The sequence below is a fragment of the Cryomorphaceae bacterium genome, from assembly GCA_007695365.1.
Classification (GTDB): domain Bacteria; phylum Bacteroidota; class Bacteroidia; order Flavobacteriales_D; family SKUL01; genus SKUL01.
Genome location: REDV01000101.1, coordinates 1 through 44,489, shown reverse-complemented (window position 1 = coordinate 44,489; position 44,489 = coordinate 1). Strand labels below are relative to the sequence as shown.

Annotated in this window: 38 protein-coding genes and 1 pseudogene; 17 read left to right on the top strand and 22 right to left on the bottom strand. The window is 49.7% G+C overall.

Annotated features, from left to right (window positions below):
- Positions 1–10 precede the first annotated feature (10 nt).
- On the bottom strand, positions 11–1,906 hold the full coding sequence (locus EA392_10940) for a T9SS C-terminal target domain-containing protein (protein ID TVR38189.1): 1,896 nt from the start codon (positions 1,904–1,906) through the stop codon (positions 11–13).
- Between EA392_10940 and EA392_10935 the strand changes: the two are divergent.
- Positions 1,907–2,098 (top strand): annotated as a pseudogene (locus tag EA392_10935) (arsenate reductase (glutaredoxin)).
- Between the two features lie 74 nt (positions 2,099–2,172).
- Here the strand turns inward: EA392_10935 and EA392_10930 are convergent.
- Together EA392_10930 and gcvP are read right to left on the bottom strand one after the other, a co-directional pair.
- Positions 2,173–4,014 carry a T9SS C-terminal target domain-containing protein gene (locus EA392_10930; protein TVR38188.1) on the bottom strand — a complete coding sequence of 614 codons (1,842 nt, stop codon included), beginning with the start codon at positions 4,012–4,014 and terminating at the stop codon, positions 2,173–2,175.
- Positions 4,015–4,178: 164 nt separating this feature from the next.
- On the bottom strand, positions 4,179–7,064 hold the full coding sequence (gene gcvP, locus EA392_10925) for a glycine dehydrogenase (aminomethyl-transferring) (protein ID TVR38187.1): 2,886 nt from the start codon (positions 7,062–7,064) through the stop codon (positions 4,179–4,181).
- Between the two features lie 102 nt (positions 7,065–7,166).
- Between gcvP and EA392_10920 the strand changes: the two genes are divergently transcribed.
- The 3 genes from EA392_10920 (at position 7,167) to EA392_10910 (ending at position 9,988) form a co-directional block, all read left to right on the top strand.
- Entirely contained in the window at positions 7,167–7,937 is a 771-nt protein-coding gene (locus tag EA392_10920; protein ID TVR38186.1) for a hypothetical protein, read from the top strand.
- 19 nt (positions 7,938–7,956) lie between these two features.
- On the top strand, positions 7,957–8,808 hold the full coding sequence (locus EA392_10915; GenBank protein ID TVR38185.1) for a hypothetical protein: 852 nt from the start codon (positions 7,957–7,959) through the stop codon (positions 8,806–8,808).
- A 214-nt stretch (positions 8,809–9,022) separates the two neighbouring features.
- Positions 9,023–9,988, top strand: a complete 966-nt coding sequence (locus tag EA392_10910; protein ID TVR38184.1) for a LysM peptidoglycan-binding domain-containing protein — start codon at positions 9,023–9,025, stop codon at positions 9,986–9,988.
- Positions 9,989–10,140: 152 nt separating this feature from the next.
- Here EA392_10910 and EA392_10905 read toward each other — a convergent pair whose 3' ends face one another.
- The 3 genes from EA392_10905 to EA392_10895 form a co-directional block, all read right to left on the bottom strand.
- Positions 10,141–12,861: a DUF3352 domain-containing protein gene (locus tag EA392_10905; protein ID TVR38183.1), complete on the bottom strand. Its 2,721-nt coding sequence runs from the start codon at positions 12,859–12,861 to the stop codon at positions 10,141–10,143.
- 94 nt (positions 12,862–12,955) lie between these two features.
- On the bottom strand, positions 12,956–13,591 hold the full coding sequence (locus tag EA392_10900) for a ribonuclease HII (GenBank protein ID TVR38182.1): 636 nt from the start codon (positions 13,589–13,591) through the stop codon (positions 12,956–12,958).
- A complete protein-coding gene (locus tag EA392_10895; protein TVR38181.1) occupies positions 13,554–14,750 on the bottom strand; it encodes a glycosyltransferase family 1 protein in 1,197 nt (398 codons plus the stop codon). Before EA392_10895 ends, EA392_10900 begins: the two co-directional genes overlap by 38 nt.
- 60 nt (positions 14,751–14,810) lie before the next feature.
- Here EA392_10895 and EA392_10890 point away from each other — a divergent pair, with 60 nt between their 5' ends.
- The 3 genes from EA392_10890 to EA392_10880 all read left to right on the top strand — a co-directional run bounded on the left by EA392_10890 (position 14,811) and on the right by EA392_10880 (position 18,737).
- A complete protein-coding gene (locus EA392_10890; GenBank protein ID TVR38180.1) occupies positions 14,811–16,253 on the top strand; it encodes a hypothetical protein in 1,443 nt (480 codons plus the stop codon).
- 73 nt (positions 16,254–16,326) lie between these two features.
- Positions 16,327–17,283, top strand: coding sequence for a hypothetical protein (locus tag EA392_10885; protein ID TVR38179.1), 957 nt, complete (start codon positions 16,327–16,329; stop codon positions 17,281–17,283).
- On the top strand, positions 17,280–18,737 hold the full coding sequence (locus EA392_10880; GenBank protein TVR38178.1) for an O-antigen ligase family protein: 1,458 nt from the start codon (positions 17,280–17,282) through the stop codon (positions 18,735–18,737). The genes EA392_10885 and EA392_10880 overlap by 4 nt, the downstream gene beginning before the upstream one ends.
- On the opposite strand, the gene EA392_10875 is transcribed toward EA392_10880, so the two are convergent.
- The 8 genes from EA392_10875 to EA392_10840 form a co-directional block, all read right to left on the bottom strand.
- Positions 18,708–19,868, bottom strand: a complete 1,161-nt coding sequence (locus EA392_10875) for a hypothetical protein (GenBank protein TVR38177.1) — start codon at positions 19,866–19,868, stop codon at positions 18,708–18,710. The genes EA392_10880 and EA392_10875 overlap by 30 nt on opposite strands.
- A gap of 65 nt (positions 19,869–19,933) precedes the next feature.
- Entirely contained in the window at positions 19,934–20,866 is a 933-nt protein-coding gene (locus tag EA392_10870) for a UDP-3-O-(3-hydroxymyristoyl)glucosamine N-acyltransferase (GenBank protein TVR38176.1), read from the bottom strand.
- A 6-nt stretch (positions 20,867–20,872) separates the two neighbouring features.
- Positions 20,873–21,436: an elongation factor P gene (gene efp / locus EA392_10865; protein TVR38175.1), complete on the bottom strand. Its 564-nt coding sequence runs from the start codon at positions 21,434–21,436 to the stop codon at positions 20,873–20,875.
- Positions 21,437–21,465: 29 nt separating this feature from the next.
- On the bottom strand, positions 21,466–22,095 hold the full coding sequence (locus EA392_10860; GenBank protein ID TVR38174.1) for an ABC transporter ATP-binding protein: 630 nt from the start codon (positions 22,093–22,095) through the stop codon (positions 21,466–21,468).
- Between the two features lie 29 nt (positions 22,096–22,124).
- A complete protein-coding gene (locus EA392_10855) occupies positions 22,125–22,907 on the bottom strand; it encodes an acyl-ACP--UDP-N-acetylglucosamine O-acyltransferase (GenBank protein TVR38173.1) in 783 nt (260 codons plus the stop codon).
- On the bottom strand, positions 22,904–24,307 hold the full coding sequence (locus tag EA392_10850) for a bifunctional UDP-3-O-[3-hydroxymyristoyl] N-acetylglucosamine deacetylase/3-hydroxyacyl-ACP dehydratase (protein ID TVR38172.1): 1,404 nt from the start codon (positions 24,305–24,307) through the stop codon (positions 22,904–22,906). Before EA392_10850 ends, EA392_10855 begins: the two co-directional genes overlap by 4 nt.
- The gene (lpxD, locus tag EA392_10845; GenBank protein ID TVR38171.1) at positions 24,304–25,353 is read right to left on the bottom strand and encodes a UDP-3-O-(3-hydroxymyristoyl)glucosamine N-acyltransferase; all 1,050 of its coding nucleotides are present in this window, start codon (positions 25,351–25,353) and stop codon (positions 24,304–24,306) included. Before lpxD ends, EA392_10850 begins: the two co-directional genes overlap by 4 nt.
- Positions 25,354–25,393: 40 nt before the next feature.
- Complete coding sequence (locus EA392_10840; protein TVR38191.1) at positions 25,394–26,644, bottom strand: HD domain-containing protein; 1,251 nt, start codon at positions 26,642–26,644, stop codon at positions 25,394–25,396.
- A 69-nt stretch (positions 26,645–26,713) separates the two neighbouring features.
- On the opposite strand from EA392_10840, the gene EA392_10835 reads away from it, so the two are divergent.
- Both EA392_10835 and tsaE read left to right on the top strand, forming a co-directional pair.
- Positions 26,714–28,261: a PglZ domain-containing protein gene (locus EA392_10835; protein TVR38170.1), complete on the top strand. Its 1,548-nt coding sequence runs from the start codon at positions 26,714–26,716 to the stop codon at positions 28,259–28,261.
- A 3-nt stretch (positions 28,262–28,264) separates the two neighbouring features.
- Positions 28,265–28,702, top strand: a complete 438-nt coding sequence (gene tsaE / locus EA392_10830) for a tRNA (adenosine(37)-N6)-threonylcarbamoyltransferase complex ATPase subunit type 1 TsaE (protein ID TVR38169.1) — start codon at positions 28,265–28,267, stop codon at positions 28,700–28,702.
- Positions 28,703–28,705: 3 nt separating this feature from the next.
- Here the strand turns inward: tsaE and gldC are convergent, their stop codons facing one another.
- Positions 28,706–29,044 carry a gliding motility protein GldC gene (gene gldC, locus EA392_10825; GenBank protein TVR38168.1) on the bottom strand — a complete coding sequence of 113 codons (339 nt, stop codon included), beginning with the start codon at positions 29,042–29,044 and terminating at the stop codon, positions 28,706–28,708.
- Positions 29,045–29,052: 8 nt separating this feature from the next.
- A complete protein-coding gene (locus EA392_10820) occupies positions 29,053–30,090 on the bottom strand; it encodes a hypothetical protein (GenBank protein ID TVR38167.1) in 1,038 nt (345 codons plus the stop codon).
- A gap of 108 nt (positions 30,091–30,198) precedes the next feature.
- Here EA392_10820 and EA392_10815 point away from each other — a divergent pair, with 108 nt between their 5' ends.
- From EA392_10815 to EA392_10785, 7 genes are all read left to right on the top strand, one after another.
- The gene (locus tag EA392_10815) at positions 30,199–30,999 is read left to right on the top strand and encodes a PorT family protein (GenBank protein TVR38166.1); all 801 of its coding nucleotides are present in this window, start codon (positions 30,199–30,201) and stop codon (positions 30,997–30,999) included.
- A gap of 5 nt (positions 31,000–31,004) precedes the next feature.
- Positions 31,005–31,790 carry an NAD(+) synthase gene (nadE, locus tag EA392_10810; protein TVR38190.1) on the top strand — a complete coding sequence of 262 codons (786 nt, stop codon included), beginning with the start codon at positions 31,005–31,007 and terminating at the stop codon, positions 31,788–31,790.
- Between the two features lie 115 nt (positions 31,791–31,905).
- The gene (locus tag EA392_10805; GenBank protein TVR38165.1) at positions 31,906–32,619 is read left to right on the top strand and encodes a DNA-binding response regulator; all 714 of its coding nucleotides are present in this window, start codon (positions 31,906–31,908) and stop codon (positions 32,617–32,619) included.
- Complete coding sequence (locus tag EA392_10800; protein ID TVR38164.1) at positions 32,619–34,010, top strand: HAMP domain-containing protein; 1,392 nt, start codon at positions 32,619–32,621, stop codon at positions 34,008–34,010. Before EA392_10805 ends, EA392_10800 begins: the two co-directional genes overlap by 1 nt.
- A 137-nt stretch (positions 34,011–34,147) precedes the next feature.
- Positions 34,148–34,648, top strand: coding sequence for a hypothetical protein (locus tag EA392_10795; protein ID TVR38163.1), 501 nt, complete (start codon positions 34,148–34,150; stop codon positions 34,646–34,648).
- Positions 34,649–34,652: 4 nt separating this feature from the next.
- Positions 34,653–35,132, top strand: coding sequence for a hypothetical protein (locus EA392_10790; protein TVR38162.1), 480 nt, complete (start codon positions 34,653–34,655; stop codon positions 35,130–35,132).
- 21 nt (positions 35,133–35,153) lie between these two features.
- A complete protein-coding gene (locus EA392_10785) occupies positions 35,154–35,942 on the top strand; it encodes a DUF1275 domain-containing protein (protein TVR38161.1) in 789 nt (262 codons plus the stop codon).
- Here the strand turns inward: EA392_10785 and EA392_10780 are convergent.
- The 5 genes from EA392_10780 to EA392_10760 form a co-directional block, all read right to left on the bottom strand.
- The gene (locus EA392_10780) at positions 35,939–37,786 is read right to left on the bottom strand and encodes a T9SS C-terminal target domain-containing protein (protein TVR38160.1); all 1,848 of its coding nucleotides are present in this window, start codon (positions 37,784–37,786) and stop codon (positions 35,939–35,941) included. The genes EA392_10785 and EA392_10780 overlap by 4 nt on opposite strands.
- A 111-nt stretch (positions 37,787–37,897) precedes the next feature.
- Positions 37,898–38,959, bottom strand: coding sequence for a hypothetical protein (locus tag EA392_10775; GenBank protein ID TVR38159.1), 1,062 nt, complete (start codon positions 38,957–38,959; stop codon positions 37,898–37,900).
- Positions 38,845–39,207, bottom strand: a complete 363-nt coding sequence (locus tag EA392_10770) for a T9SS C-terminal target domain-containing protein (GenBank protein TVR38158.1) — start codon at positions 39,205–39,207, stop codon at positions 38,845–38,847. The genes EA392_10775 and EA392_10770 overlap by 115 nt, the downstream gene beginning before the upstream one ends.
- Positions 39,208–39,373: 166 nt before the next feature.
- Positions 39,374–40,411 (bottom strand): 2-oxoacid:ferredoxin oxidoreductase subunit beta, encoded by a 1,038-nt coding sequence (locus EA392_10765; GenBank protein ID TVR38157.1) that lies wholly within the window; start codon positions 40,409–40,411, stop codon positions 39,374–39,376.
- Positions 40,408–42,279 (bottom strand): 2-oxoacid:acceptor oxidoreductase subunit alpha, encoded by a 1,872-nt coding sequence (locus tag EA392_10760; GenBank protein TVR38156.1) that lies wholly within the window; start codon positions 42,277–42,279, stop codon positions 40,408–40,410. The genes EA392_10765 and EA392_10760 overlap by 4 nt, the downstream gene beginning before the upstream one ends.
- 137 nt (positions 42,280–42,416) lie before the next feature.
- On the opposite strand from EA392_10760, the gene EA392_10755 reads away from it, so the two are divergent.
- The gene (locus EA392_10755; GenBank protein TVR38155.1) at positions 42,417–43,727 is read left to right on the top strand and encodes a T9SS C-terminal target domain-containing protein; all 1,311 of its coding nucleotides are present in this window, start codon (positions 42,417–42,419) and stop codon (positions 43,725–43,727) included.
- 376 nt (positions 43,728–44,103) lie between these two features.
- Here the strand turns inward: EA392_10755 and EA392_10750 are convergent.
- On the bottom strand, positions 44,104–44,489 hold a 386-nt coding region (locus EA392_10750), incomplete at its 5' end, for a YihA family ribosome biogenesis GTP-binding protein (GenBank protein TVR38154.1).

Genomic DNA, 44,489 nt, shown 5'->3' with positions numbered 1-44,489 from the left:
ATGGGTGGTCTTATTTGATCACCAGTTTCTTGGTAGTGTAGCTGTTGTTTGCGCGAATGCTGAATGAATACATTCCGGGGGCTACATTAGAGAAGTCGTACTCAAAGCGGTGCTCACCGGCAGGCTGCACACCGTAGTCTTTGTTCATTACGATACGTCCCATGTTATCGAACAGGAATACCTGCACATTTGAAGTCTCAAGCAAGCTGAACTCCAGCGTGGTGAAACCAACGGTTGGGTTGGGGTAAAGTTCCTCAACAGTCACGCGCTCAATTTCGTCAATGCTGGTGACTACATTGGCATCGCACCACTCTTCGCTCATACCGATACGCACCATGTAGGTAGAACCGGTGAAACATGGGTCGCAACTTTGCTCAGCAAACTCAGCAATCAGGTAAGTAGAGAAGTCAGGTGACTGCCCACTGATACCAATGGTTGCCTGCTCGTTGCCGGCAAAAGTGTGGAACATGGCCACGTACTCATCACCGGGGAATACAGGTACTGTGATTCCGCCTTCTAACCAGGCGTAGGTAAAGTTGTTTCCTCCACCGTCGTTCATCATATCTGCCGTAACCTCCAGGAGGTCAGTATTGGCTACGTAATCGAGACCTGTGCCAAAAGCGCGAATTTCAAAGTCAAAGAAAGCACCCATATCTGAGGCTGATGAAATAGCCGCACCGATGCACCAGATTTCTCCCGGCTCATCAAAGCAGTATCCGTTGCCTCCCCAGAAGTCATCAAAACCCAATGCTGCAACAGCATCCAGTGATTGAGAATCGCGTGCAAATTCGCCGTATGATACATTGAAGGTACGGGTTGCTACGTTGTCGTCAGGATTGGCGTCTTCCTGATCCTGAAGGATGGTGTAGGTAATGGTGTAGGTTCCAGCCACAGCAGGAGGAGTCCAGGGAGCGAGTTCCAGATAAGCAGTCTCACCGGCAGGTACAGAGGTTGAGGCACTGCTTACGGTAACGTCCAGTCCATCAGGTCCGGTAACGTTTACTTCCAGGGTTACACCTGTTTGCTCTTCAGTTCCTGCGTTAAAAGCCACAGCATTGAATGTCAATGGGCGCACTTGTGACACATGGTAAACGGTGTAAGGAAGGTTACACCAGTCATCTGCTTGAGGATCGTGAATGCTGTAACGTGGCGTTTGAATGGTAAGGTCATTGTTGTCAGGCACAACAATACTTACATCATCTACCGCCCAAAACCAACCCCATGATGCAGAGAAATTAAACTCTACCCAAACAGTTTCCTGGTTGGCGGCAACATCGGTAATGTTTACTACCACCAATTCGGGGTTCTCAGTGTTTACGTTGGTGGTGATGTGCTCAAGCACCGGGAAATTTGTCCAGTTCACACCGTCGTTACTTACGCGCACTGTGTAAGTAGAGCTCCAGTTACGGGTTACACAATAAAAACGGAGGTTCACGAAGTCATGACCGCTGAGGTCAACAGGATTGGCCATGCGGAGGTTACAGTCCTGTTCGGAACCGTCGCCTTGTGAGTTGCCATCTACCAGAGCATAACCGTTTTCAGCAGTTGGTGTCTGAATGGGGGTTAGGGCTCCAAATGGTGGAGCGTTGAGATCTGTAGTGATAAACCAGTCGGTAGGAGGAGATGAATTATTGTTAAATGTCCAGTTGTTTTCGTCTGAAAAATCATCCTCCCAGATCACTGTAAAACGCTGATTGTTGGTTTGAATTGGCTTTTGAGCCGGGCGGTCATCCTGCATTTGAACGGGGATGCCCGCGTCACCGCGTAGAGGCTGGGCAATCTCGTTAGCGGACTGAGCGATAGCTGCAGAACCTACCAAAAGCGAAGCCGCAAAAAGGTAAATTTTCTTCATAATAGGTGATATTAGTGAATGATTAGCAACAATGATGTCAGCCAAATGTAGCATAAATACCTCAATTTAAGGCCGGAGGATTTACTCCGAAGGGGTGAAGCCGTTTACAAGGAGAAATTTCGGGGCAAAGATTTTACCCCGGACGAATGGATCACTATTATGCTCGAAAACCCTAAGCTGATAGAGCGACGCATAATGGTTCATGGAAACAAGGCGGTTGTAGGGAGGCCACCCGAACTTCTCTAAACACCAACCAAATAGTATTGAACAAAAAAAAGGCAGCCCGAAGGCTGCCTTTTTTTTTGTAAGAATGGGTGGTCTTATTTGATCACCAGTTTCTTGGTAGTGTAGCTGTTGTTTGCGCGAATGCTGAATGAATACATTCCGGGGGCTACATTAGAGAAGTCGTACTCAAAGCGGTGCTCACCGGCAGGCTGCACACCGTAGTCTTTGTTCATTACGATACGTCCCATGTTATCGAACAGGAATACCTGCACATTTGAAGTCTCAAGCAAGCTGAACTCCAGCGTGGTGAAACCAACGGTTGGGTTGGGGTAAAGTTCCTCAACAGTCACGCGCTCAATTTCGTCAATGCTGGTGACTACATTGGCATCGCACCACTCTTCGCTCATACCGATACGCACCATGTAGGTAGAACCGGTGAAACATGGGTCGCAACTTTGCTCAGCAAACTCAGCAATCAGGTAAGTAGAGAAGTCAGGTGACTGCCCACTGATACCAATGGTTGCCTGCTCGTTGCCGGCAAAAGTGTGGAACATGGCCACGTACTCATCACCGGGGAATACAGGTACTGTGATTCCGCCTTCTAACCAGGCGTAGGTAAAGTTGTTTCCTCCACCGTCGTTCATCATATCTGCCGTAACCTCCAGGAGGTCAGTATTGGCTACGTAATCGAGACCTGTGCCAAAAGCGCGAATTTCAAAGTCAAAGAAAGCACCCATATCTGAGGCTGATGAAATAGCCGCACCGATGCACCAGATTTCTCCCGGCTCATCAAAGCAGTACCCATTACCTCCCCAGAAGTCATCAAGGCCCAAACCTGCTACAGCATTTAGCGATTGAGAATCGCGTGCGAACTCACCTGGTGATACATTGAAGGAGCGGGTGGCTACGTTATCGTCCGGATTGGCGTCTTCCTGATCCTGAAGGATGGTGTAGGTGATTGTGTAGGTACCTTCCACAGCAGGAGGAGTCCAGGGAGCGAGTTCAAGATAAGCAGTTTCACCGGCAGGTACAGAGGTTGACGCACTGCTCACGGTAACGTCCAGTCCTTCAGGTCCGGTAACGTTTACTTCCAGGGTTACACCTGTTTGCTCTTCAGTTCCTGCGTTGAAAGCTACAGCATTGAAAACCAATGGACGTACTTGAGACTCCGGGTAGGTAGAGTAGGGAAGGTTACACCAGCTATCTGCTTCAGGATCGTGATTGCTGTAACGTGGGGTTTGTATGGTAAGGTCATTGTCGTCAGGCACAACAATACTTACATCATCTATAGCCCAGAACCATCCCCATGATGCAGAGAAGTTAAACTCAACCCACACAGTTTCCTGGTTAGCAGCCACGCTTGTAATGTTCACTACCACCAATTCGGGGTTCTCAGTGTTTACGTTGGTGGTGATGTGTTCAAGCACCGGGAAATTTGTCCAGTTCACACCGTCGTTACTTACGCGCACTGTGTAAGTAGAGCTCCAGTTACGGGTTACACAATAAAAACGGAGGTTCACGAAGTCATGACCACTGAGGTCAACAGGATTGGCCATGCGCAGGTTGCAGTCTTGCTCTGAACCGTCGCCTTGCGAGTCACCATCTACCAGTGCATAACCGTTTTCAGCAGTAGGTGTCTGAATGGGGGTTAGGGCTCCAAATGGTGGAGCGTTGAGATCTGTGGTGATAAACCAGTCAGTGGGAGGAGATGCATTATTGTTGAATGTCCAGTTGTTTCCGTCTGAAAAATCATCTTCCCAAATAATCGTAAAACGCTGATTATCAGTTTGATATGGTTTTTGAGTCGGGCGATCATCCTGCATTTGAACGGGGATGCCCGCGTCTCCGCGAAGCGGCTGGGCAATCTCGTTAGCGGACTGAGCGATAGCTGCAGAACCTACCAAAAGCGAAGCCGCAAAAAGGTAAATTTTCTTCATAATAGGTGATTTTAGTGAATGATTAGCAACAATTTTGTTAGGCCAAAAGTAACATTAAATCCCTGAAAAAAGAAAAGCAGTGCTTGTTTTTGCACTGCTTTCTTGTGGAAAAAGTTACCACCATTAAAATCCTGCAACCCTCATTTTTCAGGGTTGCGTCTCACTCAGGCGGGCATTGCCGTTTCGTATGATTCAATGGAGGGACAAGTACATATAAGGTTCCGGTCGCCGTATGCGTTGTCAACACGAGCTACCGGGGCCCAGTACTTCCAGTTGCGTAGATATTCTGCGGGGTAGGCAGCTTCTTGCCGTGAGTAGGGGTGGGGCCAGCTATCTGCCGTTACCTCCATAGCCGTGTGCGGAGCGTTGCGCAATACGTTTTGCTCTTTGTCGGCGGCTCCCTTCTCTATGGCTCTGATTTCATCACGAATCTTAATCATTGCTTCGCAGAAACGATCCAATTCCTCAAGTGATTCACTTTCCGTGGGTTCAATCATCATCGTGCCTGCCACGGGAAAGGACACCGTTGGGGCGTGAAAACCGTAGTCAATGAGTCGCTTGGCAATGTCTGCCACTTCAATGCCGGCGCTGTTTTTGAACATGCGACAATCAATAATCATCTCGTGGGCAGCAAAGCCGCGCTCCCCCGTGTAGAGTACGGAGTAGTGACCATCCAGTTTTTGCTTGATGTAGTTGGCGTTCAGAATAGCGTACTCCGTGGCACGTGTTACGCCTTCACCACCAAGCATTTTGATGTAGCCGTAAGAAATCAACAAAATCAAGGCACTGCCGTAGTGGGCACCCGCAATGGAGCGGTTGTTGCCATCCTGCGCGGGGTGTGTCACTGCATGCCTTCCGAGGAATGGTTCCAGGTGGGCCTTCACACAGATGGGGCCCATGCCGGGGCCTCCTCCTCCGTGAGGAATTGCAAAGGTTTTGTGCAGGTTCAGGTGACAAACATCGGCACCGATGCTTCCGGGGTTGGTTAAACCTACCTGCGCGTTCATGTTGGCTCCGTCCATATACACCTGGCCGCCGTGCTGGTGAACAATCTCATTGATTTCAATGATGGCCTTCTCAAATACTCCGTGCGTTGATGGATAAGTCACCATCAAACCCGAAAGGTTGGCTGAGTGCGCTTCGGATTTGGCCCGAAGATCAGCCACGTCGATGTTTCCTTTTTCGTCGCACTTCACTACCACTACCTCCATCCCGGCCATCACTGCGCTGGCAGGGTTGGTTCCGTGTGCAGAAGAGGGAATGAGCATCACATTGCGGTGACCTTCACCACGAGCCTCGTGGTACCCGCGAATGGCCATCAGTCCGGCATACTCTCCTTGCGCACCCGAATTGGGTTGAAAAGAAACCGCATCAAAGCCGGTAATTTCACAGAGCATTTCGCCCAACTCGTTGATGATCTCTACATAGCCCGCCGCTTGTTCAGCCGGCACATAGGGGTGGATGTTTGAGAATTCCGGCCAGGTTAGCGGAAGCAACTCGCTGGCTGCGTTCAGTTTCATGGTGCAGGAGCCTAAGGATATCATGGAGTGGGTAAGCGACAGATCTTTGTTTTCCAGACGCTTCATGTAGCGCATCATCTCAGACTCTGAGTGGTACATCGAGAAAATCTCGTGCGTAAGAAATGCTGAGCTACGCTTAAGCTGAGGGTGGAGGTGCAATTCGGGTTGTACCTCAGCACCGGTGCTTCCGCTGGATCCTGCAGCGCCCGCAAACACCGAGCGCAATTCTAAAAGATCGGCGGTTGTGACAGCTTCGTGTAAACTGATGCCTACGCTTCCATCCGCAAAATAGCGAAGGTTCAAACCTGCTTTCTCAGCCGCACCGCGCAGTGATTCTTGCGATACGCCTTCTTTCATGTTGATTTTCAGCGTGTCGAAATAGTACTCGTTTTGGTTTTTGAAGCCCATGTTATTGAGCTCCTTTTCGAGCCAACGGGTTTTTCCGTTAATCTCAGACGCGATGGCATTCAGACCATCAGGACCGTGATAAACTGCGTACATGGATGCCATCACGGCCAGCAAAGCCTGGGCTGTACAGATATTTGAGGTTGCTTTTTCGCGCTTGATGTGCTGCTCTCTGGTTTGCAGGGCCATGCGCAAGGCCTGGTTTCCGTGACGGTCTTTGGACACACCAATGATACGACCCGGAACCTGTCGCTTGAACTCCTCTTTGGTAGCAAAGAAAGCCGCGTGAGGTCCGCCGTAACCCATTGGAACGCCAAAGCGCTGGCTGTTGCCAAAAGCGATGTCAGCGCCCCATTCGCCGGGAGGTGTAAGTAACACAAGACTCATCAAATCGGTGGCAACGGAAACCAGAATTCCGAGTGCGCGGGCTGTTTCGGTAAATGATCGGTAATCACAGGCCTTCCCGGTATTGTTGGGATATTGGAGCATGGCTCCGAAGTAGCTGCCGTCCAGGGTGTGTTCTTGCCAATTGGCTACAACCAATTCAATGCCAAGCGGAACGGCACGGGTTTTCAAAACCTCAAGTGTCTGCGGAAATACCTCGGCGTCCACAAAAAACTTCTGAACCCCTGATTTCACGGCTTCCCGACTTCTGAGGTTGTAGCTCATAATCATGGCTTCGGCAGCAGCGGTGGCTTCATCCAGCAGCGATGCGTTGGCGAGCTCCAGACCACACAGGTCGCTTACCACCGTCTGAAAATTGAGCAAAGCCTCCAATCGACCTTGAGCAATCTCAGCCTGATAAGGTGTGTACGCCGTGTACCATCCCGGATTTTCAAGAATATTGCGCTGAACCACAGCAGGAACAATCGTGGGCGAGTAACCCATTCCGATATAGGTCTTGTTGATGGTGTTTTTAGCTGCTTTTTCACGCAGCATAGAGAGGTACTCAAACTCGCTCATTCCCTCCTCGAGGTTGAGCGCTTGCTGCAGGCGGATATTGTCGGGAATGGTTTCGTGGATGAGTTCTTCCATACTGTTCAGACCCAATGTTTGAAGCATGGATTTTACCTGCTCCTGACGAGGGCCGAGGTGTCGTCTTTCAAATTTACTGTGGTGTGACATAATGCCTGGGGCTTAAATTTGCCGCAAAGATACATACTAATCGCCTTGGAAAACGCGGCGCGCATTGTGTATTCATTTGCGTTGGATTTCTATTTTTGACGCATGACTCAAACCATTCGGATTGCACTTTGTTCGGCTTTGCTCTTGTGTTTATTGAGCGAGTTGAAAGCCCAGTATGTTTTTGAGATGATGAACGGCCGCCAGCTTGAGGTTTTTCATTTCAATGATTCGGCATTCATTGATATTCGTTTCACCTACGACAAGAACAGTCTACGCAATCAGCGTATCCGGCAGTACAATGAGAATCTGCGCTATGAAATTGCCGAGCGAAAAGGCGACCAGCTAACACGCGCCGAACTGGACGCGCTGGTGGAAAAAAACAGAAAGAGCCTTCGACCCGAGAAGAGAAAGGAAACCTACGTATCCCGCGATGAAGTGTTTGCCATTATTGGTTCCGACGGAAATCGCCAAATTCTTTACGAGTACCAACCCGAGTATGGCAATGACTACACTGTGCGTGAGATGGAAGAGTTTATGCTCGGCCAACGCGATGCCATGCTGAATTACAAGGCTCCGCTGGCTTTTTGGGGCGGAGCTGCCTTTGGTTTACTGGGAGGTCTCGCCTGGCAGAACAGCATTTTCGCGGTTTCAACGCCGATTGTCTGGACGCTGGGTACGGCCATTCCGCCCATCCACATCAAGGAGCGCTATATGCATGATCCATCCATGAAAACCGATCCCTACCGTGCGGGCTTTGCCCGGAATGCGCGGAGCCGTCAGATGATTCAGGGGCTCAAAGGCAGCGTTATCGGAACGGTAGCCGGTGTACTGTTGTACTCTGTGCTGGCCAATAACGTAGAAGGTATTCGCTGAGTACACATTGAGAGCAGAATTGAAACCGGTTTTCAGACTCCTGCTTTTCGGAAACCTGTGGATTGCGCTGGGCGCCGCACTCATAACGGCCCAAACCTGCTGGTTGATTGAGCGGCCGGGCGCGGCAATGGCGTGGCTCGTTTTTTTCTCCACTGCGGCGGGCTATACCTTTCACCGATTGATACGCTTTAACCGTTGGAGTTTGCGACTGCAATCCACACGGGTAAACTGGCTGCTGAGAAGTCGCAAGGCGCTTACCATGTGGTTTGTGTTTACTTTGGTGATGACAGTAGTATGGGCGGTCTGGGTTTTTCCTGTTGAATTTCTTATTGCTCTTCTTCCATTGGCCCTGATTACCGCTGTCTATGTGGTTCCTGTTATTCCTGTGGCAGGTGATTGGCTGGCTTTGCGCGATGTACCGGGTGCCAAACTATGGGTGATTGTGCTTACCTGGGCCATGGTTACGGTAGCCTTGCCGCTGTGGTACTTTAAGCCGGAGATGGGTGCAACGGCAATGCTGCTGCTGTTTTTGGAACGAAGTTGTTGGATTGCCGCCCTCACCATCCCCTTTGATGTGCGCGATGTGCAATACGATGCAGCACGTCAGAAAACCTTGCCGCAAATGCGTGGGGCGGGAGGTGCCCTGCGCATTTCACTGGGGTTGATGGGTGCGTTTGCCCTCATAACAAGCATCCTTTTTCTACTGAAAGAGTACTGCTTTTTTACCTGGATGGCAATGCTGGTCTCAGCAGCAGTGGCCCTTGTAATCATCGATCGAAGCAAAAGGGTCACCAATGAGTTTTACCACGCCTTTTGGATAGATGGGCTGATGGTCCTGCAACCCGTGTTGGTTTTTTTGAGTTTGGGGTGAGTGCAATATCTGACATCCGGCTTATTTTGAGGCAGATGGATGGTCGAGACTAGTTGCCGTGAATCGGCATGCATTCGAGGTTCTTCAAGGTCTCCAGCCCAATTTTCGATTGCCCTGGCACGATTCTTAACACTCAAAGCTAACATCGCAACGTTTAAAATCAACCATAGCGAACCCAAAGGCGGGGCGAGGTGGGTGTAACTTTGTGAAACGTATGGAGCAGAAAGTATTCAACAGCAAGTTGCTTGTGGTCGTCGCCGCGATGATGTGGTCCTTGCAACTCGTGGCATCCGATGATCCGGGTGGCCGTATATCCCGCCAGCAATACATCGAAACCTGGAAAGACGAGGCCATTAGCCATATGCACAAATACGGTATTCCTGCAAGTATCAAGCTGGCACAGGGAATTCTGGAAAGCGGCGACGGCAACAGTATGCTCGCCCGAAAAGCCAACAATCACTTCGGTATTAAATGCCACGGTTGGAATGGCCCGGGTGTGTACAAAGACGATGATGCCAAAAACGAATGCTTCCGAAAGTACAAAAACGCGCGAGAGTCGTTTGAAGATCACTCGCAGTTCCTGCTCAAACCGCGCTACGCCGAATTGTTCAAGCTGAAATCTACCGATTACAAGGGGTGGGCGCACGGCCTTAAAAAAGCGGGGTACGCCACCAATCCAAAGTATCCGCAGTTGCTGATCCGCATTATTGAGGAGAATGACCTTCAGCGCTTTGATCGCGCCGGTCAGGGCAAAGAGCGCGTGGCGCAACGCAAGCCTGCCGGTCAAACCTCCAAACCAACATCGGGAAAGGGAGCAGAGCTTGATTTTCATCTGGGTCGTCAGATTATGCAAACCGACAACCGCGCACAGTTTGTGTTTGCCCGCGAAGGCGAAACCTACAAAGGAATAGCCGATGATCTTCAGTTGAACAAGTGGCAGCTCCAGAAATACAACGACGATAAGTCGGTGCGTCCTCTCTCAGAAGGCGAGCGAGTGTACATCAAACCCAAACGCAATCGGGCCGCAGGAGCTTCTGTACACGTTGTGGAGGAGGGGCAAACGCTGCGTGATATTTCCCAACTTCACGCGGTAAAACTCAATCGGCTGGAACGCTACAATGAACTGAGTCGGGATACTCCCCTTCGCAAAGGGATGCAAATCAGGCTCAGCCGACGCTAACCGGTGTCTGTACGTTAAGCATATTTCTTCCGTCGCTCTTGGATTCAAAATCTACATTCCGCAGGCACGTAGTCATTCCGGGCTAACTGGGCTCGCTGAATGTATAGACAGCCTCTCACAACAACCGTCGGATTCGGCTTGAAACCATTTTTCTATTCCAGGTTATAGACATGCAATGTATTGGGCGCTCCGATGGCCACCACATTCAAAATACCATCTTTGTTAATGTCGCCCACGGTAAAGCTGCCCCGCGCGTACATGGGCAGGTAATCGGCTGGCTTGCAGTTTTCGTTCAGGATATAGATCATTTCCTCGGCTTGACTCAGCACTGCGATGCGCGTTTTGTCTTGTTGGCGGAAAACCCTCGGGCGTAGAGCCAAACCGTCGTGTTTGTACTGGCAAACCACTGTTCCATCAGGCTGAATCACCCATAACTTGTTGTCGGTGCTGAGGTACACCGTGAGCAATCCATCCTGGTTAAGGTCGGCGGCCGTCATGGTGTGCTTAGTGGCAAAGCCCACGCTGCTCTTGCTTACGTTGTTATCAAATCCAAGACTCACAATATTTCCCATCGTGTCTGTATAGAGCAACTGGCATTGTTTGATGTCTTTGCCACGCTGAATAAACACAGGGTTGGCTGACCTGCCCTCTATGGTGGCTTTCACCTTGTGCCTGGAGCTTCCCTGCCGGTTCAGGAGGTAGATGTTTCCTCCTTCATCACACATAAACACGTAGTCTTTGTTGCCCAGACGAAGGTGAACGGGCTGGTCTTTCACCAGGCCATGGGTTGAGCCCGCCTTCCATCCTTTGATGGCTATCCCGTCAGGGCCAAAGAGCAATGAGCTCTTGTTTGCCAGCGGAACGAGCATTCGGTAATCGCGGTTGTCGTCGTAATCAAACAATCCCAGCGGCGCAGAGGCTTTGTCCTTCAATTTCACCGGAAATCCTTCCACGTGCTTACCGTTTCGGTCAATGAGATAAACATGCGATGCCGTGTTGAAGAGCAGTTGCAGCTTGCCGTTTTTGTAGCGGTCTATCTGATGAATCTTACCGAGGATGGGCTCCTTGAGTTCGCGGTTCCAAAGCACCTTGCCTGTATTACTGATCAGCGAAAGCGATTGGTTGCCAAGTTGAACGAGAATTTCCCTTGATTGGGTGTAGTGATTCAGCACCAATTGCGGACCAAAAGTAATGGAGTCATTGAGTGCCAGCTCCCAGAAAGCACCGCTTTCCTGCGTGTAAACAGGGTTGTGACTCAGGTAGATGTTGCTGTAATACAGGTCGCCACTCGCCGAAAGCTGGTAGCCGATGCCCTCAAATCGCCGAATGGTTTCGAGCTCGCGGTCGGCCCAGCGTTGCCCGTCCTTACTGAGATACTCCTTGAAAAGTGCCGGCGAACGGGCAATTCCGCTGTAGTAAAGTAAATTCGACTTGTCGGCCAGGTTGTTTGAAAAAGCCGCAAAATGGGTGTCTTTTTTCAGTGTATTTCCCGCCTGATAGTGCTGCAGAAGCGTTCGCATGGCAGAGGCTGAGTTAGAAAGAATCACAAAATCATCCAGAGCCGTAACCACTGCTTCTTCAAATCCATTGAATGCCGCTCCCAACAAAATCCGGAAGGCGTCGGCTGTGTTGATCTCCATTACCGGCTGGCCAAACATTTCGTACGAAACGGGGTCATAACCGAGCGCGGCGCTCAGCTCTGAAAGTTGTTTCCAGCCTTCGTTCTTACCGGAGGTTGAGAAAAGGAGATACTTGTGCGGATCAATATCGTTGCTTCGCGGTTCAGCGATGGCAATGGCCACCTCTGCGTGTATCCAGCCGGTACAGAGTTCTTCGATGTTTTTTTCGCACTGTTGGTTGAGTTGATCGATCTGAAGGTCGCGCTTGCCGAGAGACCCCTCAGTGCGTAAAAACTCGCGATAGCTTTGGTAATAACTCGGAAAATGACTCAGGCCCAAATGCAGCAGACTGGCGGTATGAGAGGGTAGCAATTTGCTTACCCGTAATGGTTTTGGTTTTTGTCCGTTGAAAACCCTGAAAAAGTGATTGGCACTGTCGGATACGTGTACAAACCCGTTGAGCAATATCTGGTTGGCCTTGGCTGTAAGGTCCAGGGCCGACCACCCCGCCAGTTGGGTGTTGAGCACCGGAGCGCGTTTGCCTTGCTGCCCCAGCAGTGATTTCATCCAGTTGCCAAATGCCTTGTAGTTGATATAGACATTGGCGTCGGCGTACAAACCCGCGGTTTTGGCTACCTTCTTAAAATGCTTGTCGTTTAGCAGCGATTGTGAGGTGCGTAAATTCCGAAGGGCTTCTTCCAGCGGAATGGTTTCAGTGCAAAAGAGCACAATCCCGTCGCGGTAAGCCCAGTGAATTGTATGCTCGTCTATCCGGGCAGTGTGAATGGTGTTGTCGTCGTAGCTGCGTTCGGTTTCTACAGTTGAAGGAGGTAAAAAACCGCGCACCGCCTGGTGAACACCGACCTCGGTAAGGTTGGTTGGTGTGTTCAGTGCTATGAGCATGCAATACCTGTGGGGGCCTGAAGGTGCGGCCACGGCCATGGCTTTTTTGGTTCTGAGCTGATTGAGCAGCAAGGGGTCGAGTTGCAGCAGTGAGTCCAGGTAAATCCCTACGCCATCGGCCAGGGCAAAGCTTTCGGCTGTTTTGAGCTCTTCCCAGATAACACTGGTGTGGGTGAGTTTTTCCCACAATTTGGTGGCGTCACTTGTTTCGATGATGAGCGCAGATTCTTTGGGAGCAGCCATCAGGATGTGACTCACCGGGGTGTTAAAGCGCTTGAATGCGAGGTAACCGTAAACCATCGCTCCGATGATCATCATTACAAAAACAGCAAGAAAATACCTGCGAATCATGGCTTGCGGACTTTGGGCCAAAGGTATCGGTCCAATGCCTTGGCGCTACGCTCCGATCAACGTACTTTACACATGTGCCTGTGAAAAGGGTACCTCAGAGTTTGAGCTTGAGCTGCGGGTCAACCACGCGAAAGGTGGTGCGATGATGGCTCGTTAATCCGTGCTGAAGAATGGCGGTGCGATGGGCCACGGTGGGATACCCCATGTTTTGATTCCAGCCGTATTGTGGAAATGCTTCGTGAAGCCGGCACATCAGTTCGTCGCGGTAGGTTTTGGCCAGGATGGAAGCCGCGGCAATGGCCAGAAAACGTCCGTCGCCTTTCACAAAGCAGGTGTGTGGTAAATTGCCGTAAGGCTTGAAGCGGTTTCCGTCAATCAACAGGTGCTGGGGATCTTGTTGAAGCTGGTCGAGCGCCCGGTGCATGGCCAGAAAGGAGGCATTCAGGATGTTGATGCGGTCAATTTCTTCGGGCGATACGACGCCGATGGCCCAGCTCAAGGCCTTTTTTTCAATTTCGCCACGCAATTGGTCGCGTTTGGAGGCGGGTAGCTTTTTAGAGTCGTTCAATCCTGCAATTCGCACTCGATGAGGGAGAATTACCGCAGCTGCAACTACGGGTCCTGCCAGACATCCGCGGCCGGCTTCGTCGCAACCTGCCTCAACAACACCGCGTTGGTGGTATGATCGTAACTTATCCAAGGCTGCGCTCAATGGTTTTCCAAAGGGCATTCGCGGTGCGTTCCCAGGTGAATTGCCCCACTCTCTCTGCGCCTTTGGTGGCAAGACTAAGAGCAAGTTGCGGCTCTTGTGCCATACGGGCCATGGCTTCGGCAATCACTTCTTCTGAGAAGGGGTTTACGAGCAGGGCAGCTTCACCGGATACCTCGGGCATGGCAGTGATGTTCGACGTGATGACCGGACAGCCCGTGGCAAAGGCTTCGAGGATGGGAATACCAAAGCCTTCGAAATAGGGCACAAACGTAAGGGCCGTTGCGCCTGATAAAGCCATTACCAATAGCTCGTTGGATATGCGACCTGTAAAAACCACGTCATCGCGAAACTCCATCTGTTCATAGCTCTGTTTGATATCGTCGTTCCACCAGTATTTTTCTCCTGCCAGTACCAGTTTGTGGGGTTTCAGAATTTTTTTTCGGGCCAGATCAAAGGCCTGCAGCAAGCGCTGAATGTTTTTTCGGGGGTGCATGGACCCAACAAACAGAAAATAGGGCTGTCCGTTGGTGAACTGCTCTTTGAAGCTGTTGATCTTATTTTTATCGGTCGGATTAAATTGCGCGCTCACACCGTTGTACACTACGTCAATTTTATGGGAGTCCACGCCGTATTGTTGCACCAAATCGTTTTTGGAGAACTCCGAAACGGTGGCAATGCGCTTCGCGATGCTGGCAAAACGGGGCATGTATTTTCGATAATATCGGCTATGTGAGGCGCGTAAATCGCCTGGGTAGTGCTCAAAATTAAGATCGTGAATAACGGGCACCTGAGGAATGGTTAACCGCTGACTCAGAAAGCCATCGGGCGATAAGAACAAATCGGGTTTAAACCGCTTAATAGCGCGCGGCACGCTGTAGTCGAGCCATATTCTCCATAGAAGGGGGTGCCTTGCCTGAGGTGAAACCGCAACGGGCGTGATGTTATTGGCGGTGATAAATTGCTCATCCCAGTCTCTGTCAAACACATATACGAATTGGTGTTCGGGGTGGGCATGCACCATGCGCTGCAGCGTTTCGAAGCTGAAACGACCGATTCCCTCAAGCCTGTTGGGCAATAGCAGGCGCGTATTTACGGCAATGACCAAGGTAGATGCAGGTGAAAGTGGCAGGCCGAAAGTAGAATATTTTCGCAGAAACAGGCACAAAGGTGTTGCCACTAACAGTTTGTTGCAGGTGCAATTTTGTTACTTTGCCGGCGTTTCGGTCTCATCTGACTCATGCAGCGCAAGTTTATTCTCAATCTGGCCTTTGTACTGGTCTTGAATCTGCTGGTAAAGCCGTTTTACATCCTTGGTATCGACGCTGAGGTATTGAAACAGGTGGGTGAAGAAGCCTATGGAAATTACTTTGCGCTGATCAGCCTGTCGTTTCTACTGAACATTTTTCTGGACGCAGGCATCACCAATTTCAATACACGCAACATAGCCCAGCACCGGCAGTTATTGCACAAACACTTCTCCAACATTATAGCAGTTCGGGCTTTGCTTGCTGTAGGTTATCTTGTGCTCATTGCGCTTGCCGGTTGGCTGCTCGGATATAGCAAAGATCAAATGTGGATTTTGTGGGTGCTGGGTTTCAACCAGGTTCTGGTGGCTTTTGTGTTGTACTTCCGCAGTAATCTGGCGGGCCTGCATCGCTTTGTGCAAGACAGCATAGTGTCTGTGTTGGATAGATTGCTACTTATCGGTGTTTGCGGTGCTTTGCTATGGGGTGGATGGGTAAATCGCCCGTTTGAAATTGAGTGGTTTGTGTACAGCCAGACCGCTGCCTACGGCTTTACGGCGCTGTTTGCGGCCATTCTTGTGCTGCGCGAATCAGGAAGTGTGCGTCTTCAGTGGAATGTACCCTTCACGTATATGATTTTGAAACAGAGCGCCCCCTATGCTTTGCTGGTTTTGTTGATGACCATCTATTACCGATCAGACAGCGTGATGCTGGAGCGCATGCTGCCCGATGGGGCCTACCATGCCGGTGTGTACGCCCAGGGATTTCGCTTTTTCGAGGCATCTAACATGATAGCCTATCTTTTTGCAGTGCTCCTGCTGCCCATTTTCTCTAAGATGATTGGCGACAAGCAGATGATTGATGACTTGCTGCGGCTGTCGTTTAAAACGCTGATGTCGGGTGCTTTGATTCTGGCTGTTGGTTGCGTGTTTCACGCAGAGGCCTTACTGGAATTGCGCTATGTGCAAATCGGTGAGCAGGCAGCAGCCAGTTTTGCCGTGCTGATGGCTTGCTTTGTGGCCGTATGCGGAACATATATTTTTGGCACCTTACTCACTGCCAATGGAAGTGTGCGGTGGCTCAATTATTTAGCGGCTGCAGGAATGGTGTTGAATATAATTCTGAACCTCTGGATGATTCCGCACTACCAGGCCCTCGGTTCTGCGGCTGCAAGCCTGATTACGCAGCTACTCACGGCGCTGGCACAAATGTATCTTGCCTTGCGGGTTTTCGGTCTGAAACCCGACCTCAAACTGGCCCGCAATTTCATATTATTCGCTGCAGGGGTGATTGGCCTGGGGTGGTTAAGCAGCGAGTTGACCTTTCATGTGCTATACAATTTATTTATCATGGCGGCGTTTAGCCTGCTATGGGCAGCAATAACGGGCATGTTATCGTTTCGCCAGTTGGCAGCGATTATCAGACAAAAAATGTAGTTTACCCATCTTCTTCTTTTGCTATTTTTGCGCCTTCGCAAGAAACTCGTAAGCAGATTATCCCACTTTTAACATGGAACAAAACAACTTTACCTTCGGAATGCTTGTGCAGATTATTCGCAGGCGTTTCAAGCTCCTTATCGTCATAGCTATAGTTGCCGTAGTTGGTGCCACTGTTTTTTCAGGCCCGGCATTTATCACCCCTAAGTTCAAATCGGTGGCCATCGTGTACCCAATCAACCTCAGGGCTTATGGCAGTGAATCCTTAACTGAACAGCTGTTGCAGCTTTTTCAAAGTACAAGTATTCGCGACAGCATTATCGAGAAGTATAATCTTGCCGAGGTCTATGAACTAAACCCAAACAAGGAGGGATTCAGGCATAACCTGCTTAATGAGTACAACGATCACATTGTGGTTTCGCGTACCAATTTTGAGTCGGTAAAAATTGAGGTGTTTGACGAATCGCCGGTGAGGGCTCGGGATATTGCCAATGAATTGATTCAGCAGCTCAATTATAAGGCGCGTAAACTTCACCGCGACATTGCCCTTGAGCAACTCAAGATTGCCCAGGGGTCGCTGGATTTTCAGAAAAGCCTGCTTGATTCTATCAACACCGAGCTGAGTGAGCTGCGTCGTGGCAGCGGGCTTTTGGACTACGAAATTCAAACGGAACGAATCACGGAAGGTTACCTCAAAATGTTGAGCGAAACCCGGGTTCCTCAATCCAGAATTGATGAGGTGCGCAAGATGCTCGATGAGCTTGGAGAGAAAGGAGGCGTTTTTATGGCGCTTACCCAAATGAGCGAAATGGGTCACCTGAACTACAACGACCTATTGGTAGAGTACCAAACCATTCTTCGCGATGTAAACCGTGAATTGAGTTATACCCAAACCGTGGCGGCTCCCGAAGTGGCCGACAAAAAAGCGTTGCCTGTGCGATGGCTGATTGTGGTCACGGCTCTGATCTCGTCCTTACTGGTTGCTTTGGTGATTCTTCTCCTTTTTGAGAAGCGGCAGACAAAAGATTGATAACCGCCTTAAAGCCATATCAGGTTTACCTGCTACTTGCGCTGGGGATACTGCTTAATTTTTACCTCATCGCCAATGAGTACTATTTTGCCCTGGCTTATCCGCTGGCGGTGCTTGTTGTGATTGCAGCGCTTTTTGCTGCTGATAAGGTGCTGCTGTTCGTGGTATTTTTTACGCCACTGTCCATCAATCTGGATAAGTTCGAAGTGATTCAGGCTGGTTTTTACATGCCCACCGAGCCTTTGTTATTCGGTATCATGGTGCTTTACCTGATGCGTGTGCTTGCGGGAGACGGCATCAGTAAGCGGTTTTTGAAACACCCCATCACCATTTCTATACTCATCTATTTGGGGTGGATTCTGATTACCTCCTTCACCAGTAGCATGTTTGTGGTTTCCATCAAGTTCTTTACGGTTAAGTTGTGGTTCATCACTGCTTGCTACTTTTTTGCCAAAGAGATTTTTGCGGACTACCACAACATGAAGCGCTATGTGTGGTTGTACATCATTCCGCTCACAGGGGTGATTCTCTACACCGTGATCAGACACTCTACCTATGCGTTTTCGCACGAAACAGCCCATTGGGTTATGGAGCCTTTTTACAAGGATCATACGTCTTACGGCGCACTGCTGGCCATGTTCTTTCCGCTCACCATCGGGTTTCTGTTTAATAAACGATACGGTGCCATCTTGCGCATGGGAGTTTTGGTGGTGGTGTTGATTTTCGCGGTGGGAATTATTCTTTCATATACCCGTGCAGCATGGATCAGCCTGGTGGTGGCCTTTGGTGTTTTTGTGGTGATGAAGCTCAGAATTGACTTTAAACTTCTGGTGCTGTTGGGAGTGATTTTGGGTGGGCTTTTTCTTGCCAATTACGACCAGATAATGCTGGAGCTGGAGCGTAATGAGCAGGACAGCTCCGACGATTTTGGCGAGCACGTGCAGTCCATTTCGAATATTTCTTCCGACGCATCCAACCTTGAGCGGCTGCTGCGCTGGAACTGCGCCATCAGAATGTTTCAGGACAGGCCCGTGTTTGGTTTCGGCCCCGGAACCTACCAGTTTCAGTACGCTACCTACCAGTTTTCTTACGAAAAAACCATCATCAGTACCAATTTTGGCGACGGCGGTAACGCACACTCAGAATACCTGGGGCCACTCGCTGAATCGGGATTGTTGGGTATGCTCACCTTTGGTTTTCTGGTAACCGTGGTTTTGGTGAGGGGCATTCGCTTGTACTACCGCATTGAAGACCCCGAAATGAAGATTTTACTAATGGGTGTGATCCTTGGGCTCATCACTTATGTAACCCACGGGGTGCTGAACAACTACCTCGATACCGACAAGGCGTCGGTTCCCTTTTGGGGCTTCATCGCCATCATCGTATCCATAGAGCTCTACCACATCAACCGCGGTAAAGAGCCTTTAAGTAAAGCTGAATCGGCAGCTGAGTAGGGCGGTGTCGTCAAAGTAGGAAGCAGACTTTCTGAATTGTTCCATCTCATCCACGATTGCTTCGTTCAATGCTGTCATGCTGAGGTGTTTGTTCATCAGCATCGTTTCACCCAGTCGTTCCAACCCGAAAGCTTCCTTTTCGGGGTTTTCCAGTTCCGTAAGTCCGTCGGTGTAAAGCAGCAGAGTATTGGTTTTTTTCAGACGGATGTTTCCTTCTTCCACACGGGGGATGTCCTCCAGCATACCCAAACCGATGCATCCTTTCTCCAAAAGGTAAAGTTCATCCTGATGCATGAGCACGGGCGGGTTGTGACCAGCATTGATGTATCGTAGGCTCTGCTGCTTGAAGTTTACCCGGGCAATGAACAGTGTGATGAATCGCTCGCCCCGCGTACTTTGGTTTACACGGTTGTTCAGCACTTCAACCATATCGCTCAGTGAGTAATCAGTGTATTGAACCAACGCATGAAGGTTGGCCTGGAAATTCGCCATCAAAAAAGCGGCTGAAACTCCTTTCCCGCTCACATCTGCCATGCAGAATATAACTTCGTTGTTGTTGAGCGGTATCACGTCGTAGTAGTCGCCACCAACTTGTTGATGAGGCTGGTAGTAGGCTGCAACCTCCATTCCATGTGGTACCTGAAATTGCTCCGGAACAAGCATTGCCTGCATTTCCGCAGCCAGTTCCAGCTCTTTATTCATCCGCTCCTTGATGATGTTTTCGTTGGCAAGGCGCTTGTTCTCAATGGCCACCGCCAGAATGTTGGTGATGGTTTGAATGAAATTCATGTGCTTGATGGTAGGACTGATCTTGATTTCGTCCTCATCAATGTCGCCAATAATTAAAAACGCAAGGGGTTGGCTTTGGTGATACACCGGGATGAGCACATCGAATCCGGCTTGCTCAAGAAACGAGTTGCTCTCCAAAACACTGATGCCCTCGTACCGGCTGAAGAGCTCCAGAGGGTTCAGGTTAATCTCGCCCTGAATACCAAAGCTCAACAGGCAATCCCAATTATTTTGCTCGTTGAACAGCATCAATTTACTCACACCGAGCTGATCACGGATGATGGATTCATATACGCTGAGCAGTTCATCCACCGAGGCGTTGTTGTTGATGGCCTTGGTCATTTCCAACAACGAGTTAAGCTTAAATCTGTTAAGCTGTAACTTTTCGGTGAGACGATCCAGTCGTGTCACAACTCTAGCTTTTTGATGACCTGATCGAGCTTTCTAATCAGTGCAATTTCACGAAACTTGCTTCGGGCCTCAAAAGCGGGTGTGCCAAATACGGTCTTACCGGCTTCTACGCCGTTCATCAGCCCTGCTTGCGCCAGAATGGTAGCGCCTTTTTCAATCTTCAGGTCGCTGGCAAGACCGGCCTGGCCCCAAATGGTCACATTGTCTTCAATCACTACACATCCGGCAATACCCACCTGTGCGGCAATCAAGCAATTGCTGCCAATGATGGAGTCGTGCCCAACATGCACAAGGTTGTCAATTTTGGTGCCTTCACCAACAATGGTATCTGCCGAAACTCCACGGTCTATGCAGGTTTGGGCACCGATTTCCACATGGTCTTCAATCACCACCCGGCCACAAGTGTGCATTTTGTTGAAAGCGCCATCCTGTTTTTTGTAATAAAAGGCATCGGCTCCAATAATGGCTCCGGCGTGAATGCTGACGTTGTTGCCAATAACGCAGTTTTCATAGATCACCACGTTGGCGTGAATCACGGTGTGTTCACCAATCTGAACATTGGGTCCGATAATGGCTCCCGGGCGAATTTCGGCAGTTTCGGCAATCTTTGCTGAGGGGTCGCAGGTGTGCGGCCACTTCACTGCCGGGCTAAAAAGCCGCGTGAGCTTGTTGTAGTCGCGAAAAGGGGCATCTGAAATGAGCAGGCCCTTGCCTTCAGGTGCTTCTACATCTTTGTCAATCAAAATGGTGGTAGCAGCGCTGTTCAGGGCTTTTTCGTAATACTTGGGGTGATCCACAAAGACCAAATCACCGGGCTCAACGCGGTGAATCTCATTGATACCGGTCACCAGGTGGTTTTCATTGCCCGTAAATGTGCAGCTCAGTATGCCGGCAAGTTCAGCAATGGTATGGGGGCGAGGAAGCTTCAAGGTGCGTTACTTTGCGCGTTCGCTGTATGCTCCGGTCCGGGTATCAACCTTAATACGATCGCCCTGGTTAATGAACAAAGGTACTTTTACTTCGGTGCCGGTCTCTACGGTGGCGGGCTTAAGCGTGTTGGTGGCTGTATCACCTTTGAGCCCGGGCTCAGTGTAGGTTACTTCCAGTTCCACAAAAGGAGGGAGCTCACAGGTTAGAACGGATTCTTCCTCTGCGTTAAACACGAGCTCGCAAATCATTTCGGGCTGTAAAAACTGCGGACTGTCAATAAGGTGCTCCGATACTGTAACCTGTTCGTAATCCTGAATATTCATGAAGTGGTAGCCTGTATCGTCGTTGTAGAGGAACTGATACTGGCGTCGCTCCACGCGCACTACATCAATCTTGTGGCCGGCCGAGAAGGTGTTGTCAAGTACTTTGCCGGTGGTGAGGCTCTTGAGTTTGGTTCGTACAAAGGCGGGCCCTTTTCCGGGTTTTACGTGTTGAAATTCAATCACTGTAAAAAGATCGTGGTTGTGACGGATGCACAGTCCGTTTTTGATATCTGAAGTTGTTGCCATGTGGGTTGTTTTGGTTTCGGGGTGTAAAGTTACGTATTGACTTTGAACGCAGCGATGTCAATCCGGCGACCCGCCCGCATCAGTTCGGTTTGCTGACTGTTGGAGCAAATCACCACAATTCTATCATGACTTTCGCTCTGGAGCAGGGTGTCGAACCAGTTGATTCCCTGATTGTCAAGATTACTTGTGGGTTCGTCCAGAAGTAACACGGAAGTGTCGGCAAGCATGGCCAAAGCCAGTTTTACCCGTTGGCGCATGCCCGAAGAAAATTGCTTGAGGAATTTGTCAGCGGCGTGCTGGAGGCCTGTTTTTTCAATCACATCGCCGTCGCTCAGACCGTTTCTAAAAGGCTTGAATTTCTTTTGCAAGGCGATGGTTTCACGCAAGGTAAGCCAATCATGCTGGTCCAGGTAAGGGGCAGCAATGGAAACCTGTCTGTAAAGTTCCTCATCAGGTATGGCTTTTTCGTCTTTGAAGAGGGTGACACTTCCTTCGCTGGGCATCACAAATCCTGATACGCATTGCAGCAGAGTGGATTTCCCCGATCCGTTGGGTCCTGTGATACCGGTGATGCTGTTTTGCTCAAGCAGAAGATTTACATCCTTGAAAATCCAGTCGCGCTGGAACTTTTTTCCGATATGCTTCAGTTCGAGCTGCATGGCTTCCCGAAGTTCGGGGTTTACTCTTGTCAGGGTTTTACGGCTCCTCGTATTACGCCCTTTTCCGAGGAGTTGATAAAATTCAGGATGTTTGATTTTTCCTCGCTGGCCGGCAGGCTGCTTTCGGCCATTTTCACGCCGTTGCTCAGGTTGGCATTTTGCACGTACACCACGCGGTACACATCTTCAATACTGATGATGCGCTCGTCGCTGTAGCCCCTGCGGCGCAGTCCAATGCTGTTCACTCCTGCATAACTCAGTGGTTCGCGGGCGGCTTTCACAAAAGGAGGAACATTCTTACGCACCAGTGAGCCACCTGCAATAAATGCGTGCTGCCCAACGCGCACAAATTGCTGAATGGCTACCACGCCTTCAATCACCACAAAGTCTTCAATCACCACGTGGCCTGCGATGGTGGCAGCATTGGCAAGAATGCAGTTATTGCCGACTTCTACATCGTGGGCGATGTGTACATATGCCATCAGCAGGCAATTGTTGCCTACCACCGTTTTGTGCTTGTCGGCAGTGCCCCGGTTGATGGTAACGCATTCACGTATGGTGGTGTTGTCGCCAATTTCGGCCGTGGTTATTTCACCGGCAAATTTCAAATCCTGCGGAATGGCCGAAATCACGGCTCCCGGAAAAATGCGGCAATTTTTACCAATTCGGGCACCGTCCATAATGGTAACATTGGGCATAATGGTGGTGCCGTCGTCAATTTCTGCATCGGCGGCTACCGATACAAAAGGGCCTATGCTTACGTCTTTTCCGATTTTGGCATCGGGGTGTATTACTGCCAGTTCGTGGATCATTCTTTTTCTTTTACAATTTGCGCCATGAGTTCACCCTCCGACGCTATCTGCCCGTTTACATACGCCGTGCCTTTCATTTGTACAATGCCTCTCCGAATAGGGGCAGTAAGCTCTAGCTTAAACACCAGTGTATCGCCCGGAATGACTTTGCGCTTAAACCGAACGTTGTCAATTTTCAGAAAGTAGGTGCCGTATTGAGAGGGTTCCTCAACGGTGCTAAGTGCAAATATACCGCCAACTTGCGCCATGGCCTCAATTTGCAATACTCCGGGCATAACGGGGTTTCCGGGAAAGTGCCCCTGAAAAAAGGGCTCGTTCATGGTTACGTTTTTCACTCCAACAATGCTGTTTTCATTCACCTCTATGATTTTGTCAACCAGCAGAAACGGGTAGCGATGTGGGAGCATCCGGGTGATGTCGTTGATGTCGTGAACCGGTTCCTTCTCGAGGTCGAAGTGAACCTTGCCCGATTTTTCCTTTCGGATGAGGTCTTTGATGATTTTTGCGAAAGCCACATTTCCTCCGTGTCCGGGCCGGGCAGCGAGTATGTGTCCTTTCAGCGGGCGCCCCACCAGGGCCAGGTCACCTACAATGTCGAGCAGCTTATGGCGTGCGGGCTCGTTTTCGAACTGAAGTTTGGTGGTGTTCAGCACACCGATTCCCTCTACCTTGATTTTTTTATCCTCCTTTCCGAGTAGCCTGGCGAGTTCGGCCAGTTTCTCGTCCGAAACGGTTTCGCCCACAAGCACAATGGCATTGTCGAGATCTCCGCCTTTGATCAGGCCGGCCTTGGCGAGGGCTTCCAATTCGCGCAAAAAGACAAAGGTTCTGCACGATGCGATTTCATTTTTGAAATCTTCCAACTGATACATAGAGGCGTGCTGCGTTCCAAGTACCGGAGAGTTGTAATCAACCATCACCGTGATGCGAAACTCCTCACCCGGTGTGGGTACGGCCAGCATTTCCACATAGCCCTGTTCGTCTTCGTAGTAGAGGTTTTCTTTGAGCACAAAGTAGTTGCGGTCTCTGGATTGCGTTTCGAATCCGGCATTTTCAATGGCCTCCACAAAGAGTTTTGCACTTCCGTCCATAATGGGCACTTCCGGGCCACTCACTTGAATAAGTGCATTGTCCACCTGGCAGCCGTAAAGCGCTGCCAGCACGTGCTCCGTGGTATGAATCCGCGCTCCGTTTACTTCCAGTGAGGTGCCGCGTTGGGTGCTCACAACATTGTCCACATCGGCTTTGATCAAGGGCTCACCGGGGAGGTCGGTTCGCTGAAATACATAACCGTGGTCTTCGGGTGCGGGAAGGATGGTAAGTCGGGTGGTTTCTCCGGTGTGCAGCCCTACCCCTTGCATGGTTAAGGGTTGCTTAATGGTTCGCTGCTTGTCGCTCATGTAGATAAATCTTTTTTAAGCCTTGCAATTTGTTCTTCCAATGCGTGGATTTGTTGTTGAAGTTCAGGCAGCTTCCTGAACATGACGTATGATCTTTTGTAATCGCCCACGGCAAAAGCAGGCGAGCCTTGCACGATAGCATCGTCCGGTAAATCGGAAGCAATGCCCGACTGAGCAGCAATTTTTACCCGATTCCCGATTTTGAGGTGTCCTACAATGCCTACCTGTCCGCCAATCATGCAGTTAGCGCCTATTTTAGTGGACCCAGCCACTCCCGTTTGTGCGGCTATCACGGTGTTTTCGCCAATTTCTACGTTGTGGGCTATCTGAATGAGATTGTCCAGTTTTACACCGCGGTGAATACGCGTGGAACCCAGCGTGGCGCGGTCAATGGTAGTACCTGCACCAATTTCAACATGGTCGGCAATGATGACGTTCCCAATCTGGGCCACCTTGTTGAACTGGTTGTTCTGATTGGGTGCAAATCCAAACCCATCGCTTCCCACAACCACGCCCGCGTGCAGAGTGCAATGGTTGCCGATGACGCAGTCGTGGTAGATAACCACACCCGGAAAAAGGATACAGCCTTCGCCAATGCGCGCGTTGTCGCCCACCGTAACGTTGGGGTAAATCTTTGTGCCTTTTCCTATTTGTGCGTTTTCGCCAATGTACACACCGGTACTTACCAGCACGTCATCACCTACAGTTGCCGAGGCTTCGATGTGGCTTTTTTCGTGAATGCCCGTTTTTGCGTGAAGCATGTGGTTATACATCTCCAGCAATTTGGCAAAACTCTCGTATGCGTTTTCTACGCGAATAAGGGTGCAGGTTTCAGGAATGCTTCGTTCCGGCTCAAACTCCTTGCTGACAATCACCACCGATGCCCGGGTAGAGTACAGGTGCGGCGCGTACTTGGGGTTGGCCAAAAAAGAAAGGGTGTGGGTCTGGCCCTCTTCAATTTTTGAGAGGCCGCTCACCCGCGCATTGGGATCGCCGGTGATTTCACCATCAAGGATTTCCGCAATCTGACGCGCCGTAAATTCCATCGGGCAAAGATAAAAATTATCCGATTGCTTTAGATTTCTGTTATTCAGACAAATAAATGTCTTTGGGGTAGCAAATGAAGTGTTTGGTAACCGCTTCAGACAGCATTGAAATGTTGAGTGTGTCGGAGGCTGCCGCTATGTCTTTCACCTCACCTTTTTTGTTGAGAATCATGATTCGCTCGTCGGTTTTGGCGTAGGCCAGGTTGCTAATCTGATCCTGCACTACAAAGTAGTGGGTTTCTTCGGGTGTGAGGCCGATGCGCACCGATGTTTTATCGAGTATGTTGCGATGGTAATCCGGGTCAATCGGCGCTTTCTGTATCTCAATTTTAAAGAGGCGACGGTCAATAAGACGCTTGCAAAGCTCGCTCAGCACTTTGTCGCTGTAGGCGGTCCAAACCTTGATGGCGCCCATAATGTCGTAATCGTCCAGCCCGGCGTAGGCCTCAAGTATTTCGGTTTGCTCAAAGGCTTGGCGTGGGTGAAACCGGTATAAAAAGGTTCTAAGGTTGGGTGAGCAGAAAAGCTCATGCCCTCCGTGAGCCAGTTCGCGCGCGCGCTCCATGATTTTCACCAGCATAAACTCGGCGGCAATCACCGTTTTGTGCAGATATACTTGCCAGTACATCAGCCTGCGAGCTACGATAAACTTCTCAATGCTGTAGATGCCTTTTTCCTCTACAACGAGCGTGTCGTTGGCAATGTTGAGCATTTTGATGATGCGCTGGCTGCTCACAACACCCTCGCTCACACCGCTGTAAAAGCTGTCGCGCCGCAGGTAGTCCAGCCGGTCCATATCGAGTTGCCCCGAAATGAGCTGCGAAAGGAACCTCTTGGGATAGTCGTGGGTAAATATGCGAATGGCGGTGCCGAGCTTGCCGCCAAACTGTTTGTTGAGGGCATGCATAAAAATGAGCGACAAACTCTCGTGATTGATGTCGCGAACAATGGTATGTTCTAAAGTATGTGAAAAAGGCGCGTGGCCGATGTCGTGCAAAAGAATGGCAATGAGGGCACCTTGTTCTTCGTCGGAAGTGATTTCGTGGCCTTTGTTGCGAAGCACGTCAATGGCTTGCTGCATCAGGTGCATAGCTCCTATTGCGTGGTGAAAACGAGTGTGCAATGCACCGGGATAAACAAGGTGCGACAGCCCCAGTTGCTTGATGCGACGCAGCCGCTGAAACCACGGGTGTTCAATTAAATCCGCAATTAGTTCGTTGGGGATGGTAATAAAACCATAAACGGGGTCGTTCAATATTTTCCGTTTATTTGACGGTGCTGAGTAAGCCAAGTGTACCAGTTTTGTATGCGCCTGGTCAAATGTATAACTTTTCAAACCTATTCTAATCCAATTCGCAATATGAGCAGTACCATTCTTTGGGCCGACGATGAAATTGAACTTCTTAAACCCCACATTCTCTTTCTGGAGGAAAAGGGATACAAAGTGATTACCGTAACCAGCGGAAACGACGCCCTGGACGCCGTAGAGCAAAACGACCTGGATATTGTTTTTCTGGATGAAAACATGCCGGGTTTGTCGGGACTGGAAACCCTCACCCAAATTAAGGCCAAGTTTCCTTCTCTGCCCATTATCATGATAACCAAGAGCGAGGAGGAGTCAATCATGGAAGATGCTATCGGTTCAAAGATCTCCGATTACCTTATCAAGCCGGTCAATCCCAAGCAGATACTGCTCACCCTAAAGAAGAACCTGGACGAAAAGCGCCTGCAAAACGAAAAGGCTACCGTAAATTACCAGCAGGAATTCAGGCAGATAGGGATGCGTCTCAACGACCGTCTCGATGTGGAAGAGTGGAAAGAACTGTACAAGAAAATTGTGTATTGGGACTTAGAGTTGGCCAAAGGCGATCAGGGCATGGAAGAAGTGCTGCAAATGCAGAAGAAAGAGGCCAATCGTGCTTTTGCCCGCTTTGTGAGCGACCATTACGAGTCGTGGGTGAATGCCAAAGGCGACGATGCTCCGGTGATGGCCCACAATGTTTTTCGCAGGAAAATTGCCCCTGAAATTTCGGATGAGCCCATGTTTCTCATCGTGATTGATAACCTTCGTTACGATCAGTACCTGGTGTTAAAGCCGGTGTTGAACAGGATGTTCAGGGTTGAAAGTGAAAGCATTTACTTCAGTATCCTGCCCACCGCTACCCAATACGCACGCAATGCCTTTTTTGCCGGAATGATGCCCCTCGAGATTCAGCAAAAATTCCCGAAATATTGGTTGAATGACGAAGACGAAGGGGGTAAAAATCAGTTTGAGTCAGAATTACTTCAGGAACAGCTCAGAAGCCTCGGGAAGAATATTCGCTACAGCTACAACAAGATTACCAATCTGAACGCGGGTAAAAAACTGAGCGATCAACTCAGTAACCTCGAAAACAATCAGCTCAATGTGATTGTGTACAATTTTGTAGACATGCTCTCGCACGCCCGCACCGATATGGAAGTGATTCGCGAGCTTGCCGATGACGAGGCTGCCTATCGCTCGCTCACACTGAGCTGGTTTGAGCACTCACCTTTGCTCGATATGATGCGCCAGATTTCGGACCGCGGCCACCGCATGATGCTCACCACCGACCATGGCACCATGCACGTGGATAGCCCGGTGCGTGTGGTGGGCGACCGAAATACATCCACCAACCTGCGCTACAAACAGGGCAAGAACCTGAGCTATGATGCCGGAGATGTGTTTGAGGTTACTGATCCTCACAGGTATAAGCTTCCCAAAACCAATGTTAGTTCTCGCTATGTATTTTGCAGGGAAAACGATTTCTTTGTGTACCCCAACAATCAGAATTACTACGTGAACTACTACCGCAATACCTTCCAGCACGGCGGCGTATCGTTGGAGGAAATGATGATTCCGCTGGCTTCATTCAGAAAAAGAACCTAGAAAATGGAGCGTACATTCAGGGCACCCGATGTGGACAGCCTGACCGAAGTAGTGGCGTTTCTTTCCGGCGAATTGAAAGCTGGAGATGTAGTTTGCTTCATCGGCGAAATGGGGGCCGGTAAAACCACGCTGATTGGCAAACTGCTGCGGAGCTGGGGCATTACCGCACCGGTTGACAGCCCGACTTTTGCCCTTGTCAATGAATTTGTTCGGGGTGATGGCGTGCCCTTGTACCATTTTGATTTTTATCGCCTGAACAATGTTACCGAAGCCCTGCAAATCGGTTTGGAGGATTACCTGGGCACCAATGCTATTTGCTTGATGGAGTGGCCGCAAATGGTAATGGACTGGCTGCCCGAAGAGCGATGGGTTGTACGCATTCAGGAGCAAAACGGCGAACGCGAAATCAAGGTGGAACGCTCCCGCAGCGAAGCATACTGATCTCTACTGTTCGCTTTTGTCAATCAGCCCCATCTTGTCGGCAAAGTAGATGCTGAAATCGCGCATGTCCTGGCTCATTTCCTTTTCGCCGGTGGCGCGCTCAAAAGTATCGGCCATGGTCATGAGGTTCTGGTGAAAGAAATGCTTCATTTCATCTACCGTCATCTCTTTGTCCCAAAGGTCAATGCGAAGTGTGTTTTTTTCTTTCTCGTCCCACAGGGCAATCAATACCGATTTGCAGGCGCTTTGCACGTCGCCGTCTTCGGCAGACCAGTCTATCTTTTCGGGCACCATGTTTTCGTCCAGGTGCACGGCAAATTTTATTTCAGAGGATTTTGGCATTGTCGGAGTTATCTCGGTTTGTAATACTTCAGAATTTTTTGCGGATTCTCTTCGCGCAGCAGCATTTTCAGTGATATATCGGGGTTTTTGTCCATGTACTGCCTGATGATTTGCCAGCCCAGCCATACGCCCGTTCTGGAAGGTGATTTTTGTTGAAATGCAGGAGTAAACGGTCCGTCATTAAAAAATCCCGCCAGTTCCTTAGCAGAAGTGGAGTAGAGCAGGTCGGCCTCAATGAGGTGCGTCCACATATTGTATTCGTTGCGCTTGCACCATTCGAGGGCTTCGGTGCTGTAGTTAATTTTGATAGCGTCGTTCACATCCGGAAACATCGCATCCAGCAGGTACATCACCTTGCCGTGAAACATCAACATCGTAATAAAGTCCTCCTTCGTAACCAATGATTGGTGGTTCACCATCAGCCAGCCCTTGGCTACGTTGTTCACAAGGTATTCCGGGATGAGCTTGTCTTTGAAATACTGCGGAAAGTTCTCCGGGGCTAGTCGCTGAATAACGGGGTTTTCCGTACCCAGAAACCACTCCAATCCCACTCCAAGCCAGTCATCCGCAGGAAAAACCCCCACGTTAAAACCGGAGTTGTAGTACACCACTTGGGGTATTACGGCATCCCGAAAGTGATAGCGGTAGTAGCGAAAGGCCTGCTCTAATTCGCGGTTGTAGGCTGTCATATCTGGAAAGGTGGCGTCTATGTGCTTTTGGGTTTCGCGCCAATTGTGGTCGTTTACAAAGGCTTCGAGTTGTACGCTCACCATGGGTTGATCGGGGTGCCCTACGCGAATGATTTGCGATAGGAAATCCTCGTAAAAGTCGCGGTAGCGCTCGTGCAAACGGCGGTTCAGATCTTTAAAATCGCCACTTTCAGCGTGAAACAACTCCCGGTCCAGTCGGTGGCTCCGGAAATCCACTTCTATTTCACTCAAGTCAACTTTCAGTCTGTTTTTCTTGCAGGAAGTCAGCAAAACGGCTGCCGGTAAAGTGCAGTACAAAATGACTTTAAACCAGGTTTTTTGAGGGTGGCTCAGCATGCGCACAAAGGTACGTTTCTCGCCAGAAAGGAAAGGTATAGATATTGCCCTCCTCCCAAGTGCGTAATTAAAAATAGTTACTTTTAACCCCTGAAAACAAGCTAAGAAATGATGAAGAGAATACTTTCAATTTGTGCACTTTTGATGTCGGCAACGCTTGTGCAATCGCAGGATCAGGAGTCTGGATTTCAGCCCGCTCCGCCGCAAGATGTTCGCCCCATTCGTTTGGGTTTTGTGGCTACTCCGGCCATGACATGGCTCACCGCCGAAAATCGTGAACTCGACTCGAAGGGTGTTCGCGGAGGGTTTTCTTTTGGTGTGATGATGGACTTTACCATTGCCCAGTCAGCTAACTACGCGTTTTCAACTGGTTTGATGTATAACACGTTGGATGGCGGTAGATTGCGTCACGGAGATGTTGTGCCGCTGCGTGGCGGAAGTCCCGGAGAGTTTGAAGCTGTAACCAGGGATGTATCTCTCAGCATGCAATATGTTCAGATACCCATGACGCTGAAGCTAAAAACCAATGAGATAGGCTACATGAGCTATTTTGGCCAGCTCGGAATGCAGGCCGGTCTGAATATTGGCTCACGTGAAAATGGGGAATTCGAATACTTTGATAACCCTCAGCGCGTAATTATTGAGCGGGAAAACGCGAATGATCAAACCCAGTTGTTTAACGCAGGTCTTCTTGTGGGTATTGGAGCAGAGTACAATGTTACGGGCAATACCTATCTCGTTTTTGGGGTGAATTATTACCGCGGCTTTTCCAACGTGTTAAAGGGTAACGTGGTGCAGGTAAATGAGGATGGTCGCCCTCTGATTAACGAAGATGGGCTTCCATTGAGCGGAGGAAAGCGACGAGCAGTGTTGAGCAATATCGCCCTGAATCTCGCTGTTATTTTTTAGTGGGTTTGCAAACAAAAGCTGTTGTTGACCACATTGTTGGTTGGCTGGAGGATTATCGCATGGCTGCCGGTTCTGACGGTTTTGTGGTGGGAGTGTCGGGCGGTGTAGATTCTGCGGTCACTTCCGTTCTTTGTGCGCGCACCGGATCTGCCACGATACTGCTGGATATGCCCATTCATCAGAGCAGTTTGCAGCGAAATCGGGGCCTAGCACACATCAGGCAGGTTGAGGCGCAGTTCAGCAATGTTACCTCCGCTTCGGTAGATCTCACCCATACCTTTGATGTGTTGGTTGAAGCCTTGAAAGCCAGTGGAGATGACGCAACACACCAGCTCGCACTTGCCAATACGCGCAGCAGATTGCGCATGACCACCCTTTACTATTTCGCAGGTAGCCGGGGCTTGCTCGTCGCCGGAACTGGCAATAAAGTAGAAGACTTTGGCGTAGGCTTTTTCACCAAATACGGCGATGGTGGTGTTGATCTCAGCCCCATTGCAGATTTGATGAAATCAGAAGTGTACACGCTGGGTAGGGAGTTGGGCGTAAGCGATGAAATTCTCAATGCACCACCCACCGATGGATTGTGGGGTGACGACCGCAGCGACGAAGACCAGCTGGGAGCCACCTATCCCGAACTGGAATGGGCTATGGGGTTCAGTGGAGATGAATCGAAACTGAGCGTACGACAGGGCGAGGTATTGGAGATCTACCGACGTCACCATGCAGCAAACACGCATAAAATGAAGTCCATACCGGTTTGTTTGATTCCCGCAAGCTTGCGACCATTATAGGAACCGGGCGAGAGGTTGGGCTGTGGGTTGCAGGTTTAGGAGTTTGGACGAAAACCTCATACCTGAGGATTGGCTACCTTTACTGCATATCACGCGAAATAATTTTGACTCCTGAGTGAAAGGCAAGAGGATTTTATTGGTTGAGGACGAAGCTCACGTGGTTTCGTTTATTCAGAAAGGGCTTACTGAAGAGGGTTTTTCGGTAAGCGTTGCTTTCGATGGGAAATCGGGATTGAAACTCTTTGAAGACGGAGGGTTTGATTTCATCATTCTGGATATCATGTTGCCCGATGTCAACGGGTTAGAGGTGTGCAAGGAAATCAGGAAAACGGATACGGTAGTGCCTGTTCTTTTTCTCACAGCACTGGGTACCCCCGAAAATATAGTGCTTGGCCTGGAAACAGGGGCCGATGATTATCTGGTAAAACCGTTTAAATTCATTGAGTTACTGGCTAGAATGCGTACCCTATTGCGAAGGGTGGATAATGCGGGGAATAACTCTGAAGATAAGGGAGATGCCAGTCATGTGATTCGCATAGCGGATCTGGAAATAAACGATGAGACCAAACAGGTGTACCGCGATGGCACCGAAATTTCCCTGACGTCAACAGAATACCGGCTGCTTTACTATATGGCGCGAAACAAAAACAGGGTGCTCTCTCGCAGCGATATCCTCGAAGAAGTGTGGGGGGTGAATTTCGATATGGGTACCAATGTAGTGGACGTTTATGTAAACTACCTTCGTAAAAAAATGGATGCCCGGTTCGATCCTAAATTGATACATACCGTGATTGGCATGGGCTACGTCCTAAAAGAGGGAGAAAGGTAATGAGCGTGCGGATGCATATGGGACTGCACAGCAAAACAACGCTGATTTTGTTGTTTTCATTTTTCGCCCTTATTCTTCTGTTTAGTGGGTATGTGTATGTCTCTGTGAAGTCCTATTCCTATGAGGATTTCGATAAACTTCTGGATATAAGGCTACTTACGGCTGCAAGAGCAGAGCTGAACAGCGAGCGCAGGCCCGACGCGCAGGAGCTACAGGAACGCTTCTTTGAGCGTCTGCCCCATGAAAGAGATTATTTTTTTGAGATCAAACCCGGCAAAGCGTACAGCGATGAATCACTCGAATTGGGGATTCCGGAATCTTTCTTTCAGGAAGTACTTGCGAAAGGAGCGGCGACGTATAAAAAGAATGAATATCTCTACAAAGGCATACGCTACATGGGCGATTCTGGCGAGTACATTGCCATTGCTTCTGCTGCAAATTACTTTGAAACCCATCATACCCAGTATCTTAAGAGAACACTCATCATTGCCATTTTGGTGGCCTTTGTTTTTTCGGTGATTATTTCGGTTTACTATTCGCGTTCGGTGTTCAAACCGTTGAGAACCATTACCGATCAGGTTCGACGGATCAGTTCAGAAAGTTTGCACCTCAGGCTGGAGGCCAATCAAGGTAACGAGGAGCTGCGCGAACTGACATCTACCTTTAACTACATGCTCGACAGAATAGAAACATCATTTGAAACTCAGAATAACTTTATCAGCAACGCCTCACACGAGTTGCGCACCCCACTTACGGCCATCATCGGTGAAGCCGATGTAGCACTCAATAAACTCAGATCGCCCGAAGAATACATTGAAACCATCAAAGTGATTCTTGAAGAAGCGGAAAGTCTTGAACAAAAAACCGCAGCCTTGCTGTATCTGGCTCAAACCGGATTCGACGGTAAAACCCAGCTTATGGCAAAGGTGCGCGTTGACCAACTGCTTTGGGATGTAAAAGAAACATTGCAACGCATCAATAGCAGGTATAAAATCAACCTGGATATGAGCTTGCTGCCGGATAACCCTGCTAAGTTGAAGGTACTCGGAAACGAACAACTTCTTCATCTGGCCCTGTCGAACATCATTAGCAATGCCTGTAAATACTCTGATTTTAAACAGGTAGAGGTGTCGTTGGGAGCAACCGAAAACTACGTCGTTCTGGTGGTTAGGGATTACGGCATCGGTATACCCAACGAGGAACTCAAATACATCTATGATCCATTCTTCAGAGCCTCAAATACCTCAAAATTCGAAGGTTTTGGTATCGGCCTTCCGTTGGCAAGAAACATACTCCGCATGCACAAGGCTAAACTTGAGGTGAAATCAATCGTGGAAAAGGGTACCACAGTTCAGATATCACTGCCCATCGGTAAATTCGAAACCGACTAACCGCGGTCTAATGTAGTTCTAATGTGAAATGACGTTTCTAATTTCATTTTAATTTCATTTTAAGCAACTTCTAATCTCAACCTAATTCGGCTCTAATGGGTGTGTCTCATCTTTGTGTCACACGAAAAACACACCCCATGATTACCACCGTACTCTTCCCTACCGATTTCAGTATAGGGTCTTTGGCTTTTCTAAAGACTGCACTAAATAAACGAAAGGATGAGAAAATTGAAGTTGTGCTTGCCCACGGCATGCATCTCAGCGATTCGATTACTGAGCTGTTGTTTTTCTCAAAAACCAGAACACTCAAGAGATTGACCAATCATGAGTATGAACAGGCCGTTGAACTGATCTGGAACAAATACGGTACCCTGTTGGTGGATATCAGAAAGGAAATCGTAATTGGGCATAATCAGGAATTTGTTGACAAGTTCATAGAAAGTCAAGGTATTCAGGAGGCTTATATACCTGTTGGTTACAAACCCAATCTGCACAATAGCTTGAGTTATGATTTAACTCCGTTTATTGCCCAAAGTGATATCAGGATTCACAAACTTGATTGGAAAGGAGTAGAAGGCTTGCATGGCGAAGCGCAACTGGCCGACATGTTTTTTGATGGTGTAACCGCAAACTCGTAATTAGATGATTGCTATTCTTCAAATGAAGTCAATGTTCGCCTTTATCGCTTTAAGTTTGGGCGTAGTAGTTGGTTCTGTGCTTATCATAGCATCAACCAATGGCACCGACAAGCGGATCGTTGGCAACTGGGTGGAAATAGATTGGGTCTATGAAAAAGTGGATGCCTATGATGACTACGCCGACGCTGAAAAAAAACGAGTGCCCGAGTTCATCAAGCAAAGTATCGGAGAACAGTTGATTATTCACGAAGCGGAAACATGGCAATTTATGCCTGACGGCCGGCTGTTGCTCCATAAAGGAGATAGCGAAGAAGTATTGCAGTGGCGCATCAAAGGCAGAGGACACATTTTACAACTCAAACACGACAACAACGTGATTGAGAACTTTGAAATTGCCGGTATTGACAAGGAGAACTTGTACCTGCACCTTGAGACAGAAGTACAGGCGCGCGGCATTGCAAAATTGATTTTCAAGAGAATCTAATTACAGTCATCACCCCATAACATGCTAAGGAAATACAGTACGAGCAGAACGCTTTCTGAGAATATTCGTTTGGGAATCCTTACCGCCTTTTCGGCCGGTATGGTGAACGTTGCTGCACTCATTATTTTCTTTTCGTTTGCATCGAATGTAACAGGTCATTACGCCATACTTGCGGCCGAAATCGCAAAAGGCAACTGGTATCAGGTACTGGTAGTGTTTATCTGGATCTTCATGTTCTTTTTTGGAAGTTTTACCTCCAACTTTATAGTTATCAACTACAACAAGGTAAGTCCGTACATTGCACACGCCACCCCAATAGTTTTGGAAATCATCTGCCTTATGGCAGTGGGTATCTATGGCCAGTTTTTTTACCGCGAAACCCTCGTAGAGACCGAAGCATTGCTCGCCCTGATGCTGTTCGCCATGGGTCTTCAAAACGGCTTAACGGCCAGTATTTCCAATGGTGCGGTAAAAACCACGCACCTAACGGGTGCCACCACCGATTTGGGTATCCTCGCTTCCATGCTTTTGCGTTCTGAATACCGCCGCAACGAAGAAATGGTAGGCAAAGCCAAGCTCATTTCCCTTATTGCAGTCTTTTACGTGGCGGGAGCCGTAATTTCTGGCTTTGTTTATTTTCGAATTGGTTTTCAGCTTTTCTACCTGGTAAGTGCCTTTCTCGTTGTGGTAATTCTGTATGACGCCTACGAAATCCGATTTAGAAAATTTTTGGCGCACGAACACAACAAACGCAAGAGCAGCGTATTTGCCGTTTCTGCTAACAGTAATACCGACGACTCTGAATCCTAGTCCAAAAGAAGCTTAAGCGTTTGCACCTCCTGACCCGCTGTGATAGAAACAAAGTACATTCCAGCCAGCTGATTGATGTGAAGAAGCTCACCGGGTTGCACCAGTCCGATGTCTTCTATGGTTCTGCCGCTCAGGTCAATGATTCGTATGTGAGAAGGGTTGTCCAAACCGCGAACCTGGAAAGTGCCACGCGACGGATTTGGGAACAGCGTCAGGCTGGGCCTATCAATGTCATCCACAAAAGTGGCTTCAAAAACATGGGTCTCACAGTACACGTCTTCGCTGCACGGATTGGATGCGGTGAGGCAGATTTCGTAAAGCTCCCCCGGCACCACATCAATAGTCAATGTATCACCGGTGGCAGCTTGAACTTCGCCGTTTACCTCCCAGATCAATGACGTGGCATTTTCACTGGTGCTCACAAACCCGAAATCATCAAACAGAACAAATGAAGCAATCGCATCCGGTGGGCAGCAAAGCTTTTCGCTCTCAGCCTCTGCGTCTGTGGTGGTCACACTCCAGTCAAAATGGCTGATACCGTCGGCAGTGAGGTAGTTCGGGGAAACAACATTTACATCCACCGCAGTAACCGGGAAATCGTAAGGAATGAAGTTGCAGTCTGTCATGCCCGTGGGCGATGCTTTGATAATGTACGGTTTAAAGGCAGTTGTTCCGAAACCAGCCGATCCCCCGGCAATTAAAATATTTCCATCTTCAAGGGCAATCACGTGCGATACATAGTCCGTTGTTTCGCTCCCGTAGCGATAACTCTGCAGCACCTCGCCACCCGGAGAGAGAAGAACAAGTCCGATATCCTGCCCGCCAAGGCCGTCTGGAGCATCCAGGGCATTCCCAACCACCACCACGCGGTCGTCGTTGGTTACGCACATACTAGGAATACTTACCCACCCGGGAATTGCACGACACCAAAGCATATCGCCGTCGGGATCAAACTTTGCAACAAAGCCTTTGTTTTGAGGATTGCCGGGAATCATCCCAAGGGTGTATCCGGTGAGAAAAATATTTCCCTGCGAATCGGAAGTTGTGAAGAGACCGTCTTCGGCCGTGGGTGTGCTGATGGTACGGGCCCAAATGGGGTTTCCGGCAGAGTCGGTGCGAACCAGAAACGGATCGCTGAAGCCTCCGTCAAAACTGTCGCCGTAGCCCGCCATTAAGTAACCATCGCCGTAGGGCTCTGCCCAATAAGCCCAATCCCAGTCATTGCCGCCAAAGGTTTTGGCAAAAACGGGGGTGCCATCGGTTTCAAGCCGAATGAGTTGAAGGTCGTAGCTGCCACCGGCACCCGCAGTGCTTCTGCCAGATAGTACCCATCCATTATCGGCAGCGGCAATTGAATGATAAGCGTTTGAACCGCCACCGTGATCTGCACGAATGGTCTCAACAACCGTTCCTGCCGTGTCGGTTAAAATCAGCAGTCCATCACGACTGTCTGTGCCCGTACCTATGGAGAAACCTGCCAGTGCATAATGATCACCTTGCGCAGCCAGACTAATGTGATAAACTCCGTCATTCACCGCCGAAGTGTAGTACCGGGTCCACATCAGCGTGCCATCCGGTTTGTGCTTCATCAGCACCAGGTTGGTCTGGCCACCTCCAAAAGGGCCTCCGCCGATGGTGGTTTCGCCAAACACAAGCAAATGGCCCCATGGGTCTTCTGCCACTCCGTTCACAAATACCGACTGAGGGAAAGGTGTAATTGTTTCGAAAACAGACTGCCCCTGCGCGCCCATGCTTGCCATTAGCAAGAACAGGATGGCGCGAAGGGTTTTAACACGCCTTAAAATAGTAGGAAATGAAAATATTTTCAGACTTGGGTAGGTCATGACAACTGATCTTTTTGGGTTAAACTTGGTTCATTGATAGCTGTCCAAATATAATGGTCCCTTGAATAAAATCATCATGGTCGCTCCAGAATAAATCTCCATCAGGCATCATCAGTCTTTGATGCACCGCACAGAAAGACCTGCCCCAACCGGACTTGGATTAATATTAATGGACTCAAGGTCGTGATACATGGCTCTTTGCCAGCTTTGACTTGCGTTGAATGAGGTGGAAGACCACCAAATCCCCTGGTTGTTCAGCGTCAGGAAAGTTCCGTTTACGTTTCGGATTCCGCCCGGTAAGGCCGTAAAACCACTTTCATTGCTTGCACCGGTGTTGGGCGCGTTCCACAATTCCACGGCTTTTAACTTGCCACCGGCTACATTCACATTGGGATTGCCGCCAATTTCAGGGTCCAGGTAATCGCGCAGCTCATCCCACTCGGCATCACTGGGAAGGTGCCATCCAGCCGGGCAAACTCCTTGCACTCCGCTGGGCGAGTCGTTGCTGCTCTCTTCTCCATTCATGGCTGCTGCCCAGTTGTATAGCCGTCCGTACACGTCGCAGTTTTCTTGCTGGTTGTTGTAACACCAACTCTGACCGGTTTGTGGAATGGTTTTTAAGTTGGCAGCGATCCAGCATTGACCGCCAATCTGTACCGTTGGATACTCATTACCATCGGCATCGCTTACAGTGGGTGCATCCGGACAAGGTATGTTCATCAACAGATGAACCACAATTTCCTGCTCGTCAGAATAATAAACCGGCTCAGGGCATGCCGGGTCAGATATTTCAGCGCGATACCATGTGGTGGTAGTAGGAGAAACCCAAAGTGATGGCATATTGTCTTCGCCAATGTTTTCCCATTCTACCAAATCCTGAGATTGCTGCCATTGAATGCCCGCACCTCCATCAGGCGTGTCGAGTAAATTCAGCAGTACACTATCTCCCCAAATAATCTCAAGCTGAGCATGCGCTATGGCCGGGCTTAATATCAGCATGATGCATACAGCGCCCGTTAAGGCATAACGGAGTAATTCCTTAAATACTGAAGTGAACATCATAATACCAGCAGCTTTTGTGAATACCTCCTGTTGTTCCAAAAAATCACAAGTTGATACACGCCCTTGCCATAATTGCTGAGGTCTATCTCTTTCGTTTCCGACTGATTCCATGACCACTCCTCTATACGTTGACCCAGCATATCGAAGCATTCTGCTCTGAGCAGTTCGCCGGAAGGCAAGTCAATGTTGAGGTTGAATAATCCTCGTGAAGGATTAGGAAAAATGTGGATTTTCAATGCATCATCACTCTCCTGCACACTGTTAATCACAGGGCAAAGCGGAAGTTCAAAATCCAATTGTTGCTGCGCGGATAGGTGCTGCACCGCGAAAAGCAAAACAAAAACAGCCAGATAGCGCATTTCTTTGAAAGTTGTTCCTCAAAACTAAGGAACAACCGCATGTGTTCCTGGGTGCGCCCTGACCTTTCTTTCACAACAAACTCTTAATACCTGTATTAGGGTGCAGGTTACGAGGGAGTTGTTGCCTTAGGAGTGTGAGTGTAGTCGGCTTGCCGGCCCCCCTTCCTTAGCTTATTTCCCAGGTGTTTTTACCCCTAAGCAGTGCATCCAGATTGCCCTTTCCCTTCAACTCAGCGGCTTTGTTGATTTGTGCGTTGAGGTCTTTTTCATAGGTGCTTCGCTCTTTTTGGAAGAAGACACCAAACGGGCGAGGTAGCTTCTCTTCCCACTGCGTGGTTCCGAAAAAGCGATACAAGAGACTGGCTTTAAAAGGGTCAGACGAATCGTGTACCCATAGGTCTTCAAGGCCTTTTTCGCCTTTGGAAACATCTGCAACCCTGGGAGTAGAGCCATCGAGCCAAATGCCTTTATTCATTTCCGAACCGAAAAGCAGCGGCTTTCCTTCTTCCATGAAAAGCGTGGTTTCGGGTTTCGAGTTCTTTTCGGTAAACACCTCAAATGCCCCGTCGTTAAACACGTTGCAGTTTTGGTAGATTTCAATGAGCGAGGTGCCTCGGTGGCGATCTGCTGCCAGCAAAATATCACGCAAATGTTTGGGGTCGCGATCCATGGCGCGGGCAATAAAAGAACCATCGGCTCCGGCGGCCAAAGCCAGCGGATTAAAAGGATGATCCAGCGAGCCCATGGGTGTGCTTTTGGTTACGGTGCCCTCCGGTGAAGTGGGCGAGTACTGGCCCTTGGTGAGCCCGTAAATCTCATTGTTGAACAGGAGCACATTCAAATCTACATTGCGCCGCAAAAGGTGTATGAGGTGATTGCCCCCGATTGACAGTGCGTCGCCATCGCCGGTAATCAGCCAAACGCTCAAATCCGGTCGCGTGGTTTTAACACCGCTGGCAATGGCCGGTGCTCTGCCGTGAATGCTGTGCATTCCGTAAGTGTTCATATAATACGGAAAGCGCGAGGAGCACCCGATGCCGGAAATAAATACCACATCCTCGGGCCGCCGGCCTGCTTCTGGCATAATAGACTGCACTTGTTTTAGTATCGAATAGTCGCCACAACCCGGACACCACCGTACCTCCTGGTCGGTGGCAAAGTCCTTGGGGCTCATTTCGGCGGGCGTGATGGTTGCTGTGCTCATGCGTTCAATGTTTGAATAGCGGCCTCTTTGATTTCCTCGGTGCGAAGGGGCATGCCCTGCACCTTGTTCAGGCCTTGTGCGTCAATCAGAAATTCTGCGCGAATCAACTGACGCAATTGGCCGCGGTTGAGTTCGGGAATGAGAACTTTTTTAAAGTTACCAAGCACTGCTCCAAGGTTTTTGGGGAAGGGAAACAGGTGTCGCAAGTGTGCGTGACTTACCCGGTAGCCTTCCTCGTTCAGATCCCTCACTGCTGTGCGAATGGCGCCATAGGTGCTTCCCCAGCCCAAAATCAGCAGATCGCCTTTTTCGTCGCCTATTTCAATGCCCAATGCAGGAAAGAAATCGGCAATGCGACGCACTTTTTCTTCGCGCAGCTTTACCATGCGCTCGTGGTTTTCGGGGTCGTAAGAAACATTTCCGGTGAGGTCTTGCTTTTCAAGGCCACCAATGCGGTGCTGAAGGTTGATCATTCCGGGTGTGGCCCATTTGCGCACGCCTCTATCGTCGCGCTTATAAGGGAGGTATTCATCTTCCTTGTAGTCTTCGGGATTGGCAAAGTTGGGCTTGATGGGTTTCAAATCATCCGACTTGGGGAATCGCCAGGGCTCAGCTCCGTTGGCCACATACCCGTCGGTAAGCAGCATCACAGGCGTCATGTGCTCAACGGCAATGCGTACGGCTTCGTAGGCCATCCAAAAACAGTCTGAAGGATGTGCTGCGGCAATAACCGGTACAGGCGCTTCGCCATTACGCCCGTTCAGGGCCTGCAGCAAATCGGCCTGCTCGGTTTTGGTAGGTAATCCGGTGGACGGTCCTCCGCGTTGCACATTTACCACCACCAGCGGCAATTCGAGCATAACCGCCAAACCAAGAGCCTCGCCTTTGAGGGCAATACCCGGCCCCGAAGAAGCAGTTACTCCCAGTCCTCCGGCAAACGACGACCCAATGGCAGAGCAAATGGCTGCAATTTCGTCCTCGGCCTGAAAGGTGCGTACCCCAAAGTTTTTGTGGCGCGCCAGTTCGTGCAGTATGTCGGAAGCCGGCGTAATGGGGTAGGAGCCGTAAAATAGCTCCAGGCCTGCTTTTTCAGCCCCGGCAATCAGCCCGATGGCCGTAGCCTGGTTACCCATGATGTTGCGGTACACCCCTTTTTTCAGTGGGGCAGGTTTTACGTCGTACCTGCTGGTAAAGGTCTCAGAAGTATCGCCAAAATTGTATCCCGCACGAAGCACTGCTTCATTGGATTGGATAATATCGGGCTTACCGGCAAATTTCTCGTTCAAAAAGTCGAGGGTGCGGTTCAGGCTCCGGTTGTACATCCAGCAGATAAAACCGAGCACAAACATGTTTTTGCTGCGGTCTTTTTCCTTCATGCCCAATTCAAAGTCCTTGAGCGCCTCGCGGGTCATTTGCGTAACGGCAATTTCCACCACGCGGTATTGCCCCAGGCTTTGGTCGGTAAGCGGATTTTGCACATCCACGTAACCGGCCAGTCGAAGGTTTTTCTTGTCGAAACCATCGGTATTGGCAATGATGGTTCCGCCTATTTTCAGGTTGCTGAGGTTGGCTTTGAGTGCCGCTGCGTTCATCACCACCAGCACGTCGCACTGGTCGCCAGGCGAAAAAACTTCTACACTTCCGAAGTGAAGTTGGAATCCTGAAACGCCTGCCAGCGTTCCTTGTGGCGCCCGGATTTCAGCCGGGAAATTCGGAAAGGTGCTGATATCGTTGCCAAAAAGGGCGTTGGTGTCAGAAAACTGACTGCCGGTAAGTTGAATACCGTCGCCGGAATCACCGGCAAAAAGAATGGTTACCGCTTTGCGATCTTCGGTACGGGTGGATTTTGTTGTATTTTCGGCTTCCACAAATGGAGGTTTGTATGGGTAGAACCGCAGCCGCCCGCGATTGTTGCGTGGTGCTGCGAAATTTCATGCAAAGGTATCTCCATTGATGAACGTAACCAAACGCAGTAGTTTAATTCCAATCCTAAAACCAAACAAAGATGCAACCTGTTTTTGAAACCATGATGCAGAGGGGTGTCCGACCGATGATGGGCGGCCTTCTGCTTGCAGCTGTGGCTGCTTTTCCTTCCAACATTTCGGCCCAATGCGACGGTGAACGCTACCGTGAATTTGTGTTCAGTAGCTGGGATGTGCAGAGTGATGTTCAGTACGGAGCCAATCTGAATTCTGCCGGAAACATGCAGGATCTTTTTTTGGATGTCTACACTCCGGAAGGTGACACCGAAACCAATCGTCCCCTCATTATTGTTGCCCATGGAGGCTCTTTTGTAGCGGGTAGTAAAACAGGAAACGATGTGGTTCCTCTCTGCCAGGATTTTGCCCGTTTGGGTTATGTGGCGGCTTCTATACAGTACCGCCTGGGGGCAACGGATCCCGGTCAGTTTATTCCCACGCCCAACTCAGTTACCAAAGCGGTATGGAGAGCGGTGCACGACGCGCGCGCAGCCATACGCTTTTTCCGAAAGTCGGTAGAGGAGGATGGAAATCCCTACGGTATTAATCCCGACAAGGTCTTTATGACAGGTGTCTCTGCCGGTGGATTCATGGCATTGCACACAGGCTTTCTCAATTCACTGGATGAGGTGCCCGAAGGCATTGATATGAATGCGCCCGGATTGGATGGCGGACTGGAAGGAAATACCGGAAATGCCGGTTACAGCTCAGAGCTGACAGCCATCATCAATATCGCAGGGGCCATTGGCGATACCACCTGGATGCAGGCCAATGAAACCCCGGTATTGAGCTTTCACGGTGATGAAGACGGAACCGTGCCTTATGGTTCGGAGACCCTGGTTTTTCTTGGGTTTATTAACCTGATACCGGTAGATGGCAGCGCATCCATCCAGGCGCGGGCGGAGAACATTGGCCTTACCGCCTGCCTCGAAACGCACGTGGGTTTCGATCACGTGCCGCACAGCACCAACGCACAGATTTACGATACTACCATAGTGATTTCGCGAAACTGGTTGTACCACTTTGTGTGTGATGCACCGCTTACCTGTGAGTACGGGCCGGCACCCATCCCCACTTCGGTGGATGAGGTGGTAGCCATTGGGCGCGTTAAGGCCTTTCCCAATCCTGTGCGCGACCATGTAAATGTGGACTTGAGCGAACTGGGAGCCGGTGTTCACCTCCGACTGTTCAATACGCTCGGAGCTCTTGTGTTTGATTACGGAATTCAAAACGCCGATTGGGTTACCCTGCACAGGCAAGGCTTGCCCGCCGGTATGTATCTGTTGGAAGTAAGCCACCGTGGTGAGCGAAACACCATTCGCCTTATTATGGACTAGCTGCTTGCACAGCTGATGACGAAAACCCGGTGCACCGCGCCGGGTTTTTTTTGTGGGGTGTGATTGGGGTTTGCTTGTTGATGACTTCGTTTTTATCTCACTGAATTTTTTGCAGGCTACTCCGTGCCGCGTCCCTCGGCGTTCCGGTCGAAATGACAAGGGAGTGTGATTGAAAAGGATTTGGCGCGGATTCTCGTGGCTCACAATCGGAAATAAAAAGCAGACGGGGACGCCTTGAATATGTCAGCACAGCGAGACGCTACGCTGAACGGAGTTTTTGTTTCTGGTTATGAGTATATTGTCATTTCGACCGTAGCAGCGACGCCAGGAGCTGCGCCCCGAAACATCTCGCGGGGAGTACCCATAAGCTACACCTTTAAACCTTGCCTTGCTTCTTCATTTCAGCAAAAAGCGGATTGGTGCGGGTAATGATATCGAGCAGTTCGTTTCTTCCTGCCGCAGAGGTGGCCGATGTGGAGACTTGTACCGGAAGTTCCTCCCAGCTTTTCAGCATTTCCTTCTTGTAGTCGCGCAGGCTTTTGTGAAGCTGACTGCTGCTTAGCTTGTCAATTTTGGTAAACACCATCACAAACGGAATCCCCTTGGTGCCACACCACGCCATAAACTCCATGTCAATGCGCTGAGGCTCCAACCGGGCGTCGATCAACACAAAGAGGTACATAAGGTTTTTGCGATGCAGTATGTATTTGCGCGTAAACTCGCTCCACTTTACCTGCTCCTTTTTGGACGTCTTGGCGTAGC

Excerpts from the sequence above, each read along its gene's own strand:
- EA392_10940 (TVR38189.1), bottom strand. The coding sequence starts at position 1,906 with ATGCTACATTTGGCTGACATCATTGTTGCTAATCATTCACTAATATCA.
- EA392_10930 (TVR38188.1), bottom strand. The coding sequence starts at position 4,014 with ATGAAGAAAATTTACCTTTTTGCGGCTTCGCTTTTGGTAGGTTCTGCA.
- gcvP (TVR38187.1), bottom strand. The coding sequence starts at position 7,064 with ATGTCACACCACAGTAAATTTGAAAGACGACACCTCGGCCCTCGTCAG.
- EA392_10920 (TVR38186.1), top strand. The coding sequence starts at position 7,167 with ATGACTCAAACCATTCGGATTGCACTTTGTTCGGCTTTGCTCTTGTGT.
- EA392_10910 (TVR38184.1), top strand. The coding sequence starts at position 9,023 with ATGGAGCAGAAAGTATTCAACAGCAAGTTGCTTGTGGTCGTCGCCGCG.
- EA392_10905 (TVR38183.1), bottom strand. The coding sequence starts at position 12,861 with ATGATTCGCAGGTATTTTCTTGCTGTTTTTGTAATGATGATCATCGGA.
- EA392_10900 (TVR38182.1), bottom strand. The coding sequence starts at position 13,591 with ATGCCCTTTGGAAAACCATTGAGCGCAGCCTTGGATAAGTTACGATCA.
- EA392_10890 (TVR38180.1), top strand. The coding sequence starts at position 14,811 with ATGCAGCGCAAGTTTATTCTCAATCTGGCCTTTGTACTGGTCTTGAAT.
- EA392_10885 (TVR38179.1), top strand. The coding sequence starts at position 16,327 with ATGGAACAAAACAACTTTACCTTCGGAATGCTTGTGCAGATTATTCGC.
- EA392_10875 (TVR38177.1), bottom strand. The coding sequence starts at position 19,868 with ATGACCAAGGCCATCAACAACAACGCCTCGGTGGATGAACTGCTCAGC.
- efp (TVR38175.1), bottom strand. The coding sequence starts at position 21,436 with ATGGCAACAACTTCAGATATCAAAAACGGACTGTGCATCCGTCACAAC.
- EA392_10860 (TVR38174.1), bottom strand. The coding sequence starts at position 22,095 with ATGCAGCTCGAACTGAAGCATATCGGAAAAAAGTTCCAGCGCGACTGG.
- EA392_10855 (TVR38173.1), bottom strand. The coding sequence starts at position 22,907 with ATGATCCACGAACTGGCAGTAATACACCCCGATGCCAAAATCGGAAAA.
- EA392_10850 (TVR38172.1), bottom strand. The coding sequence starts at position 24,307 with ATGAGCGACAAGCAGCGAACCATTAAGCAACCCTTAACCATGCAAGGG.
- lpxD (TVR38171.1), bottom strand. The coding sequence starts at position 25,353 with ATGGAATTTACGGCGCGTCAGATTGCGGAAATCCTTGATGGTGAAATC.
- EA392_10835 (TVR38170.1), top strand. The coding sequence starts at position 26,714 with ATGAGCAGTACCATTCTTTGGGCCGACGATGAAATTGAACTTCTTAAA.
- tsaE (TVR38169.1), top strand. The coding sequence starts at position 28,265 with ATGGAGCGTACATTCAGGGCACCCGATGTGGACAGCCTGACCGAAGTA.
- gldC (TVR38168.1), bottom strand. The coding sequence starts at position 29,044 with ATGCCAAAATCCTCTGAAATAAAATTTGCCGTGCACCTGGACGAAAAC.
- EA392_10820 (TVR38167.1), bottom strand. The coding sequence starts at position 30,090 with ATGCTGAGCCACCCTCAAAAAACCTGGTTTAAAGTCATTTTGTACTGC.
- EA392_10815 (TVR38166.1), top strand. The coding sequence starts at position 30,199 with ATGATGAAGAGAATACTTTCAATTTGTGCACTTTTGATGTCGGCAACG.
- EA392_10800 (TVR38164.1), top strand. The coding sequence starts at position 32,619 with ATGAGCGTGCGGATGCATATGGGACTGCACAGCAAAACAACGCTGATT.
- EA392_10795 (TVR38163.1), top strand. The coding sequence starts at position 34,148 with ATGATTACCACCGTACTCTTCCCTACCGATTTCAGTATAGGGTCTTTG.
- EA392_10790 (TVR38162.1), top strand. The coding sequence starts at position 34,653 with ATGATTGCTATTCTTCAAATGAAGTCAATGTTCGCCTTTATCGCTTTA.
- EA392_10785 (TVR38161.1), top strand. The coding sequence starts at position 35,154 with ATGCTAAGGAAATACAGTACGAGCAGAACGCTTTCTGAGAATATTCGT.
- EA392_10780 (TVR38160.1), bottom strand. The coding sequence starts at position 37,786 with ATGACCTACCCAAGTCTGAAAATATTTTCATTTCCTACTATTTTAAGG.
- EA392_10775 (TVR38159.1), bottom strand. The coding sequence starts at position 38,959 with ATGGAATCAGTCGGAAACGAAAGAGATAGACCTCAGCAATTATGGCAA.
- EA392_10770 (TVR38158.1), bottom strand. The coding sequence starts at position 39,207 with ATGCGCTATCTGGCTGTTTTTGTTTTGCTTTTCGCGGTGCAGCACCTA.
- EA392_10765 (TVR38157.1), bottom strand. The coding sequence starts at position 40,411 with ATGAGCACAGCAACCATCACGCCCGCCGAAATGAGCCCCAAGGACTTT.
- EA392_10755 (TVR38155.1), top strand. The coding sequence starts at position 42,417 with ATGCAACCTGTTTTTGAAACCATGATGCAGAGGGGTGTCCGACCGATG.